Origin of the sequence: Microbacterium memoriense (genome assembly GCF_025398275.1) — a bacterium.
GTDB classification, from domain to species: domain Bacteria; phylum Actinomycetota; class Actinomycetes; order Actinomycetales; family Microbacteriaceae; genus Microbacterium; species Microbacterium memoriense.
On the sequence record NZ_JAODOR010000012.1, the window covers coordinates 1 to 55,296 of the forward strand.

53 protein-coding genes, 1 tRNA gene and 1 pseudogene (1 of these 55 only partly in view) are annotated in these 55,296 nt (G+C 67.3%); 28 read left to right on the forward strand and 27 right to left on the reverse strand.

Translation table 11 applies throughout. The features are described 5' to 3' along the window. Positions 1 to 46: 46 nt before the first annotated feature. Both N4R40_RS11100 and N4R40_RS11105 read right to left on the reverse strand, forming a co-directional pair. Positions 47 to 691: a hypothetical protein gene (locus tag N4R40_RS11100; protein ID WP_261607450.1), complete on the reverse strand. Its 645-nt coding sequence runs from the start codon at positions 689 to 691 to the stop codon at positions 47 to 49. Continuing rightward, positions 688 to 1,029, reverse strand: coding sequence for a hypothetical protein (locus N4R40_RS11105; RefSeq protein WP_261607451.1), 342 nt, complete (start codon positions 1,027 to 1,029; stop codon positions 688 to 690). The genes N4R40_RS11100 and N4R40_RS11105 overlap by 4 nt, the downstream gene beginning before the upstream one ends. A 627-nt stretch (positions 1,030 to 1,656) precedes the next feature. Here N4R40_RS11105 and N4R40_RS11110 point away from each other — a divergent pair. Then, a complete protein-coding gene (locus N4R40_RS11110) occupies positions 1,657 to 2,292 on the forward strand; it encodes a hypothetical protein (RefSeq protein WP_261607452.1) in 636 nt (211 codons plus the stop codon). 1,092 nt (positions 2,293 to 3,384) lie between these two features. Here N4R40_RS11110 and N4R40_RS11115 read toward each other — a convergent pair. Genes N4R40_RS11115 through N4R40_RS11125 form a run of 3 tightly spaced genes read right to left on the reverse strand, consistent with a single transcriptional unit; the run spans position 3,385 to position 6,181 of the window. Next, positions 3,385 to 4,470 (reverse strand): ABC transporter permease, encoded by a 1,086-nt coding sequence (locus N4R40_RS11115; protein ID WP_261607453.1) that lies wholly within the window; start codon positions 4,468 to 4,470, stop codon positions 3,385 to 3,387. Next, positions 4,467 to 5,108: an ABC transporter ATP-binding protein gene (locus N4R40_RS11120; RefSeq protein WP_261607454.1), complete on the reverse strand. Its 642-nt coding sequence runs from the start codon at positions 5,106 to 5,108 to the stop codon at positions 4,467 to 4,469. Before N4R40_RS11120 ends, N4R40_RS11115 begins: the two co-directional genes overlap by 4 nt. After that, on the reverse strand, positions 5,105 to 6,181 hold the full coding sequence (locus tag N4R40_RS11125) for a peptidoglycan-binding domain-containing protein (protein ID WP_261607455.1): 1,077 nt from the start codon (positions 6,179 to 6,181) through the stop codon (positions 5,105 to 5,107). The genes N4R40_RS11120 and N4R40_RS11125 overlap by 4 nt, the downstream gene beginning before the upstream one ends. A 1,060-nt stretch (positions 6,182 to 7,241) precedes the next feature. Here N4R40_RS11125 and N4R40_RS13210 point away from each other — a divergent pair. The 4 genes from N4R40_RS13210 to N4R40_RS11140 all read left to right on the forward strand — a co-directional run bounded on the left by N4R40_RS13210 (position 7,242) and on the right by N4R40_RS11140 (position 10,898). Then, positions 7,242 to 7,904: a class III lanthionine synthetase LanKC N-terminal domain-containing protein gene (locus N4R40_RS13210; RefSeq protein ID WP_456085675.1), complete on the forward strand. Its 663-nt coding sequence runs from the start codon at positions 7,242 to 7,244 to the stop codon at positions 7,902 to 7,904. Positions 7,905 to 8,207: 303 nt separating this feature from the next. Further along, positions 8,208 to 9,509, forward strand: a complete 1,302-nt coding sequence (locus tag N4R40_RS11130) for a sensor histidine kinase (protein WP_261607456.1) — start codon at positions 8,208 to 8,210, stop codon at positions 9,507 to 9,509. Beyond that, on the forward strand, positions 9,506 to 10,192 hold the full coding sequence (locus N4R40_RS11135; RefSeq protein ID WP_261607457.1) for a response regulator transcription factor: 687 nt from the start codon (positions 9,506 to 9,508) through the stop codon (positions 10,190 to 10,192). The genes N4R40_RS11130 and N4R40_RS11135 overlap by 4 nt, the downstream gene beginning before the upstream one ends. 322 nt (positions 10,193 to 10,514) lie before the next feature. Continuing rightward, the gene (locus N4R40_RS11140; RefSeq protein WP_261607458.1) at positions 10,515 to 10,898 is read left to right on the forward strand and encodes a hypothetical protein; all 384 of its coding nucleotides are present in this window, start codon (positions 10,515 to 10,517) and stop codon (positions 10,896 to 10,898) included. Positions 10,899 to 10,909: 11 nt separating this feature from the next. Here the strand turns inward: N4R40_RS11140 and N4R40_RS11145 are convergent, their stop codons facing one another. Next, positions 10,910 to 11,824: an NADP-dependent oxidoreductase gene (locus tag N4R40_RS11145; RefSeq protein ID WP_261607459.1), complete on the reverse strand. Its 915-nt coding sequence runs from the start codon at positions 11,822 to 11,824 to the stop codon at positions 10,910 to 10,912. A gap of 73 nt (positions 11,825 to 11,897) precedes the next feature. Between N4R40_RS11145 and N4R40_RS11150 the strand changes: the two genes are divergently transcribed. Then, a complete protein-coding gene (locus tag N4R40_RS11150) occupies positions 11,898 to 12,848 on the forward strand; it encodes a DMT family transporter (RefSeq protein WP_261607460.1) in 951 nt (316 codons plus the stop codon). A gap of 8 nt (positions 12,849 to 12,856) precedes the next feature. Here the strand turns inward: N4R40_RS11150 and N4R40_RS11155 are convergent, their stop codons facing one another. Together N4R40_RS11155 and msrB are read right to left on the reverse strand one after the other, a co-directional pair. After that, positions 12,857 to 13,420: a nitroreductase family protein gene (locus N4R40_RS11155; RefSeq protein ID WP_261607461.1), complete on the reverse strand. Its 564-nt coding sequence runs from the start codon at positions 13,418 to 13,420 to the stop codon at positions 12,857 to 12,859. Beyond that, positions 13,417 to 13,824 (reverse strand): peptide-methionine (R)-S-oxide reductase MsrB, encoded by a 408-nt coding sequence (gene msrB / locus N4R40_RS11160; RefSeq protein WP_261607462.1) that lies wholly within the window; start codon positions 13,822 to 13,824, stop codon positions 13,417 to 13,419. The genes N4R40_RS11155 and msrB overlap by 4 nt, the downstream gene beginning before the upstream one ends. Before the next feature lie 68 nt (positions 13,825 to 13,892). Between msrB and N4R40_RS11165 the strand changes: the two genes are divergently transcribed. From N4R40_RS11165 to groL, 5 genes are all read left to right on the forward strand, one after another. Further along, positions 13,893 to 14,909 (forward strand): DUF2332 domain-containing protein, encoded by a 1,017-nt coding sequence (locus N4R40_RS11165; RefSeq protein ID WP_261607463.1) that lies wholly within the window; start codon positions 13,893 to 13,895, stop codon positions 14,907 to 14,909. Between the two features lie 9 nt (positions 14,910 to 14,918). After that, a complete protein-coding gene (locus N4R40_RS11170; protein ID WP_261607464.1) occupies positions 14,919 to 15,179 on the forward strand; it encodes a DUF3263 domain-containing protein in 261 nt (86 codons plus the stop codon). 9 nt (positions 15,180 to 15,188) lie between these two features. Continuing rightward, on the forward strand, positions 15,189 to 15,752 hold the full coding sequence (locus tag N4R40_RS11175; RefSeq protein WP_261607465.1) for a LytR C-terminal domain-containing protein: 564 nt from the start codon (positions 15,189 to 15,191) through the stop codon (positions 15,750 to 15,752). A 121-nt stretch (positions 15,753 to 15,873) separates the two neighbouring features. Continuing rightward, complete coding sequence (locus N4R40_RS11180; protein WP_261607466.1) at positions 15,874 to 16,083, forward strand: cold-shock protein; 210 nt, start codon at positions 15,874 to 15,876, stop codon at positions 16,081 to 16,083. A gap of 170 nt (positions 16,084 to 16,253) precedes the next feature. Then, a complete protein-coding gene (groL, locus tag N4R40_RS11185; protein WP_261607467.1) occupies positions 16,254 to 17,873 on the forward strand; it encodes a chaperonin GroEL in 1,620 nt (539 codons plus the stop codon). A gap of 227 nt (positions 17,874 to 18,100) precedes the next feature. Here groL and N4R40_RS11190 read toward each other — a convergent pair whose 3' ends face one another. The 4 genes from N4R40_RS11190 to N4R40_RS11205 form a co-directional block, all read right to left on the reverse strand. Next, positions 18,101 to 18,388: a WXG100 family type VII secretion target gene (locus N4R40_RS11190; protein WP_261607468.1), complete on the reverse strand. Its 288-nt coding sequence runs from the start codon at positions 18,386 to 18,388 to the stop codon at positions 18,101 to 18,103. 306 nt (positions 18,389 to 18,694) lie between these two features. Then, complete coding sequence (locus tag N4R40_RS11195) at positions 18,695 to 20,422, reverse strand: sensor histidine kinase (protein WP_261607469.1); 1,728 nt, start codon at positions 20,420 to 20,422, stop codon at positions 18,695 to 18,697. 9 nt (positions 20,423 to 20,431) lie between these two features. Next, on the reverse strand, positions 20,432 to 21,124 hold the full coding sequence (locus N4R40_RS11200) for a response regulator transcription factor (RefSeq protein ID WP_261607470.1): 693 nt from the start codon (positions 21,122 to 21,124) through the stop codon (positions 20,432 to 20,434). Positions 21,125 to 21,207: 83 nt separating this feature from the next. Further along, complete coding sequence (locus tag N4R40_RS11205) at positions 21,208 to 21,756, reverse strand: TetR/AcrR family transcriptional regulator (RefSeq protein WP_261607471.1); 549 nt, start codon at positions 21,754 to 21,756, stop codon at positions 21,208 to 21,210. A 51-nt stretch (positions 21,757 to 21,807) separates the two neighbouring features. Between N4R40_RS11205 and N4R40_RS11210 the strand changes: the two genes are divergently transcribed. Both N4R40_RS11210 and N4R40_RS11215 read left to right on the forward strand, forming a co-directional pair. Further along, on the forward strand, positions 21,808 to 22,221 hold the full coding sequence (locus N4R40_RS11210) for a hypothetical protein (protein ID WP_261607472.1): 414 nt from the start codon (positions 21,808 to 21,810) through the stop codon (positions 22,219 to 22,221). A gap of 35 nt (positions 22,222 to 22,256) precedes the next feature. Then, on the forward strand, positions 22,257 to 23,288 hold the full coding sequence (locus N4R40_RS11215; RefSeq protein ID WP_261607473.1) for a CPBP family intramembrane glutamic endopeptidase: 1,032 nt from the start codon (positions 22,257 to 22,259) through the stop codon (positions 23,286 to 23,288). Between the two features lie 330 nt (positions 23,289 to 23,618). Here N4R40_RS11215 and N4R40_RS11220 read toward each other — a convergent pair whose 3' ends face one another. The 3 genes from N4R40_RS11220 to N4R40_RS11230 are packed head-to-tail and all read right to left on the reverse strand — an operon-like array spanning position 23,619 to position 27,295. Beyond that, on the reverse strand, positions 23,619 to 25,259 hold the full coding sequence (locus N4R40_RS11220) for a DNA repair helicase XPB (RefSeq protein WP_261607474.1): 1,641 nt from the start codon (positions 25,257 to 25,259) through the stop codon (positions 23,619 to 23,621). A gap of 34 nt (positions 25,260 to 25,293) precedes the next feature. Then, a complete protein-coding gene (locus tag N4R40_RS11225; protein ID WP_261607475.1) occupies positions 25,294 to 27,012 on the reverse strand; it encodes a helicase-associated domain-containing protein in 1,719 nt (572 codons plus the stop codon). A 1-nt stretch (position 27,013) separates the two neighbouring features. After that, positions 27,014 to 27,295 carry a multidrug ABC transporter ATPase gene (locus N4R40_RS11230; RefSeq protein WP_261607476.1) on the reverse strand — a complete coding sequence of 94 codons (282 nt, stop codon included), beginning with the start codon at positions 27,293 to 27,295 and terminating at the stop codon, positions 27,014 to 27,016. 152 nt (positions 27,296 to 27,447) lie between these two features. On the opposite strand from N4R40_RS11230, the gene N4R40_RS11235 reads away from it, so the two are divergent. Both N4R40_RS11235 and N4R40_RS11240 read left to right on the forward strand, forming a co-directional pair. Beyond that, positions 27,448 to 27,831, forward strand: coding sequence for a cold-shock protein (locus N4R40_RS11235; protein WP_261607508.1), 384 nt, complete (start codon positions 27,448 to 27,450; stop codon positions 27,829 to 27,831). Beyond that, entirely contained in the window at positions 27,815 to 28,549 is a 735-nt protein-coding gene (locus N4R40_RS11240) for a DUF3027 domain-containing protein (RefSeq protein WP_261607477.1), read from the forward strand. The genes N4R40_RS11235 and N4R40_RS11240 overlap by 17 nt, the downstream gene beginning before the upstream one ends. Before the next feature lie 120 nt (positions 28,550 to 28,669). Here N4R40_RS11240 and serC read toward each other — a convergent pair whose 3' ends face one another. Next, positions 28,670 to 29,788 carry a phosphoserine transaminase gene (gene serC, locus N4R40_RS11245; protein ID WP_261607478.1) on the reverse strand — a complete coding sequence of 373 codons (1,119 nt, stop codon included), beginning with the start codon at positions 29,786 to 29,788 and terminating at the stop codon, positions 28,670 to 28,672. Positions 29,789 to 29,887: 99 nt separating this feature from the next. Between serC and N4R40_RS11250 the strand changes: the two genes are divergently transcribed. From N4R40_RS11250 to N4R40_RS11270, 5 genes are all read left to right on the forward strand, one after another. Continuing rightward, positions 29,888 to 30,595, forward strand: a complete 708-nt coding sequence (locus N4R40_RS11250; RefSeq protein WP_261607479.1) for a metal-dependent transcriptional regulator — start codon at positions 29,888 to 29,890, stop codon at positions 30,593 to 30,595. 232 nt (positions 30,596 to 30,827) lie between these two features. Then, positions 30,828 to 31,733: a M23 family metallopeptidase gene (locus N4R40_RS11255; protein ID WP_261607480.1), complete on the forward strand. Its 906-nt coding sequence runs from the start codon at positions 30,828 to 30,830 to the stop codon at positions 31,731 to 31,733. A 196-nt stretch (positions 31,734 to 31,929) separates the two neighbouring features. Then, positions 31,930 to 32,427: an HNH endonuclease gene (locus N4R40_RS11260; RefSeq protein ID WP_261607481.1), complete on the forward strand. Its 498-nt coding sequence runs from the start codon at positions 31,930 to 31,932 to the stop codon at positions 32,425 to 32,427. Positions 32,428 to 32,801: 374 nt separating this feature from the next. Beyond that, positions 32,802 to 33,089, forward strand: a complete 288-nt coding sequence (locus N4R40_RS11265) for a hypothetical protein (RefSeq protein ID WP_261607482.1) — start codon at positions 32,802 to 32,804, stop codon at positions 33,087 to 33,089. 35 nt (positions 33,090 to 33,124) lie between these two features. Next, the gene (locus tag N4R40_RS11270) at positions 33,125 to 34,189 is read left to right on the forward strand and encodes a hypothetical protein (RefSeq protein ID WP_261607483.1); all 1,065 of its coding nucleotides are present in this window, start codon (positions 33,125 to 33,127) and stop codon (positions 34,187 to 34,189) included. Positions 34,190 to 34,523: 334 nt separating this feature from the next. Here the strand turns inward: N4R40_RS11270 and N4R40_RS11275 are convergent, their stop codons facing one another. The 4 genes from N4R40_RS11275 to N4R40_RS11290 all read right to left on the reverse strand — a co-directional run bounded on the left by N4R40_RS11275 (position 34,524) and on the right by N4R40_RS11290 (position 37,886). After that, the gene (locus N4R40_RS11275; protein WP_261607484.1) at positions 34,524 to 35,528 is read right to left on the reverse strand and encodes a hypothetical protein; all 1,005 of its coding nucleotides are present in this window, start codon (positions 35,526 to 35,528) and stop codon (positions 34,524 to 34,526) included. A gap of 8 nt (positions 35,529 to 35,536) precedes the next feature. Next, a complete protein-coding gene (locus tag N4R40_RS11280) occupies positions 35,537 to 36,400 on the reverse strand; it encodes a hypothetical protein (protein ID WP_261607485.1) in 864 nt (287 codons plus the stop codon). Between the two features lie 71 nt (positions 36,401 to 36,471). Continuing rightward, positions 36,472 to 36,795 carry a helix-turn-helix domain-containing protein gene (locus N4R40_RS11285; protein WP_261607486.1) on the reverse strand — a complete coding sequence of 108 codons (324 nt, stop codon included), beginning with the start codon at positions 36,793 to 36,795 and terminating at the stop codon, positions 36,472 to 36,474. After that, on the reverse strand, positions 36,792 to 37,886 hold the full coding sequence (locus N4R40_RS11290) for a tyrosine-type recombinase/integrase (protein WP_261607487.1): 1,095 nt from the start codon (positions 37,884 to 37,886) through the stop codon (positions 36,792 to 36,794). Before N4R40_RS11290 ends, N4R40_RS11285 begins: the two co-directional genes overlap by 4 nt. Positions 37,887 to 38,543: 657 nt before the next feature. Here N4R40_RS11290 and N4R40_RS11295 point away from each other — a divergent pair. The 3 genes from N4R40_RS11295 to N4R40_RS11305 are packed head-to-tail and all read left to right on the forward strand — an operon-like array spanning position 38,544 to position 44,171. Beyond that, positions 38,544 to 39,254 (forward strand): hypothetical protein, encoded by a 711-nt coding sequence (locus N4R40_RS11295; RefSeq protein ID WP_261607488.1) that lies wholly within the window; start codon positions 38,544 to 38,546, stop codon positions 39,252 to 39,254. Position 39,255: 1 nt separating this feature from the next. Beyond that, a complete protein-coding gene (locus N4R40_RS11300; protein ID WP_261607489.1) occupies positions 39,256 to 40,797 on the forward strand; it encodes a DNA polymerase Y family protein in 1,542 nt (513 codons plus the stop codon). Further along, positions 40,797 to 44,171: an error-prone DNA polymerase gene (locus N4R40_RS11305; RefSeq protein ID WP_261607509.1), complete on the forward strand. Its 3,375-nt coding sequence runs from the start codon at positions 40,797 to 40,799 to the stop codon at positions 44,169 to 44,171. Before N4R40_RS11300 ends, N4R40_RS11305 begins: the two co-directional genes overlap by 1 nt. 59 nt (positions 44,172 to 44,230) lie before the next feature. Here N4R40_RS11305 and N4R40_RS11310 read toward each other — a convergent pair whose 3' ends face one another. Then, on the reverse strand, positions 44,231 to 45,604 hold the full coding sequence (locus tag N4R40_RS11310; protein ID WP_261607490.1) for an HNH endonuclease signature motif containing protein: 1,374 nt from the start codon (positions 45,602 to 45,604) through the stop codon (positions 44,231 to 44,233). Between the two features lie 63 nt (positions 45,605 to 45,667). Here N4R40_RS11310 and N4R40_RS11315 point away from each other — a divergent pair, with 63 nt between their 5' ends. Continuing rightward, positions 45,668 to 46,216 (forward strand): hypothetical protein, encoded by a 549-nt coding sequence (locus N4R40_RS11315; protein WP_261607491.1) that lies wholly within the window; start codon positions 45,668 to 45,670, stop codon positions 46,214 to 46,216. Positions 46,217 to 46,221: 5 nt separating this feature from the next. On the opposite strand, the pseudogene N4R40_RS11320 reads toward N4R40_RS11315, so the two are convergent. Further along, positions 46,222 to 46,623 (reverse strand): annotated as a pseudogene (locus N4R40_RS11320) (DoxX family protein); the annotation flags it as partial. Positions 46,624 to 46,684: 61 nt separating this feature from the next. Continuing rightward, positions 46,685 to 47,359, reverse strand: coding sequence for an esterase/lipase family protein (locus tag N4R40_RS11325; protein WP_261607492.1), 675 nt, complete (start codon positions 47,357 to 47,359; stop codon positions 46,685 to 46,687). Positions 47,360 to 47,430: 71 nt separating this feature from the next. On the opposite strand from N4R40_RS11325, the gene poxB reads away from it, so the two are divergent. After that, positions 47,431 to 49,161 (forward strand): ubiquinone-dependent pyruvate dehydrogenase, encoded by a 1,731-nt coding sequence (gene poxB / locus N4R40_RS11330; protein WP_261607493.1) that lies wholly within the window; start codon positions 47,431 to 47,433, stop codon positions 49,159 to 49,161. A 24-nt stretch (positions 49,162 to 49,185) separates the two neighbouring features. Continuing rightward, on the forward strand, positions 49,186 to 50,142 hold the full coding sequence (locus N4R40_RS11335) for an NAD(P)-dependent alcohol dehydrogenase (RefSeq protein ID WP_261607494.1): 957 nt from the start codon (positions 49,186 to 49,188) through the stop codon (positions 50,140 to 50,142). A gap of 1 nt (position 50,143) precedes the next feature. Here N4R40_RS11335 and N4R40_RS11340 read toward each other — a convergent pair whose 3' ends face one another. Beyond that, positions 50,144 to 50,953 (reverse strand): endo alpha-1,4 polygalactosaminidase, encoded by an 810-nt coding sequence (locus N4R40_RS11340; RefSeq protein WP_261607495.1) that lies wholly within the window; start codon positions 50,951 to 50,953, stop codon positions 50,144 to 50,146. A gap of 47 nt (positions 50,954 to 51,000) precedes the next feature. Between N4R40_RS11340 and N4R40_RS11345 the strand changes: the two genes are divergently transcribed. Together N4R40_RS11345 and N4R40_RS11350 are read left to right on the forward strand one after the other, a co-directional pair. After that, a tRNA-Arg gene (locus tag N4R40_RS11345) sits at positions 51,001 to 51,072 on the forward strand. A gap of 304 nt (positions 51,073 to 51,376) precedes the next feature. Continuing rightward, a complete protein-coding gene (locus N4R40_RS11350; protein WP_261607496.1) occupies positions 51,377 to 52,090 on the forward strand; it encodes a hypothetical protein in 714 nt (237 codons plus the stop codon). A 27-nt stretch (positions 52,091 to 52,117) separates the two neighbouring features. Here N4R40_RS11350 and N4R40_RS11355 read toward each other — a convergent pair whose 3' ends face one another. From N4R40_RS11355 to N4R40_RS11365, 3 genes are all read right to left on the reverse strand, one after another. After that, entirely contained in the window at positions 52,118 to 53,248 is a 1,131-nt protein-coding gene (locus N4R40_RS11355; RefSeq protein WP_261607497.1) for a tyrosine-type recombinase/integrase, read from the reverse strand. A gap of 251 nt (positions 53,249 to 53,499) precedes the next feature. After that, positions 53,500 to 54,111, reverse strand: coding sequence for a hypothetical protein (locus N4R40_RS11360; protein WP_261607498.1), 612 nt, complete (start codon positions 54,109 to 54,111; stop codon positions 53,500 to 53,502). A gap of 42 nt (positions 54,112 to 54,153) precedes the next feature. After that, positions 54,154 to 55,296: the 3' portion of a DNA recombination protein RmuC gene (locus N4R40_RS11365; RefSeq protein ID WP_261607499.1), read on the reverse strand. The gene runs 435 nt beyond the window's last position; only the last 1,143 of its 1,578 coding nucleotides appear in the window; the start codon falls outside the window, past its right edge — the gene reads right to left on this strand; it ends in the stop codon at positions 54,154 to 54,156.

A 55,296-nucleotide genomic window follows, 5' to 3' on the forward strand; every position in this document is an offset into this window, starting at 1 on the left:
AGATCAGGGGTCAAGCCCCTTCGGTCCGCATTGGCCTACATCGCATTTACTCGCCGCCCCGAAACCCGTGAGGTGTCTGCTTGCACTCAAGTAATAGGGCGTCCAGTTCGCCGCCGCCCACCGATGCCAGTTCCTGGTAGGGCGACCACGGAATGCCGTTCACATTCGTCGAATCCACAAAAGCACCCTTGCTCGGCATCTCGATGTCATAGCCGCGTTCGGCTAGGCATGGCACCAGCGTGTTGGCGTAATAGTCGTAGAGATAGGCGATCTCATCGTCCGTTGGCGGCAGAGTAAACGCGGGATCTGTGGGGTACTTCACGCGACAGGTATAGACGGCAATGTTCTGCTGTTCCGCCTGTGCCTCGGGCGTCGCACCGAACGAGATGCCGCCGTCTTCGCGGGCTGTCGCCGGGTAGCCGAGCTCCTGAATGCACTGTGCGACGACTTTTGCTGAGTCGGCCGCCGTAACGACACGCACCTGCTCAACCTGAGGTCGTTCCGCATCCGGAAACATTCGCTGAACTTCGCCCCACGCTTGGTTCGCGGCCTCGTCGATCATCCGCTTCTCAGTGGCAGCGTCAACCGTTGGCGCGGGGGGCGCCGCGGCTGCGCCCCCCGCGCATCCGACGAGCAGCGACGCCCCCAGAATCAGAACCGCCGCCGCCAGGCTCCGGTGCTTACCGATCACACACCACCGCATCCGGTGTAGGCCCAGGAAAGGTGCGCTGGTGTCGCGGTTGCTCCGTCTTGGCCGGTGACGGTGGCCGCGCTCCAGGTGCGCGCCATCGATGATTGTCTGGTCGCACCGAACATGCTGTTGTTCCAGGATGCCAACATCACGTTCTGCCGGTAGTGGGCCGTGTATCCAGTGGAGTTGCTGCGAATGAACGCGGTAGCGGTGGTACACGACCCGCTACCCAGGTCGTGGTAGTACGACGCGCTGGCGGCGCCCGCGGGGGCGAGGACGAGTGCCAGGGCGGCGAACACGGCCAGTAGCGGACGGGATGCACGATTGCGCTGTTTCATGTGCGGATTCGCCTTTCAGTTGATGTAGGCCTTCATCGTTGAGGAAGCCGCCAGGATCGACGGCGCCGTTCGACTTCGGCGTTGTGATGTTGGGCACATAGAAGCAGTTCGGGAAGCGCGAGATCCACGATCCAACTTCGCCTCGCGAACGGCTGGCGGCCATTGGCGACGACAATCGAGATGGCTAGCTACGCGTGAACGCCCGCAATTACGCGCGTTCGGGTCTGAAACCCGTGCCGGGGTCATACGAGCGCCCAGCGGAGGAATCATCCGTACGGATGATTCCTCCGCTGGGGTGCATGCCGGCGCGCACGTTCTGCTCTTGGCCGTGATGCGTCTCAGAGTGAACGCTCGTCATCGGTGGGCCTCGAGAGGGCGGCGGTTGGCGGGCGGCGAGGAACACGCGTGAGTGCCCGCTGCCTAAGTAGAACTCATCCGTTCAGACGAATCCTGGCCCGCCCATCAAAGTGAGCAGTCGAAAGCGCAGTGGGTATGGAAACCAAGCTGTGACGGCTCGTGAGTGCGCTGATGGCAACAGAAAATGGGACGGCGGCATCGTCGGAGGCCGATCAAGCTTCATGCCTCGCGGCCGGTTGTGCGACAGGATGCGTCAGACGAGGGGGTCATGTGAACAAGACCAAAGGATCAAAAGTTGCTGGATGCGCGACGTTCCTGCTTGTCGCTCTCCTGGGGCTCCCCGGGTGCGCACCAACTCTCGCCGCCGAAGGGTCTACTCCGGAGGCCGGTGAACTCGACGCATCCTCAGCCGCCGACGGCGCTTGGAGCGACGTTGTTTCCGTCTATCCCGATGCGCTGCGGCCCGATGTGGAGCCGGTGCGCACGGTAACCACCGATGAATGGGCGGACGTGATATCTCAGTGCCTTCGGGACGAAGGATTTCCAGCTGTCACGTCACCCGGGGACGGGTCAATCGAGTGGAGCGGAGTACCGCAAGCTCAGATGCAGAGCTTTCACGTTGCTCGCTACAGCTGCACCGTCATGTTTCCACGGGACCCCTCGCATCAGGGGCGATTGACACCAGCCCAACTGGACAAGCTCTACGACTATTACGTCGGCGAGCTCACTGACTGTCTTCAGAACCTGAAGTACGAGGTCCCGCCCCGGCCGTCTCGTGAGGTGTTCAAAGAGACCTACTACACGGCGCCCTGGTTACCGTTCGCGGAGGCGTTCAGCGGCCCATTGAGCGAAGACCAGCGGTCTCAACTCAGCCGTGACTGCCCTCAAGCGCCGTCCGATCTGTAGTAGATCATCGACCGGTCGAGTCATCCACCTAGTCCGACCACATGAAAGGAAAGATCATTGCCGTTGGGCTGGTGCTGCTCACAGCATCGCCCACTTGGGCGGGAAGTAACACCTTGACTCCGCTCGGATGCAGCGGAAGTAGCAAGCTGTACTCGGGCTCTACAACGATGGGGGATACCTCCCACAACATCTGGACGAGCATCAATAACAACCAAGGCAAGTGGTGGCCGGGTGACGGTGTGTGGAGGTCGAGGCAGTTCTACTCCACCAAGTCGTCTGCGAGCGCCGTGAACTTCACATGGGGATCGCATCAACTCACCTACTCAGGTTGTTACACGCCCTGAACAGCGCCGAGTCGATACAACGAGCATGTAGGTAGCGACACCTTGTAGTGCGCGGGGCATGAGTGGTGACTGCGGAGCCCTTGCGATCCCGTCGGTGGTGGACTGTGCAGGCGCTCTCGGCCATCGGCGGCACCCTCGATCCTGATGAGCCCTGCCCGCACGAACTCGAAGTTGCGGTTTGGTGGAGAATCTCATTCAGGCATCTTGGTCCGTACTGGACCTGACCACGGTGCTCTTCCTCCTGACACGTGAGATGCCCCAGCGAACAGAGTGGCCGAGTGTAACCAACTTCGGCTTGGCGGTATCGAGGCGGATTATCGGGTCGACGCCACGATTGCGCCCTTTGCCACCTTCGCAAACGCGCACCCGACGAGGGCACTCGACACCCGCTTCTTATAGGGAACCGTATTCGACACCAGATGGCGCTTGATCGGACCGCGGTGACGACCCTCGTCTGCGTCATTCCCACCGGCGCCCATGTGATCGCCGTCGAGGGTGCGGCCGTTTCTGCGCTGACGGAGGGATACAGACAGCGCGTCCTGAACGATGGCGGGGGAACAGGCGCAGCGGTCACGTAGTCTCGTGCGCGGCCGCGCAGCAGCGGTTCCATAGCATCACTGCAAACCAACGTTGGCGAAGGCGGAGCTAGGTTCTAGTTGCACAAAACTCCGAGCGCGCTCGTCCCGCCCGGAGCGACGGTATGACGGATAGGTATGCCCCGGAGTCCTCGCAGGTTCCCTCGAGGCATTCAGGGCACACGTAGCTCGCGTATAGGCTCCCTGCGGCTAGCGATCATAGCGGGCGGAACGGCAGCGGCGACCGCGGCGGCCAGACCCAGAGTCCCAAGGGCCAGCACGAACGTCGGGCCGGGGATTGGGTCACGGACGGTCACCGCGATGCCAACTGATAGCAGGACACCGGTGATCACACCCGCCGTCGCCAGCAGTGCCGTCTGGGCGATCAGGAGTCGAACAATAAAGCCCCGCGTAGCACCAAGAGCTCGCCGTCGCCCGAAGTCCTTCCGCCGCATCATCACGAGACCGAACAGGATCGTGGCGACCAGGCCCGATGCCACTCCGAGGACACCAAGGACAAGGCTTCGAGAGGAGTTGGCGAGTTGAGACTTGATTATTGACCGCAACGCCGCCAGGCTCTCACTGGTTTGAACGGTCACCCTACTGGGGTCGTCCGCGCCAACTACCGACAGCACAGCGTCGGCGACGGGCGCGACTAGCTCTGGGGACTCCGCGATCACGAACACTAGGTTGACTGGCGTTGAAGCAGGCGTTTCGCCAGGAACAAGCACGATGGGCTCGAACTCGTCCAGGAAATCGGGAGCGTCCAGTCGTGCGTAGACGGTGGCAGTGAGACCGTCTGTAAGTGTGATTGCACCAGCAACATCAGGAAGCCCTAGCAGGTCGAGAGCGGCCTGCGACGCAAACGCACTGGCCCCCACTGTCCCCTCGGTGAGGATCCCCAAGGCTTCAAGCCGATCGCTGTAAACGTAGCGAACGGCGACCGGGGGGCCGCCAGGAATACGTGCGTTCCGACCATCGACGGCCGACGAGAACGCGCCAGCCCACTCGATTCCCTCTATGGCTCTGATCCTCTCGAGGATCTCGCCAGTGACACCCGCAGCATCCTCCGCGCGGATTTGGATGGTGCGAGTGCCGACGCTGTCGATGGACGATAGTACTTCTTGCTCTGCAGCGACGGTCCTACCCGTAGTCATCATGACCGTCACCACCATGCCGGCAATAACGAGCATTGTCAGCGTGGAGCCAACCGGCTGCGCCCTGGCGGACGCCCACGCTTCCAGTGCGAGACGCCTCATAGCCGCACTTCTGCATCGCAGACGGCGGCAACGTCCGGCGAATGGGTCACCACGATCACGGCGGACCCATTGTGAGCGTGCTCTCGTAAGGCATCAATAACCACTTGCGCAGTAGCGGGATCGAGATTGCCGGTCGGCTCGTCGGCGAGCAGAATCTTTGGGCTGCCTAGCAGCGCGCGGCACAGAGCGATTCGCTGCGCCTGCCCTCCTGAGACCTGTCCCGGCTTCCTGTGCGCTGGCACATCGACCTTGAACCTCGCCAGCAGATCTCGGGCGGCGGGTTCCAGTTCCTTGCGGCTTTGCGCGCGGTATAGCGCTGGTTCGGTCACGTTGTCGAGTACGGTCCGAGATGAGTCCAGCGCTGCGTCCTGAAAGACGAATCCGAACTTCCGCGCTCTCAGGTCCGCGCGCTCCTTGTCCTGCGCCCGACTCGCGTTCTTGCTCTCGACAACGACTTCGCCAGAGCGGGGCGCCAGCATTAGGCCTAGCAAGTACAGCATCGTCGACTTGCCTCGACCGGATGGTCCTGTAATTGCGGTCGTCGTTCCAGCATGGAACTTGGCGCTGAATCCGTCGACGATTGTCTGACCGCCGGAGTAGCCGAACGAAACATCACACGCTTCGAGTATGACGGTCATCCGGTCGCCTCCCCGGGGACTCGAACACGAACGCCAGCATCGACGCCGTCGATCACGGCCATTCCTCGAGCGGTGCCCATCACGGTGGCGGATCGACGGATTCCCGCTTCATCAATGACTGCCAGTTGGCCGTCTGCGGCGGACACCAGCGCTGCTGAGGGCACCACCAGTCCAGTCACCGTCTCCACCGTCACGACTTCGGAACTCAGAGTGATCGAGTCGTCAACAGGAATCTGTGCGCACTCTTGCTTGCAAATAGGATCCTGTCCGCCTGATCCGAGTTTGACCGTGATCGATCCCGCCACCTCGTCACGAACCTGTTCCTCCGCGACAGCGTCCCACACGCTCCCGTTTGGCGACGTGATCAGTACGCGAGTGCCCGCTGGCATGAGTGACGCTTGAGAGTCGGTAACGGGCACGTTGAATGCCGGCGAGGGCGAGAGCCCGGAAACAGCGGATTCACCCCCAACGAGTGATGCCCCTCTATAGATTTCCTCTATGTTCAGCGCAACGCGCGCTGGCAGAGTAGGGACAAAGATCACGTCGCCGCTGCGGACTGTTCCCGTGACTTCGACGTTCAGGCTCTTCTGCCATGCGCGGATCGCAGCTGCCGTAACGGTTCCCGCCTCGCCGCCCACCTCGCCCCGATAGAACCCGAGGTCGGCAAGTAGCTGTTGGATCTGACGTACATCTTCGCCTTTGGAACCCTCACTGATGTCCCGGAACGAAGGGACGACACCCCGCGCAATCACGACAGGGTGCAGGTCCACCGAGTAGAGCGCGGACCCCTGCGATACTTCCGCGCCAGCTTCCGCACCTATCGATGTCACGACTCCGACCGCGCGGTTAGTCCCGACGGGTGATGTCGTCCAAGCCGCGACGGTGTTCAAGCGGACCGTTGATCCGACCTCTCCGGCAACCACCTCCACGAGCGTGAACTTGGCGGCGCTGGTCGGATCATCAGGCGGGCGTACGACAGTGAGCATCGACCATGCCAGAGCGCCGGTCAGCGCGGTACCGGCAAGAAACCAGCCGACTGCGGGGCCGATCCGCTTCGCGTGGCTACCGTTCACTCGGCGCTCCGCCGGCCGCGCACGACTGGCTGCGGCGAACCCACGGGGAGCATGCCCTCGCGCGGACTTCTACTGCCATGTTCGTCCGCGGGTCACAATGCACATCATGGTGCGACGCTAACACCGGCGCACATGCGGGGACTGATGCAGCTATCGCATGGCATATTCGCTTTGCTGTGCCCGACGACGCCAAACCCTTGCAGAACCAGTTCGGATCTCGGTCGGGAGAGTGCGCCAGCCGTCAGGGCTCGCACCTTCGAGTGACTACGTCGTCGGTGACTTCACTCATTTGGACGATAACAGCGACCGCGATCAGCGCGCTCCGTGATCCAACCGCCACGATCGCCGGACTCCGAAGAGTGATTGACGGATAGGCCCAGCTACCTGTCGCGAAGTCGAGCATCACATCTGACAGGGTCGTCGTTGACACGGTTGTGCGCGTCGCGGACAGCATCGCGCGAAGTGATTGATTGCCCGGAGCCACTATTTTCCGCGCGCCTCTGCCCGCGCGACCATGTGGAGTCCGCCGGAAAACTTGAAGCCGTACCTGATCCCACCAGCCGTGAGCGCCGTAAGGCGGGCCCCATGTCCGCGGGTGACGTTGTTTTGTGTCATGTTCCAAACGCGACCGCGCACGAATCCTGACGGGTCGGACAGCTCGGTTGCCTCTGCTATTCACCTGTCGGCTGCACGCCGCTCGGACGTCACTGAGACGAGAGGCGTGACGACCGCCAGCAGGAGTTCGAGGCTGGGACTGCCAGCGGGCCGCTCACTTCGGCGCGCCCTGGTGGGTATGGTCAGCGATTCAAACGGAGTATCTAGCGGGGCGGACCGCGCGCGGGTGTCGGCCAGCAGATGCGCATCGACCTCGTTGAGCCCGGTCTTGTCTCGGCAGCAGCTTCAACTCACGCTTGTCGCGTTGTCTGCAGCTCGATTACTCCCGACGTTGGTTGGTCGATGTTCAACACCCAGCGCCCAGGGAGGTGCTGTTCGCCGAGTCGAGCTACGCGCCGTCACAGATCTTCGCTCCAGCGAACACGTAGTGGCGTCATTCATTTGAATGAATGTTCTTTGTGGCGCGGTTGGACTATCGGAATCGGCGCGACAGAGACACCAGTGTTTCCGCGCGCGGGGCGAGAGACCTCGGAGCGAAGGCTCGGGCTGGGGACCGCGGCTGGTCGGGTCACGAGTACTGAAGACCGGACAATGTGCTCCGACGGATGCGTCACGGAGAACATTTTGGGGGTCGGGTGGTACCGGTTCGTGCGGCATTCTCGACGAGCCATCCGTACCCGGCCGCACTCAGGCGGTGAATGCAGCCCTATTTAGGCCAGACGAAGGTCGTGACTGGACAAGTTGGAGGTCTGGCTCGGACCGCCATTGGGTGCACTGGCTTGCTCCTGGAGCGACTCTTCCTGAACAGGGTTGGAAGATTCACATCAGCACGACGCCGTCGGGCGGCGAGGAGATGCTCCGCGATGTCTCCGCGTTCTGTCACGACCATGGTGTCCCGTTCAAACACCTTCGCGACATGTCAGTACTCGCTGCACCAGTCCCAGGGAACACGGTTTGCTGGCAACGGTTTGCTGCGTGCGTCGTGCGATCTGGCGTCGGGTGCGGCGGGAGTCCTTGCGGTATTGGCTCGGCGCTCCGGCCAGGCCCGAGCCCTTGGGCCTCTCTCGTTTTTGGAGCCGACGGCGTCCGCGGTCAGCGGGCCGACTAGAACATGGCAAGGGAGGTGACGACAAATGGGATATCTACTTTCGTTGCAGGCGATGGAGCGGGATCACGATGAGCAGCGGAACGGACAGTTCGCGAGCTATATCAGCGCCTCTGTGTGCTTGAGCAACGTCTCCGTGTCGTCGACACTCCGCGGTCTGCTGATTCACGGTGGCACCGAGAGAGCCCCGGTGCCACCCCGCGGCATTATCGCTGCGGGACCGCGCGGTGGTGGTCATGAGACTCCGTTAGCCGCTGGCGCACACGTTATTCGGCGTGGCGGCTACGGTGAGCACGAGGAGTTGTGATGAGCACTGAAGACGTCAAACACGAACTGCTGGGCGCCGATGGGGGATACGACCCGCTGCTCGGCTCGCGGCGGACCGCTCTCATTTTTGCACTGACGATCTTCGTGACAACTGCGATACAGGTGCTGTCCATTCCCGTGACAGCGCTTCTTGGCGGAACCATCCACTGGGGGCTGGCTCTGCCAGAAGATGTCGTGGTGAGCCTGTTAGTTGTAGGTTGCGCCGTTCAGGCGGGCGTTCTGACATTGGCCGACCGATTCCCCCGACTCACCATCGTGCTTACGGTCGTCACGTACTTGCTGCTGGCGATCGGTCTCGGCATTCCTTCGTGGCTGACTGGAATGTCCCTCGGAATCGCGGCTTCCTTGTTCGTCCACGCAGCACGCGCTTCCGTGATCGCGAGCTGTCTGTGGTCCGCCGGCGCAGTCGTTGCGGCGATGGGGGGTCTCTGGCTGTGGCTCTTGCTCTCGGGCGTGGGCACGAGCCAGGTGTCGACCACGGGGTACGTTCTTGGCGAAGCGGCGCGGTTCGCGGCGCCCGCCGCAGGCGCGACAGCATTGGGCATTTGGTGGGGAGCGCGTGTACGGCGGGTCGCTGCAGCTCGAGACGAGGCCACGCGTTCGACTAACGAACACGCTCGCCGAGTCGCGGATGCACAGCAACACGAGCGTGCGCGAATCGCTCAGGAGCTGCACGACGTCGCCGGTCAGCATCTCGCGGGTCTCATCACCCTCTCGGAGGCAGCGCTCGCTATTGCTCCGAGGCAGCCGACACGGGCACTTGAACTGGTGGCGGCCGTTCGTAGCGAAGGTCGCTTTGCTGCGGCCAGCCTGGCCGGCGCGCTCGCGGACCTTCGAGCGGCAGGCGTCGAGGCACCCGGGGGTACCGCGGACCTTCTGCGCGCTCCTGAGCTGGCCGACTACTGGCGACGAGTCGGGATGGCAGCGAGTCTCCATACCTCGGGGTCATTGGACAAACTTCCCGCCGTGGTGTCGAGCACTGCGTATCGCGCACTACAGGAAATGATGACAAACGTCGCGAAACATGCGCCCGGCGCTGCAGCACGAGTGCAGATAGACGCGCACGATGCCGCGTTGGAGGTAGTCGTTGAGAACTCACTCGTCGGCGATGGGACGCCGCCTACCGCCGACTTCAACCTGGGCTGGGGTCTGACAGGAATGCGTGAGCGCGTTGAGCTCCTGCACGGGACGCTCGAAGCTGGCCCCGTCGGCCCGGGTTGGTGGCGCGTGCGCCTCTGGATTCCGCTTATCGACGACCCACTCAGTAGGACAATCTCATGACGAAGTCACAACGCATACGAGTGCTGATTGCAGACGACAACCGCGCAGTGCGGATCGGAATGCGTCTGCAATTGGACAATGCCCCGGATATCGAGGTTGTCGGTGAAGTAGGGAACGGGATCGACGCGGTCATGGCTGGTCGCAGCGAACAGCCCGACGTGATCTTGATGGACCTTCAGATGCCCGGAATGAGCGGCGTGGAAGCAACGAAGCGACTTCTCGATGAGTCGCCACACCGCCCCGCCGTGATCGTAATGACGAGCTTCGCGCTAGAAGGGTACGTCAGGGATGCTCTAGACGCAGGCGCCGTGGGATACCTATTGAAGAGCCACGATTCAGAGCGGCTGGTGGAAGCAATACGTACTGCGCATCGAGGCGACGCTGTGGTTTCGACCACCATGATGACGCCGGTTCTTCGGGAATTCGTCCGACGTGGACGCGGTGCACAGCTTGATGTATCGGCTGCCACGCTCTCGGCCGCTGAACTTCGTGTGACGGTAACTCTAGCGAGAGGGATCACGAGCAACGAGGACATCGCGCAGCACCTGTGCGTTTCAGTCCACACCGTACGGTCACATCTTCAGTCCGCACTTAAGAAGACAGGTTTGTCCGATCGAACGCAGTTGGCGCTATGGGCGGTCCGTCAGCAGTTGAGTGTTCAAGATGCTGCGCAGTCCTCGTAGCGCGTTTCGGAATTCATCCTCTTTGGTCAACGCACACGCTTCATCGTGATCGCGACGCAAGGAGCGCATTCGCGCTTGATCGGTGCTCGTGGCAAGGCGACAAGATTCGCCGAATGGTCGTCGTAGAGGTGACGAATAGGTGACGAATGAGACTGGTAGCAGGTGGTCCGGTACGGCTACTCTGGGTAGCACGAGGCTAGGTATCGCGGCGCATTCAGAGGGCCAGAGAATCATCAGCGTAAACAGGGGGTTGCAGGTTCAAGTCCTGTAGCCGGCACCGTAAGGGCCATCACCGCAGGTTCGGTGGGTCCATGATGGAGCGATGAACATTCGCCGCGCCGCCGCCACTTTCGCCTTCGCCCTCGCTCTCGTGGGCCTGACAGCCTGCCAGGGTGCCACGGAGGCAGGTGGCGACGTGATCGCGCCGGTCACCCTCGACGCGGGCGACCTGCAGGGCGAGACCGTCGATCTCATCGTCGGTCAGGCGCTGAACATCAACACGGGTGATCTCGCCGTCGACAGCTACACCGGTGATGTCGCCGATCCCGCGATCGCGGAGTTCGTCGCGGGCGATGCCGGAGGAACTGCAGTGATGAATCCCGGGGTCACGGCGCTCTCGGTGGGGTCAACGGACGTCACGTTGACGAACACCGATGCCGGCATAGAGGACCTGACGTTCACCGTCGTCGTCGCTGAGAAGGACTGAACCGATCTCGCTTACGGGGTCACGATCACCTTGCCTGGCGCGTGAGCACGCCCTAGCGCGGTGAATGCCGCAGCGACCTGATCGAGCGGGTAGCTCGCCGACACCGGCACCACGATCTCGCCGGCCGCGACGCGAGCCGCGAGGATCGAGAGGTTCACGGCCGTTCTGGCCTCGCGTCCCGCCGTGCGGACGCCGAGCTCGTCGCCGGCTGGTCCGGCGGCGATCGCGACCATGCGTTGGGGGGACAGGCCCAGCGCGATGCCGGCATTCAACGCATCACGGCCGTGGCAGTCGTAGACCGCTGTGGGTGCACCCAGCGCGGCGACGCGGGTCGCGAGGTCGTCGCCGTAGGTGAGCGGCTCGATGCCGAGTGAGCGCAGCAGGTCGTGATTGCGGGCGGATGCCGTGCCGATCACGCGCGCGCCGGTGGCGACCGCCAGTTGCGCCGCGATGAAGCCGACGCCCCCGGCGGCACCACCGATGAGAACCGTGTCGCGGGAGTCGACCGGCAGCGTGTCGAGAACGGCGACGGCGGTCAGGCCCGCGACGTACAGGCCGCCGGCGACGTCGACCGGAAGCGCGGCGGGGCGGCGGGCGAGATCGGATGCGGCGGCGATCACCCGTTCGGAGATCGCTCCCGCGGCCCGGCCGAGCACCTCGTCGCCGACCTCGATCGGAGTGCCGTCGGCGTAGACGGCGCCCTCGCCGACAGCCTCCACCGTGCCGGCGAGATCCCCGCCGATACGCCGGGGGAACGACGCCTTCGTGGGGATGGCGCCCGAGAGGACCTTCGCATCGTACGGGTTGAGGCCGGCGGCGCCGACGCGCACGGCGACTTCGCCGGGACCAGGCGCTGCGTCAGGAACCTCCCCGATGTACAGCACATCGGGGCCGCCGATCTCGTCGTACAGGGCTGCCTTGCTCATCGGTTCTCCTCATCGAGTGCCGCATCCCGCGGGACATCCGATCGTATCGGTCCCGCCGATTAGGCTGTCGAGGATGTCCCCTCACCCCGCTCCCGCCCGGCTTCCGGCGGGCGTGGCTCTGGGCGGGGCCGTCGTCGTCGGTATCCTCACCGCGATCCAGGCGCGCGTCAACGGGCAATTGGGGCTCCGTCTGGACGACGGCTTCGTCGCGGCCGCCATCTCGTTCGGCTCAGGGCTGATCGTCCTCATCGTCCTGTCGCTGGCGCTCCCCGCCGGCCGGCGGGGATTCCGGGCGCTGGCCACGGGCATCCGCTCGCGGACGATCCCGTGGTGGATGCTGGCAGGCGGCGCCGCGGGTGCGCTCACGGTGGCAACCCAGGGGCTTGCCGTCGCGGTCATCGGCGTGTCCCTCTTCACGGTCGGGGTCGTCGCGGGGCAGACGATCAACGGTCTCGTGCTCGATCGCGCCGGATACGGCCCGGCCGGAGTCGTCGCCGTCACGATGCCGCGCATCGCCGGCGGCGCGCTCGCGCTCCTCGCGGTCGGGATCTCCCTGCAGGGCGGTGTTCTCGAGCGGGTTCCGCTGTGGATGCTGGTCCTCCCGATCCTGGCGGGCATCGGTATCGCCTGGCAGCAGGCCACGAACGGCCGCCTCCGTCAGCGCGTCGGAACGCCGCTGACCGCGACCCTCGTGAACTTCATCGGCGGCACGGCGATTCTCGTTGTCGCCGCCGGCATCCATGTCGCGATCGTCGGTGCGCCGCATGCGCTGCCGGGCGACGCATGGCTCTACCTCGGTGGCGTGGTCGGGGTGACGTACATCTTTCTGTCGGCCGCGCTCGTGGTGCACACCGGCGTGCTGCTGCTCGGGCTCGGCGCCGTCGCCGGGCAGTTGCTCACGGCGTTCGCTCTGGACGCGATCTGGCCGGCGGACGCCGGACCGGGATGGCTGACCGAACTCGTGATGGTGCTGGTCGCGCTGCTCTCGGTCGTCGTCGCGGCCGCGCCGTGGCGCCGCCGCTGAGCGCTTCGTCAGGCCTTCTTCGGCATCCGGGTGAGGAACTTCTTGGCGTCGACGGGCTTGCGCCGGCCGGCGCGGGCGCCCGCGGGCTTGCCGCCGACGTAGAGCCACCCGAGCAGTTCTTCGTTCTTGCCCAGTCCGTGCGCCTTCGCGACCGCCTTCGAGCGCGTGGAGGAGCCGGTGCGCCAGAAGACGCCCCATCCGGCTTCGTCCAGCAGCAGGCTCAACATGTGGGCGACTCCCGAGGCGACGGCCTCCTGCTCCCAGCGGGGGACTTTGTCGGTCTTGCGGTAACTGGCGACGACGGCGATCAACAGCGGTGCGCGCATCGGCTTGGTCGACGGCTTGCTGTCGCCCTCCGCTTTGGCGATCGCCGCGCCGAGCCGGGTGCGGTCCGCACCGCGCAGTTCGATCAGCCGCCACGGGCGGAGCGCCGAGTGATCGGCGACCCGGCCGGCGGCCGCGATCAAGGCGAGGAGCTCGTCGCGGTCGGGCGCCTCGTCGGTCACTTTCGACCACGACCGGCGCGCACGCGCGGCGGCGAACGCGGGGTGATCGGTCAGCGCATCGATCACGGGGTCTGCTCGGGCGTGAACGACAGCGACAACGAGTTCATGCAGTACCGGTCGCCGGTGGGCGTGCCGAAGCCATCCGGGAACACGTGCCCGAGGTGCGAACCGCAGGCCGCGCAGCGAACTTCGGTGCGCTGCATGCCGTGCGAGCTGTCATCGATCAACTCGACCGCTTCGGGGCGCACCGACTCGTAGAAGCTCGGCCATCCGCAGTGCGAATCGAACTTCGTGCCGCTTTGGAAGAGATCCGACCCGCATGCCGCGCAGGCGTAGAGACCGGCGCGACTCTCGTCGAGCAGCTCGCCCGTCCAGGCCCGCTCGGTGCCGGCCTGACGCAAGACGGCGTACTGGTCGGGGGACAGCTCTGCTCGCCACTGCTCATCGGTCTTGTCTACGCGGTAGTTCATTTCAGACTCCTTACGTCCACCCCTATTCAACCCGAACCTGCGCGCACGTGTTCCCCGAGAATGGGGGAGTGGACCACCCGAACGATGCCGTCGCCGAGCGTTTCGGCCGTTTCGCCCGCGACGAGGCGCCCGGACGCTCGGATCTCTATGCGCAGTGGGCGGCGGGCGTCGCCGCGGATGCGGACGTGCAGACGGTGCTGGCCCGCATCCCGGCGCGGCACCGTCAGCCGCCGCTCGTGTTCGCCGTGACCCGCCTGCTCGGCTCCGGTGAGCCGGGCTTCGCTGTGTGGCGCGAGTGGATTCTCGCTCACGCCGATGCGGTGGTCGCGGAGTGCGGCCGTCGCTCGCTGCAGACGAACGAACCGCTGCGCTGCGCGGCGCTCCTGCCGACGCTCAGCCGCATCGAGGGGCCGATCGCATTGCTCGAGGTCGGGGCGAGCGCGGGACTGTGTCTGTATCCCGACCGGTACTCGTATCGCTACTCCGGTGCGGCGGGCACGATCGCGCTCGACCCGGCATCCGGCCCGTCGTCTGTTGTCCTCGAGTGCGAGGCGCGGGGTGAGCGGATGCCGGAGGTCGCCCTGCCGGAGATCGTCTGGCGGGCCGGGCTCGATCTCCACCCGCTCGATCCGGCCGCGTCCGACACGTCTGCGTGGCTCGAGGGTCTCGTCTGGCCGGGTGAGACGGGCCGCGCGCAGCGGGTGCGGGACGCGCTCGCGATCGCTGCGGCCGATCCGCCGCTGATGGTCGCGGGCGACGCCGTCGACGCGCTCGCAGACGTCGCGGCATCCGCCCCCGCCGGCGCGACGCTCGTGATCCAGACGCCCGGGGTGCTCGCCCACATTCCCTGGGCCGGGCGGCGGCGCGTGATCGACGCGGCACGGGCGGCCGGGCGCTGGATCACGATCGATGCGCCGGAGCTCCACGACGGATGGGAGGTGCCGATCGATCTCGACGCCTGGCGGGGTGGCTTCGCCGTCGCCCTTGACGGACGGGTGGAGGCGGCGGCCGATCCGCTCGGGGGATGGTGGCGATTCCGCGACGGCGCCGCGTCGCGCCCGGGTGCGACCGCCGCGCGGGGATAGCGTGGAGGGGTGCCCCTTTCCGACCGCGACGAGATGCTCCTGGCCTTCGAAGCCCGGTGGCAGCAGCACGGCGCCGCGAAGGAAGAAGCCATCCGCAGCGACCTGGACCTCACCCCCGCCCGCTACTACCAGCTGCTGGGGCGCCTGATCGAGACAGCGGATGCCGTGGCACACGACCCGCTGCTCGTCCACCGGCTGCGTCGCCTGCGTGACGCGCGTGCGCGTGAGCGCGGCGCCCGTGCCACGGTGTCCACAGCTTCGGGCCGATAGCATTCTCAGGTGCCGAAGACCGCCCCACCCCAGGATCGCTTCGACGAGCTCCCCGTCGACAACAGCCGGATCGGCGCTCACCGGGCCGAGAACCCGCGCATGCGTGGCGGGGTCATCTTCCTCTGGTCGGCGGTGGCGACCGTTGCGCTCGTGGCCATCGGGATCTTCGGCACGCTGATCGCGACGGGCCGGATCACGGTGTTCCCGACGCCGTCCGCGACGGCCGTCGTCGTCCCGCCGGTGGCGGCCGTCGTCGACCCGTCTTACGAGGTCACCGTTCTCAATGCGACCCCGCAGTCGGGTCTCGGCCGTCAGCTCGGCGACGTGATCGTCGCGGCCGGCTGGAACGCGGCCGACGTCACGGCGGGAGAAGCCGGGTCGGATGACTTCGCGACCACGACCGTCTTCTACGCGGACCCCGCCGACGAGGGCGCCGCGCGCGGACTCGCGCAAGTGGTCGGGGGTGCAGAGGTCGCGTTGACGGACGCCTATGCCGATCTTCTGGGGGATGGGACCACGAAGCAGCTCGTCCTCGTGATCGGCCTCGATCGGACGACCGACGCCGCCGGTTGAGCCGCGTGTTTCACGCGTGTGAACACTTCGATGCGCACATGTCAATAGTTGCGGATTCGGCGATTTCGCCGCTCAGCGGCTCGTTAGCATGGCGAAGTCCCACAGCATCAGGAGATCCAGAATGAGCGCACAGACCCGCGGCACCGTTAAATGGTTCAATGCCGAAAAGGGCTTCGGATTCATCACCGCCGACGGAGGCGAAGACATCTTCGTCCACTACTCGAACATCGACATGAACGGCTTCCGGGTCCTCGAGGAGGGGCAGGCGGTCGAGTTCACGGTCGGCGCCGGCCAGAAAGGCCCGCAAGCGGAGGCCGTGCGCCCCGTCTGACAACCACTGTCCAGAACGGCCTCGACGCTGCCGCGTCGAGGCCGTTCTGCGTGCGATGCCCTTGACGGTCGCGGCTTGCACTCCCCCCTGTCGAGTGCCAGAATGGGTTAGCACTCACTCCACGTGAGTGCTAAAGACTCATCCTCACGTCCGGGAGGGACGACACACTTATGGCAAAGATCATCGCTTTTGACGAAGAGGCCCGCCGTGGCCTCGAGCGCGGCCTGAACATCCTCGCCGACGCCGTCAAGGTGACGCTCGGCCCGCGCGGTCGCAACGTCGTACTCGAGAAGAAGTGGGGCGCCCCCACGATCACGAACGACGGCGTCTCCATCGCCAAGGAAATCGAGCTGGACGACCCGTTCGAGAAGATCGGCGCGGAGCTCGTCAAGGAGGTCGCCAAGAAGACCGACGACGTCGCCGGTGACGGAACCACCACCGCGACCGTTCTCGCTCAGGCGCTCGTCCGCGAAGGCCTGCGCAACGTCGCAGCCGGCGCCGACCCGATCTCCCTGAAGAAGGGCATCGAGAAGGCCGTCAAGTCCATCACCGACGAGCTGCTGGCTTCGGCCAAGGAGATCGAGACCAAGGAAGAGATCGCTGCCACGGCATCCATCTCGGCCGCGGACCCGGCGATCGGCGCACTGATCGCCGAGGCGATCGACAAGGTCGGCAAGGAAGGTGTGGTCACCGTTGAGGAGTCCAACACCTTCGGCACCGAGCTCGAGCTCACCGAGGGCATGCGCTTCGACAAGGGCTACATCAACCCCTACTTCGTCACCGACCCGGAGCGCCAGGAGGCGGTCTTCGAGGACGCCTACGTCCTGATCGCGAACCAGAAGATCTCCAACATCAAGGACCTTTTGCCGATCGTCGACAAGGTGATCCAGGAGGGCAAGGAGCTTGTCATCATCGCCGAGGACGTCGAGGGTGAAGCCCTCGCGACTCTGGTGCTGAACAAGATCCGTGGCATCTTCAAGTCGGCTGCCGTCAAGGCTCCCGGCTTCGGCGACCGTCGCAAGGCTCAGCTGCAGGACATCGCGATCCTGACCGGCGGACAGGTCATCACCGAGGAGGTCGGTCTCAAGCTCGAGAACGCCACCACGGACCTGCTCGGCCGTGCGCGCAAGATCATCATCACCAAGGACGAGACCACGATCATCGAGGGTGCCGGCGAGGCTTCCCAGATCGAGGGTCGCGTCACGCAGATCAAGCGCGAGATCGACAACACCGACAGCGACTACGACCGCGAGAAGCTCCAGGAGCGTCTCGCGAAGCTGGCCGGTGGCGTTGCCGTCATCAAGGCGGGCGCTGCGACGGAGGTCGAGCTCAAGGAGCGCAAGCACCGCATCGAGGATGCCGTTCGCAACGCGAAGGCAGCTGTCGAAGAGGGCATCGTCGCCGGTGGTGGCGTCGCGCTCATCCAGGCGGGCAAGAAGGCGCTGGACGCCCTCGAGCTCACCGGTGACGAGGCGACCGGTGCGAACATCGTGCGCGTTGCGATCCAGGCTCCGCTCAAGCAGATCGCTCTCAACGCGGGCCTCGAGCCCGGCGTTGTGGCGAACACGGTTGCCGGTCTCCCGATCGGTCACGGCCTGAACGCCGCGACCGGCGAGTACGGCGACATGTTCGCACAGGGCATCATCGACCCGGCCAAGGTCACGCGTTCGGCGCTGCAGAACGCGGCATCGATCGCGGCCCTGTTCCTGACGACCGAGGTCGTCGTGGCAGACAAGCCCGAGAAGGCTGCCGCCCCGATGGGCGACCCGTCGGGTGGCATGGACTTCTGAGTCCGCTGAACCTGCACTGACAGAAGGGCCTCTCCTCGCGGAGGGGCCCTTCTGCATGCCCACCGGGGCTGCATGTCTACCCGGGCCGGACCATGTCCCACTTGTGGTCGTTTCTGGGGCCGAAAAGCAACCATTTGTGGGACAAGGGCTGCCCAAAGTGGGACAAGGGGTGCCCAAAGTGGGACAAGGGGGACGAAGGCGCGCGCGTGGCGCGGCCGGGGCCGGGCTCAGCGGAAGAGACCGGCCGCCGACAGTTCGGTCTGCGCGTACTGATTGCCGGCGTGCGCGAGCGCGCCGCCGATGTCGCCGAGCGCGGCTTCGAGTTCCGTCTGTGCGTGCCGCCAGCGCTCGATCACGCCCTGGAATGCGACGGCCGCCGATCCGGTCCACGATCCCTGCAGATGCGTGAGCTGAGCGAGCATCGATGCCGTCTCGCCCTGCAGACGGTCGCCGGTCGCGCGGATCGCCGCCGTCGCGGTGATCACCGCGTCGCTGTCGACGCTGAAGATAGCCATGAGGACCCCATTTCCGTTGGATGTGGCTCCACGCTAGGCCGGGGCGCGGCATCCCTCCGCTCGTCGCCCCTCCTCTGAGGACAACTCGGGCGTTCCGTCTCCTGTGGAGGAGGCTGCGCGCCGTGGCAGCTCGGCCTCGCCCGCCGCGCGAGGTGTCGCGATCTGCCCGGTGCGCGCTCGCCTCTGGGCAGATTGCGCCACCTTGTCCAGGAGGGCGCGGGGGAGGGGGCGCGATCTGCCCGGAGTTCCTGCGTGGGTGGGCGCATCGCGCCACCTGGATCGGATGCGGCCCCCGGGCGGCGCGAGCTACTCGTCGAGCGAGCGGATCCGGGGGAGCGGCTGGGTCTCGATGAGCAGGTGGTCGGCGGCATCCCGCACGTGCGCGAGCGGGAACGCGACGCGGAATGTTGCGCCGCCGCCGGGTGTCTCGGTCACGGCGATCGACCCGTGGAGGGCCTCGACGACCGATGCGACGATCGACAGGCCGAGTCCGGAGCCGCCGGTCTCGCGGGTGCGGGAGGTGTCGGCGCGCCAGAACCGCTGGAAGATCTTGTCGCGGATCTGCTCGGGAATGCCCTCACCGTGATCGGCGACGGCGATCCATCCCATACCGGCCTCCTCGTCGACACCGACGCTGAGCTCGATCGGCGAACCGGCGGGCGTGTAGCGCCGCGCGTTGCCGAGGAGATTGGCCACGACCTGGCGGATGCGGTTCTCGTCACCCAGGACGATCGGCGGGGGACCGGCGACCGCGAGGAAAGCAGGCTCTTCGGATGCCGGCACCTCGCCGTCCGGTACCGCTCGTCCGCGGCGACGCAACAGACTGGCGAATGCCGTCGCGGGGCGGCGCGGGGTCGCACCCTGCGGTGTCGTGATCGGTGTGGTCGAGGGGAGTGGCGTGCGCACGGACTCGCGCGTGACGAAGGTGACCTCTCGGTCGGGTGCGGTGGCGCGGGCATCCAATGCGGCGTCGCGGGCGATGGGGCGAAGATCGACGTCCCGCACCACGATGTCACGGCGCTCGTCGAGCCGGGCGAGCGCGAGGAGATCCTCGACCAGCACGCCCATCCGGATCGCTTCCTTCTCGATCCGTTCCATCGACTGGGCGATCTGGTCGTCGCCCGAGATCGCGCCCATCCGGTACAGCTCCGCGTAGCCGCGCACCGTGACGAGGGGGGTGCGCAGCTCATGGCTCGCGTCGCCGATGAAGCGGCGCATCTGCTGTACGGTCGCATCGCGCTGGCCGAGGGCCTGGTCGATCCGGTCGAGCATGGCGTTGATCGCCGTCTTCAATCGGCCGACCTCGGTGCGCGGCGAGATGTCACCCATGCGCTGGCTGAAGTCGCCGGCCGCAATCGACATCGCCGTCGATTCGACCTGCCCGAGGCTGCGGAAAGCGAGCGTCACCAGCCACCGTGTGGCCAGGGCCCCGCCGATCATGGTGAGCACCGCGAGGATCGAATAGATCCCGAGGAAGTTCCGCACGGTCTGGGTGACCGGTGTCAGCGGCAATGCCAGCAGTTGCACATTCGCTTCGCGCGCCCCCGGAATCTGCAGGATGTCGACGGCGGCGTGGAAGACGGTCTCGCCGTCGGCGGACGTGAGGTCGAACGTCGACGTGCCCTGCATGATCGCCGTGTCGAGTCCGAACGTGTCGGGGAATTCGGGGGGATGCTGCGACGCCGGACCGCCGGTGGCCAGCCGCGTGCCGTCGGGTCCGTAGACGGCGATGTAGAACGTCGTGAGGGGGAGGGGGGAGGGCGCGGCGAAAGTGGCGACCCCGTCGACCACCACGACGTCGAGCAGGCTGCTGGCCTGATCGAGGGTCACCGTCTGGCTGATCGATTGGTCACGCTCGGCGATCTGGGCGTTGCGGAGGAACACAGCCGTTCCGAGGCCCGCGGCGAACAGGCCGATCGCGAGCACCGCGACCGTGACGCCGGTGACTTTGGCCCGCAGGCTCAGCTCGCGCCACCACAGGGTGACCCGGTCGTTCTTCTTCGCGTGCCGCGCCGGGGCGTCCGTCGTGTCCATGACGGCGGGCTACGCCGTCTTGCCGGCCTTCAGCATGTAGCCGAAGCCGCGCTTGGTCTGGATGAGCGGCTCGCTGGAGTACGGGTCGATCTTGCGGCGAAGGTAGGAGATGTAGCTCTCGACGATTCCCGCGTCGCCGTTGAAGTCGTACTCCCACACATGATCGAGGATCTGCGCCTTGCTGAGCACCCGATTGGGGTTGAGCATGAGGTAGCGCAGCAGCTTGAACTCGGTCGGGCTGAGATCGATCGACACGTCACCGACCAGCACGTCGTGCGTGTCTTGATCCATCGACAGTTCGCCGGCCTTGATCGTCGATTCTTCGTCGGCCTGCATCGTGCGCCGCAGGATCGCCTGGATGCGGGCGACGATCTCGTCGAGGCTGAACGGCTTGGTGACGTAGTCGTCGCCGCCGGCGTTCAGGCCTTCGATCTTGTCTTCCGTCTCGTCCTTCGCCGTGAGGAACAGGATCGGCGCAGTGTACCCGGCGCCGCGCAGGCGCTTGGTGACACTGAAGCCGTTCATGTCCGGGAGCATGACGTCCAGGATGATGAGGTCGGGCTCTTCCTCGAGGACGGCCGAGATCGTCTGGGCGCCGTTGGAGACGGCGCGCACCTGGTAGCCGGCGAAGCGGAGGCTCGTGACGAGCAGATCGCGGATGTTCGGTTCGTCGTCCACGACGAGGATGCGCGGTGCAGTCATAGGGCCAGTCTGGCACCGGAATCGTTCAGTTTGCTGGATATTCGACCGAGCGGGGTGGATGACACCGCCGATCGGCGGCGACTTCAGTCGCAGGAGGCGCGCACCGCGCGCACGACGACCGGCCGGATCTCCGCATCCGGGTCCACCGTCACGCGGTGCAGCACCAGTCCGTCGAGGGTCGCCATCAGGGTGCGGACGGCCTCGTCCGGATGCGGGGCGCCGATATCGGCGAGCAGGCCGGCTGTCCACTCCACGAACGCCGCGCGCTGGCGAATCAGCGGTGCGAGAAGCTCGATGTCACCGGCGGCCTCGGCGAACAACGCATAGCGTGCGCGGGTTCGTGTGGCGAGGGGACCGGTCTGCGCGACGATCATGGCGGTGAGTGCCTCGACGAGGTGCTCCGGCGACTCGATGGCCGGCGACTCGCCGCGGGCGAGATCGGATCGTTCGCGCTCGGCGAGCCCGTCGATCACGCCGGCGAGAAGAGCATCGCGGGTGCGGAACCAGTTCGACGTCGAGCCGCGGGCAAGGCCTGCGCGATCGTCGACGCGGGCGTGGGTGAGGGCCCGGATGCCCTCCTCGCCGACCAGAGACAGAGCGGCGTCGACAGCACGGTCGCGAGTGGAGGGCATTCATCCACTATAAGTCTAGTATTTGCACTATGAACGTAGTACCATGCGACCATGGAATGGCTCATGCTGGGGATCCTCGCGGTGCAGATGACCGCCGGTGTCGTGCTGCTGACCCGCGTCCTCCGCGCGGGCCACGGGATAGGGACGGCGGTGGCATCACACGTCGGATCGGGCGTCGCCGCACTCGTGTTCTGGCTGCTGTTCGTGGCCACAGGTGTGGTTTTGTGGGCGTGGCTCACCTTCGTCGCGCTCACGGTGGGCAACACGGTCGGGGACGGGCTCCTCCGCGACCGCGCGCGTCGGCTGTCGGGGCGCAGCGACGGGCTCTGGCGTGATTACGGTGCGGCGATCGCCGCGGTGTTCCGTGGGCAGATGCCCGGGCTCGTGACCTTCCACGCTCTGTTCGCCGGTGTGGTGTACTTCGGCTGCCTCGGCATCTGCATCGGCGCGACGATCGCCAGCTGAGTGCTGGCTCGCTCGGGATCGGCGAAGATAGAGGCATGACGTCACCGCATCCCGTGCCGCCCACTCCGCTGACCTCTGCTCCTGCGGTGCCGATGCAGGCCCCCCGACCGCTCCCGGCCGATGCGACGACGGAGGGCCTCGCCTTCCATCGACTGATCTTCGCGCGCCGCCGGAGCGGGTGGTGGACCCCCCTCGCGACGGGGCTGCTCTCCCTGGCCTTCTACATCGCTTTCCTCGTGGTCGTGCTCGTCGTCACGGTGATCGCGGCCTTCGCTGATGCGTCGCTCCTCGGCGAGCTCGAGGCCATGACGGTGAACCCCACGTTCGATCTGACCGACCCGTTCCTCGTGTCGATTCTGCTCGGGACGATCGCGCTCATGCTCCCCGCGTATGTTCTGGCGTCGCTGATCGTGAACGGTCGCCGGGTGGGGCTCATCTCGTCGGCGGCGGGCCGGTTGCGCTGGCGGTGGATGCTGCTGTGCACCGGCGCGGCCGTCATCATCGCCGTGGTGCTCACGGCGCTGTCACTTCTCATCCCGACCGACGCCCCCGCATCCACCCCGCCGGCGGAGAACCCGCTGTGGCTGGCGACGCTCATCGTCCTGCTCCTTTTGGTACCGGTGCAGGCGGCGGCCGAGGAGTATTTGTTCCGCGGGTACCTGATGCAGGCCATCGGGCGGTGGCTGAAGCATCCGGCGTTCGCGATTCTGTTGCCGGTGCCCCTGTTCGTCCTCGGGCATCTCTACGACGTCTACGGCCAGATCGGCGTCGGGATCTTCGCGGTCGCGGCCGGCTGGCTCACATGGCGGACGGGCGGGCTCGAAGCAGCCATCGCGCTGCACGTCGTCAACAACCTGCTGGGATTCCTGCTGGGGCTGGCGGGTGGAGGCGACCCCACGGCGACCGACCAGGGTGTCTTCAGCCTGCTGTCGTCGGCGGTGCTGATCGGTGGATACGTCGCCGTCGTCGAGTGGCTGTACCGGCGCTCCCGGATGCCCCGCACTCTTGTGCTGACGGTGCCGGCTCCGGTTGCGTGGGCTCCGCCTGTTCCTCAGCCTCAGCCGTAGGCGATTCGTCGCGCTGCGCGCGCTCACCGGGCGATGAGGGGGCGCAATCTGCCCCGCACCAGCGCGGAGATGGGCAGAATGCGCCCCCTCGATCGCGCGACCACTATTGAGGTGGCTTAATCTGCCCCGCGCCAGTGTGGGGGTGGGCAGAATGCGCCCCCTTGATGGCGTGCGAGATTGAGGGGGCGCAAACCGCCCTGCACCAGACTGCGGGTGGGCAGAATGGGCACCCCTGATGGCGGGCGCGTGGGCGGAGGGGACGCAATGTGCCCTGTAGGCGGCGAGGACGGGGCACGTTCTGACCCTGGATGCCGTGCAGGTGGCGGCGGGTCAGGCGGCGATGCCGTCCGCATCCAGGATCGTGTAGCTGTAGCCCTGCTCGGCGAGGAAACGCTGCCGGTTCTGCGCGAAGTCCTGGTCGACCGTGTCGCGGGCGATCAACGTGTAGAAGCTCGCCGTGTGCCCGTTCGTCTTCGGGCGCAGCAACCGGCCGAGGCGCTGGGCCTCTTCCTGACGCGAGCCGAACGACCCCGACACCTGGATGGCGACGGATGCTTCGGGCAGGTCGATCGAGAAGTTCGCGACCTTCGAGACGACGAGCACAGGCACGCGCCCCTCGCGGAATGCGCCGTAGAGCTGCTCGCGTTCGTCGACCGGGGTCGCGCCCGTGATCTTGGGCGCATCGAGCGCCTCGGCGAGCACATCGATCTGGTCGAGGTACTGCCCGATCACGAGGATCTGCTCGCCCGCATGGCGCGCGACGAGGCCCTGCACGACGCGGATCTTCGCGTGCGCCGTCGCGGCGAGGCGGTAGCGCTCGTCATCGGCGGCGGCGGCGTATTCGAGCCGATCGGATGCCGGCAGATCCACGCGCACTTCGTAACAGACGGCGGGGGAGATGAAGCCCTGGGCCTCGATCTCCTTCCAGGGCGCGTCGAAGCGCTTGGGGCCGATCAGGCTGAACACATCGCCCTCTCGGCCGTCCTCGCGTACGAGGGTCGCGGTCAGGCCGAGGCGGCGGCGAGCCTGCAGGTCGGCCGTGAGCTTGAACACCGGTGCCGGCAGCAGGTGCACCTCGTCGTAGACGATGAGGCCCCAGTCCAACGCATCCAACAGCGCGAGGTGAGCGTACTCGCCCTTCCGCTTCGCCGTGAGGATCTGGTAGGTCGCGATCGTGACCGGCTTGACCTCTTTGGCCTGACCGGAGTACTCGCCGATCTCCTCGGGGGTCAGCGACGTGCGCTTGAGGAGCTCATCACGCCACTGGCGGGCGCTCACGGTGTTGGTCACCAGGATGAGCGTCGTCGTCTTGGTCTCGGCCATCGCCGCGGCGCCCACGAGGGTCTTGCCCGCACCACAGGGAAGGACGACGACGCCGGATCCGCCCTCCGTGAAGATGTCGACGGCCTGACGCTGATACGGCCGCAGCGTCCAGCCGTCCTCGGCGAGATCGATCTCATGCGGGGTGCCGGGCGTGTAGCCGGCGTGGTCCTCGGCGGGCCAGCCGATCTTCAGCAGTTCCTGCTTGATGTGTCCGCGCGCCCAGGCATCCACGACGAACGTGTCGGGAGCGGGGCGGCCGATCAACAGCGGCTGGATGCGCTTGTTCTTGGCGACTTCGGCCAGAACCGCGGCATCCATCGCCCGGAGGATGAGGGTGCCTTCGACATCGCGTTCGATCACGAGGCGGCCGTAGCGCCCCACGGTCTCGCGGATGTCGATCGACACCGACGGGGGCACCGGGAACCGCGTCCAGCGTTCGAGGGTCGCGAGCATGTCTTCCGCGGTATGTCCCGCGGCGCGGGCGTTCCACAAACCGAGCCGGGTGATGCGATACGTGTGGATGTGCTCGGGAGCGCGCTCGAGCTCGGCGAAGATCGCGAGTTCGTGGCGCGCGCTCTCGGCCTGCGGGTGGGCGACCTCGAGCAGGACGGTGCGGTCGCTTTGGACGATCAGGGGGCCATCAGCCATAACGGGAAAGTCTACCCGCGCTGGCTGGGCGTGCTCAGACCGGGCGCACACTCACGATCGACGAGATCGGGAGGGTCCGTTCGACGTCGGCGCCGCGGTCGCGTCCGCGGAGGCGCCCGCCACCGAGGCCGGTCACTTCCAGCGTGACCTCGCGGTCGCTGCCGTCGGGGAGCCGGACGACGACGACGAGGATCGCGCGCACGCGGGCTGCCTGTTCCAGCTCTCGGCCGAGCCACGCCGCATCCGCATCGTTCGCGTGCGCGGCGCGAAGCCGCGCGACGAGGGGGGCGTAGGCAGCCGCCGGATCAGGCTCTGCGGCAGCCTCGGGTGCAAGGCGATGGCGGTCGAGCGTGCGCCGCTGTCCGTCCTGATCGACGGCGACGACGGGGTAACGGGCGTCGGCGATCAGCCAGAAAGCCGTGTCGGGGCTGCTGCGGGTCGCCAGGCCCTCGCCGAAGGCCATGAGTCCGAGCGGGCGCAGCGACTGGTCGACGGCGACCGCGCGGAGCAACGCGCCGTCGTCGCTCGTGACGAGGGTATGACCGCTCGGATCGGGCCCGACGCGGATCGCGCCGTGCCGACTCGAGGAGCGTTCGATCTCGTACGCGAGCGGCTGCGGCAGCCCCGTCAGCGACAGCGCCGTGAGGAACTCGCGGACCGTGTCGGCCGTCTCGCCCGCCGTGAAGGCTTCGGAGAGCGTCTCGGCCGTGAAGCGATAGGTGGATGCCTGGGCCCGCGATTCCCGGCGCGCCATCGCGCGCAGGCGCATGTCGAGGTGAGGGGCCAGGGGACCGGGCGCGATCGCCGTGAGGTCGTTCTGCAGGTACACCCGGTCGACTTCCGGGGGAAGCAGCGCTTGGAGGGCCGCGAGATCCGCATCGGACCCGGCGGCGAACGCGCGCGCCCAGCTCGCGGGCTCGCCATCGGCGGAGAGCACCGCCCAGCGTTCGAGCTGTCCGCGGAGCGTGGCCGCACGGGCGGGCCACGTCGGATCGAACGGGTAGGCGCCGGGCCAGTGGGCCACCGGCATCCACCCGCCCTCGGGGGTACGCACGGCGGGCGGGAGCGCATCGCGGAGGCGGTGCGCGACGGCTTCCCAGCGGTCGACGGTGCCGACGCTCATCCACTCGATGCCGGCTCGGGTGACGAGCCAGTGCCGGTCGTCGACGGCGAGCAGGCCCGCACGTTCGGCGATCGCGATCAGCTCGTCGGCGGCGAGGCCGTCGATGACGGCACCCGATTCGACGAAGCGGCGCCGGTCGGCGGCACCCAGGAGCCCCGACCCGATTCGGGAGGCGGGGAGGATCAGCGTGGCCTGCAGCATGTCGGCGAGGGCTGCCGAGGCCGCGAAAGCCCGTTCGGCGGCGTGCTCGTCGGTCGAGGAGGGCACGGCATCGATGTCCGCGGCATCCGGGACCGTGCGGTGGGCGTCGGCCCGCGCCGCAATCACGGCGGCGTACGGCCGGCCTTCGTCGTCGACGAGAGCGCGCTCGTGCAGCCGGTCGCGCGTGGCGTCGGCGGGGAGCGCCGCATCCGCCTCGAGGGCAGCGTCGAGGGCATCGGCATCCGCTGCCGACAGCTCGACGAGCGCGCGGGAGATGGATGCGGGATCCAGCAGCGCGTCGGCGGCATCGAACGCGTCGGACCACGACGCCGATGGCGAGGCGTGGCGGAGGGCCAGAAGGTGCGCCAAGGACGCGTCATCAAGCTGTGCGAGGCGACTCGCGAGAGAGCGTGCGTCCGAGGCGGCCACGTCAGCGTGCCTTGTTGGCGCGCGACCTCCGGATGAAGGTCATGATCAACACCGTGAGGAGGAGCAGGAAGGCGATGATCGGGGCGATGTAGAGCAGAGCGCTGACGACCGGCCAGACGCCCGACTGGAAGTCGGCGTACTCAAGGCCGGAGGAGGTGCCGATCATGATCGCGATGAAGCACACGATCGACAGGACCAACAGGCCGAGCGACATGAAGGCGAGGATGCGATCGATGCGGCGAACCGGCAGATCGTCGCGCGAAGGGGGAGTCGAGTGGGACATCACCCCTCAGCCTACTGCGCATTCACGCGTCGCCGCGGTGGCGGTGCCGTAGTCTGGAAGTGGTGCCGTCCGGCGCCCATTCGCCGTGTCCGCACGGGTGAATGCCCCGACAACACGAACCCGCTCTGCGGGTGTCGATCAGCGAGGTTGAGATGCCCACCGGCAAGGTCAGGTTCTACGACGAGGAAAAGGGCTTCGGCTTCATCTCCGGCGACGATGGCCAGGACGTCTTCCTGCACGCGACGGCACTTCCGGCGGGAACGCCCGGTCTCGCGGCCGGAACGCGACTCGAGTTCGGCGTCGCCGACGGCAAGCGGGGGCTGCAGGCGCTCGCCGTCCGCGTGCTCGATGCTCCGGTGAGCCTCGCCAAGCGCAACCGCATGAAGGCCGACGACATGGCGGTCGTCCTCGAAGACCTCGTGAAGGTGCTCGACAACGTCGGCGGAGATCTACGGCGTGGGCACTACCCCAACGCAGGCCACAGCAAGAAGGTCGCTGCGATTCTCCGCAAGGTCGCCGATGACCTCGATGCCTGAGGCCCCCGACGAGCGACTGATCGGCGCGCACGATCTGGCGCTGGCCGCACTGCACGAGATCACGCCGGCCCGCACGGTCGGCGCGCCCGTGGGGCACACGGTCGAGGATGACGGCGTCGTCTCGCTCCGCTTCCAGAACCTGCAGCCCGGCTACCCCTCGTGGTTCTGGACCGTGAGTGTCGCGGTGGTCGAGGGTTCCGAGCCCACCGTGCTCGAGGTCGAACTGCTGCCCGGCGAGGGTGCGCTGCTCGCGCCGGACTGGGTGCCGTGGGCCGAGCGTCTGGCCGACTACCAGGCGGCGCAGGCCGCGGCCGCTGCCGAGCACGAGGGCGACGATGCCGACGAGGCTGACGACGCCGCCGAGGATGAGGACGACCTCGACGACCTGGACGACCTGGACGCGTCGGACTTCGACCAGGACGGATCGCCGATCCTGCACGCCGGCGACGTGGACGGGGTCGACATCGACTCCCTCGACGAGGACGCCGACGATGAGGACGAAGACTCCCTCGTTGACGAGGACTCCGACGAGGACTCCGACGAGGACGACTCCGACGACGAGGATTCCGACGAGGACGACTCCGACGACGAGGATTCCGACGAGGACGACTCCGACGAGGACGACTCCGACGACGAGGATTCCGACGAGGACGACTCCGACGAGGACGACTCCGACGAGGACGACTCCCTCGACGAGGGCGCTGACCGGACTTACTGAGCCGGTTCGATCGCGCTCGGCGCTCGAGCCGCGCTCAGTCGCATGGTCACTGGGGCCGATGACGCCTCATGCGCCACACCCGGTCACACCAGCCCCACGGACCATACGACTCGTGCGGGTTCAGCCGCGCATCGCATCAATCGTGTAGTCGATCGACTTGATGAGCTGGCGGACGTCGTCCGGCTCGATCGAGACGAACGTCGCGATGCGCAACTGGTTGCGGCCGAGCTTGCGGTAGGGCTCGGTGTCGACGATCCCGTTCGAGCGCAGGCTCGCGGCGACAGCGGCGGCATCCACGGACTCATCGAAATCGATCGTGACGACGACGGGGGAGCGGTCGGCCGGGTCGGCGACGAAGGGCGTGGCGACGGGAGAAGCCTCGGCCCAGTCATAGAGCGCGCCCGACGACTCCGCCGTCCGGGCGGCGGCCCAGCCGAGTCCGCCGTTCTCGTTGATCCACTCGAGCTGCTTGTCGAGGAGGAACAGCGTCGAGACGGCCGGAGTGTTCAGCGTCTGGTTCAACCGGGAGTTGTCGACGGCGTTCTTCAGGCTGAGGAACTCGGGGATGTACCGACCGGATGCCGCGATCCGCTCGATCCGCTCGATCGCCGCGGGCGAGACCGCCGCGAACCACAGGCCACCGTCGGAGCCGAGGTTCTTCTGCGGCGCGAAGTAGTAGACGTCGCTTTCCACAACGCGGAAGTTGATGCCTCCCGCGGCGCTCGTGGCATCGATGACGGTGAGCGCCCCGTCATCGCCGGCCACGCGCGTGACGGCGGCAGCCACGCCGGTGGAGGTCTCGTTGTGCGGCCACGCATAGACGTCGACGCCCTCGACCGGCTCCGCCGCGACGCTCGATCCCGGGGTGGCCTTGCGCACGTCGGGAGCTTCGAGCCAGGGTGCGCCGGCCGCCGCGGCGAACTTCCCACCGAACTCGCCGAAGACAAGATTCTGCGCGCGCTTTTCGATGAGGCCGAAGGATGCGGCATCCCAGAACGCCGTCGATCCGCCGTTGCCGAGGATGATCTCGTAGCCGTCCGGCAGGCGGAGGAGGTCGGACAGGCCCATGCGCACCTGGCCGACGAGGCTCTTGATCGGAGCCTGGCGATGCGAGGTGCCGAGCAGCACCGCACCGGGGCCGGCGAGAGCCTGCACCTGCTCGGGGCGGACCTTCGAAGGGCCGCAGCCGAATCGTCCGTCGGTGGGGAGGATCTCGCGGGGTAGCGTCACGTGGGCCATGCACCGATTCTAGGGTCGAGCGTCCGCGGCGACAGACTCCGGGCCGTCACAAACGGATAGGCTGAGAGGGCATTTCCGACCCGTGCACCGAGGCCAGCCATGACCGATCTGATCGACACCACAGAGATGTACCTGCGCACCATCCTCGAGCTCGAGGAGGAGGGGATCATTCCTCTGCGCGCGCGCATCTCCGAGCGCCTCGGGCATTCCGGTCCGACGGTCTCGCAGACCATCGGCCGCATGGAGCGCGATGGCCTCGTGGTCGTCACCGAGGATCGGTCGCTGGAACTCACGGCATCCGGTCGGCAGAAGGCCGTCGACGTCATGCGCAAGCATCGCCTCGCCGAGCGCCTGCTCAGCGACGTGATCGGTCTGGATTGGGCGTATGTCCACGAAGAGGCCTGCCGCTGGGAGCACGTGATGAGCGAGCAGGTCGAGCGTCGGCTCGTCGAGCTGCTCGGCCACCCCACCGAATCGCCCTACGGCAACCCCATCCCGGGGCTTGCGCAACTCGGCGACGTCCCGGCGAACACGTTCGACCAGGGGGTCGTCGGCCTCGTCCGGCTGCTGAACGAAACCGGTGGCCCGGTCGACGGGACCGTGCGGCGCCTGGCCGAGCCGGTGCAAGTCGACCCCGAACTCCTCGAACAGCTGCGGGATGCTGGAGTGATGCCCGGCGGCACCGGAAACTACCGTTTCAGCGAGGGCTACGTGCTCGTCCAGATGGACGGAAAAGACGAGGGTCTCGAGCTGCCGGTCGAGGTCGCGTCCCACATTTTCCTCGTGGATGCGCGTCCGCGAGTCTGAACGTCGCCAGGGAACCAGCTGGGTGCGCTACCCCGCAACGTGACTTATTCGTTACCTTCCGTTAGCCTGGGGAAGTCCGTCGGCGAGAAGCCCGCCACAGGATCGCCGCGCGAATTGCCTCAACGGCTCGTCGTTTGCACGGTGCACCCGTACATCTGTGCATGACACTGAGTGCCGACGAGCCAGCATCCTTCTGTATTTCGGGAGGCGTGCGGAGGCGCCGGAGGATAGCTTGGCTGAACAGTTCGACTCGTCGACGGAACCCGAAACCGCTCCGACGAACCCAGATCAGCGCGGCCGCGCGCGACGTTTCTTGTCCCAGCGGTCCGCCACCCGGACCCCTGTCGCTCTGTCGACGGCGGTCGCGAAGACGCCGAAGTCTCCGCGTCCGGGACGCTCGACGGCCCACCCCATGCGGAGTTTCCTGACGGTCACCGCTGTTGCGGGTCTCGTTGCGACCGTCGCCATCCCCGCGTTCGCGGCCGGCACCGGAACACCGGCAGAGGCGGTCACGCTGCAGCAGGTCGCGGCAGAGAACGCGCAGTCCCTCGTCGTCGCCTCCGAGGCGACCCCCGAAGCGCTCGCCCGCGACAGCTACTCGGCGACCACGCCCGAGGAGATCCAGAGCAAGAAGGACGAAGAAGCCGCGAAGGCAGCTGCAGCCGCCCGTATCGCTGCGGCGGCAGCGTCGACGGCGTCGAACTTCTCGGCTACGTACAGTGGCGCCATTGCGCTGTCGATCGCCTCGTCCGGCTCGGTGGTGCGCCCGCTCACGTCCTTCAACAGCTTCGGTACGCCGTACGCCGGTCACAAGGGCACCGACTACATGGCCGACCGCGGCACGCCGATCTACGCGATCGCCGATGGCGTCGTCGTCGAGTCGGCGGAGAGCAGCAGCGGCTGGGGCGTCTACGTCAAGATCGCCCACAACATCAACGGCACCACCGTCACGTCGCTCTACGCGCACATGAGCTACGGAACGCGGCGGGTCACGGTCGGTCAGTCCGTCACCGCCGGACAGTTGATCGGCCAGGTCGGTGACACCGGACGCGCTTTCGGTACCCACCTGCACCTCGAGATCTACGTCAGCGGCTCGTGGGTGAATCCCGAGAGCTGGTTGCAGGCCAACGTCAGCTGACTGTCCTACACTGATCCCGTTGCGCGCGTCGCAGAGGGAGATGAGATGGATCGAGTTCCGAGCATTCGCTTGCTGAATGCGATCGGTCGCCATGTCCTTCGGCATCGCGAGTTCGACTGCCGCGGCTATCGCCCTGGAATCAAGGCACTGTCTTCATGACAGTGCCTTTTTTCGTCCCTTCTCGAGAGGACACTGCATGCGCACTCTGGTCCTGAACGCCGGATACGAGCCCCTGGCCATCGTCTCGTTCAAACGGGCGCTCGTGCTCGTGATGAACGACAAGGCCACCGTCATCGAGCGCATCGACGGCGATCCGGTGTGGGGGATCCGAGGGGTCTACGAACGCCCCGCGGTGATCGTGTTGACCCGCTATGTGCGCATACCGGGCAGCCGTCGGGTGCCGCTCACGCGGAGAGGCGTGCTGCGTCGCGACGGACATCGCTGCGCGTATTGCGCGAAAGGCGCCACGACGATCGATCACGTGCTGCCCCGCTCGCGTGGTGGCGCAGATTCGTGGGAGAACCTCGTCGCGTGTTGTCTGCGCTGCAACAACGTGAAAGGTGACCGCACGCCCCAGGAAATGGGGTGGGAGCTGCGCTGGGTCCCGCAGCCGCCGCGCGGGGGCCAGTGGACGGTGCGCGGCACCGAGCGGGCGGATCCGACCTGGGAGCCGTACCTGTCGCTCGCCGCGTGATCCTCGTCCCACTCTGGGTGGGTGTTGTCTGGTGCAAGCACCTTCTGCCGTATGGGCAGAGTTGCTTGTGCTCAGTTCTGGTACAATCTGCCAAGAGATCGGTGGTGGTGCTATCGCTCCCTCTCTTGCTACTGTCCGCCTGCACGGCGGTGGGTAGCCAGCGACCGGATCCATCACGCACCGTAGGATCGGGCGTCGATGGGCGCCTGTCCACCATAAGAGTCGAGTCTGAGGGCGCGACCGTCGAATTGCCCGTTGACGTGGAGATCGGTCTTTGGCTGAACACTATCGATAGCTCCAGGGAAGACGCTGCTCCCGTACCGCGGTCTGACGCTTGGCACTTGTTCGAATTGCCTTCTACAGGCGAGTGGATCATGTTCGACACGACGAACGATCGTGACTTTGATGTCCTCGAGGTCCTCACCTATCCAGAGGGGCTCGATGAGAACGGTGTGCCCATAAGCGTCGTTGTTCACCCCTTGTGCGGGGCTCAGGCGCACGCGTCCTGTGCTGACCTCGTGTCGGGTGCAACCGGAGTCCGGATGCCCCTCAACGTCGTGCGGACCGCTATTGCTGACACTGAATACTTCGCGCTCGGCGGCGTCTTGGTCCCCCCAAAGGGACAGGCCCCTGAAAGCTTCATGGCTCTACTGAAAAACTAAGGGCGCATACAGCTAGAACTGGAGCAGATAGCCAAATGTACGACACCTCGGCGCCGACGCACCCCACCGAAACGCTCATTGCTGGTCCTCGCGGCAGACGATTCCTCCTGGAGTATGCACTTGCCTCAGAGTCCACCTATCGACCCGTGCGCGACGAGGGCTCGTTCGGGTTCGCAGTTGCCCATGCGGCACATGCCCTCACTCCGAGGAAATGGCGCGGGATGCCATTCGTTGGTTCCAACGCAAGGGAGTCGAAGATCGTCGACATGACAGTCGGCGAAGTTGCCGCCCGACTGAACCACGTCGAACTCCACGCCTCCCATGCGTCAATTCGCCTTGCTCTGGCGTTGGCGACCGACAGAGGGAAATATTGGGAACACCCTGACGGCGAAGACCTCCTTGCAGCGACCCCCGAACTTCACCGGGCATTGCGGCGGGTCGCTGTCTATATCACCGCTTCAGGGCTCACCAGCTGGTGGTACACCCCCATCGCCAAAGGTAGACAGCAGGTCGTGACTTGGAACGGCGTTTTCCCGCCACTTCCCCGCGAAAACCGCTCGATTGTGCCCCAGGTCAACGCCATGCAGCGCGGGCTCGACTTTCCCTCCACACCGCGCCCGGTGCCGTCATCTACTCGCTCGCTCGCCGACGGAAGTCCTGCTGGCCTTTGGTTCGTTGAGGACAACCTCGGACAAACCCGCGCGGAGAGCACTGGATTAATCGCGCCGGACGAGGCACAAGTGTTCGAAATCACCTCCTCCGCCGACTGGGCCGAGCTATGCGTGCGGTATCCGCTCGAGGTGACCCAAACGGGAGGCGCGGGCGCGAGTCGGAGCGTTGTGCGCGACGCAGCTAACCGAGTGCTAGTCCCGGATTGGCTGCGAGTCGCAGATCAGTATCAAGGCGTGCATCTTCAAGTCGGCGCGTACCTCGCGGCCAGCGCTCTCCCGATCGATACGGGAAGCGCCCTGAGCATCATGACAGGCTGGGACCCCGACGAGACGATCTGGCTCAGTCCGGAGGTCAGCTACAGCGGCGAGCGAACTCAGTGGGCACTCAAGGAAGATGGCTTCAACATGGTCTGGGCAAAATCCTCCTAACCGTGACTCTCTCAAAGACCCTCCTTCGACAGGCTTAAGGCGTGCATCCGGGGCGACGTGGATACCGACGTTGTCCCGTTCGCCGGCGGCGGCGTTGCAGCCGATCGGCCAACTCCGCCGCAGCGCCGGCGTCCGGTCTCGGGTTGGTCCTTCGCGCGGCGAGGATAGGGGGACTCGATGTGCCGTGGATCTAGATGTGTGCCGCAGGCGGTTGATCCTCGATGGCACCAGAGTCTCATCGCATTCGACGCCGACGGAGCCATGCCGAACCTTGCCCTGCGAGGATGAAACGTCGAGGCGGTGGTCGGCGGAGCGTTCCTTGGCTGTTAGCGCCCTATTCGAGGCGGAGTGCGGGGTATCCGGAGTATGCGGCCGCGGCGAGGGCCTGCCAGCGGTTGGCGACGCCGACGCTGATGCCGGTGAGGTCGGAAAGAGGGCCTGCGGGCATGACTGCGGCGAGGGCGAGGAGCGCGGCGCCGCGGAGGGCGACGATGCTGCAGACGAGGATCTGCAGGTCTTTGACCATCATGCTGTAATCGGTGTGAGCGCCGGCGCGCAGCTTGGATGGGAAGAGCCAGTCGGAGTCCGTGTCCCAGCGCCGCGGGGCGTCGATCTGGCGTCGGATCAGGGCGGGGAGCGGGTCGCGGAGCCTCACGGGCGATGTGCCGATCGTGACGGTCATCTCGTCGCCGGTGTCGGTGATGTCGGAGCGGGTGAGTTTCGCGACGGCGGAGCTGGGGCGTCCGAGGGTGCCGCAGAGCAGGCCGCAGATCCGCGTTCGAGGGGGAATGGTCTCGTCGGTTTCGAAGCGGTGCATCCAGTCGCGGTAGACGGGGATGGGGTAGCTGGTGGAGGGATCGATCCAGCGGGATGGCGGCGGGCTCATCCTCGTCGCCCTGCCGGTGTCCGCGGCCCAGCGGATGAAGGTGCGGAGCTGATCGAGGTGCCGGGGGAACTGTTCCAGGTAGTCCTCGACGATGGTCTGAGAGCCGGTGTGCAGGTCGAGGTTGTGGTCTTCGAGGTGGGTGAGGAAGGCCAGCGCGATCCGGCAGGATGAGCGGGCGCGATCGAAGGTGCCGTCGCTGATGCCGTTGCGGGCGATCAGCAGTCGGGTTCGGGCGACGACGGACCATCGGCAGTAGGGGCCGAGGACCCGCGCGATCGCGGTGGGGTGGCCGGTGAGGAATCGGTCGAGCCAGCGTTCGAAGTGTGCCCATGCTTGGTCGCGGGGTGGGAGCACGCCGACGTCGGTGAGGGCGTGGCGCATGAGTTCGGCGGCTTGAGTGATCGGGTGCTCGTCGAGAGCTTCGTGAGCGACATCGAGGCGCCCGGTGAGCATGTCGCGGATCACCCCGGCGGATGCGGAGCGCTTCGGCCATTCATCGACTTGGGTTCGGGGTGGTTCGTGAGCCTGACCCGCAGTGGCTCGAGCGCTTCCCGTCGTTCGGGGATGCCGCCCCTGAAGAGGGCGTCGACGGCGTCGCGTGCGCTGCAGGGGTAGCACCTTTTGCCGTCGCGGATGTCTTCGATGCCGCAGCTGGCGCAGATGAACGGTGACGGTCTCCCGGCGCAGGGTGTGCAGGTGAGGGTGCCGTCGTCGGCGACGGATGCGACGAGGGTGACGCGCTGGCATCGCGGGCAGGGACGTCGGGTGCCGCGGATGATGTCGAAGCAGGGACTGCAGGTCGCGCCGCCGGTGAAGCGGACTCTGACCCGAGTGGTGCGGCCGCAGTGCACGCAGGGTTCGATCTTTCCGGGCGCGCATTCCGGGCAGAGCGGTCCGTCCGCTGTCACCGTGTGGACCAGGCGTGCGTTGCCGCAGCGGATGCAGGGCTTCTTCGCGTCCGGGAGTCGTCGACGGCAGTTGTTGCAGAGCGGTTTCCGGTCACGACGTATGCAGACGGGGCGCAGCCGCCCGCAGTCCGCGCAGTACTCGGCGCGGAGCGCGTCTGTGCAGGGCTTGCAGATGCGTCGGTCGTCGGGGCCGCGCCCGATGATCCGTTCTCGTCCGCATCGCTCGCAGACCGGGATCACCACGGCATGCCCGTTGTCGCGGATCCGGCGGAGCATGCGTTGCAGGATCGCGGGGGTCATCCGGTCGCCGGCTTGGGCGAGGTCGGTGGTGGTGCGGACGTAGCGGGCGATGTGCCCGCGGGTGACGGCGGCGGGCGCGAACTCGACGATGAACTCCGTGAGGGCGGATTCGCCCATGCTCACCCAGGGTTCGCCCTGTGCGAGGAGATGGTGGACGGTGTCAGGGAGCGCGGTGGTGGGTGGCGAGGTCACTGCTTGTCGGGGCGGACGAGCTTGGCAGGAACCGTTCGCAGCGCCCCGAGCTCGGTGACAGTGCCGCCGACGACCCGGGTCTGCTTCACGGTGACGTCCTCGAACGTGATGAGGTCATTCGGGGTGCAGCCGAGTATGAGGCAGAGCGCGTCCAGAACTTCCATGTTGAGTCGTTGCGGAGGGCTCGTCACCAGCCGGTAGACCTGCTCCCGAGAGAGGGAGACACCCTGCTCGGCTAGCAGCGGGACGAGGTCAGTGGTCTTGAAGATGTCACGCTCAGCGAGCCGCCGGCGCAGGTGCCACTCGAACTTGCGCGTCATGCGACGCCTTCCTTCTTTCCGAGCACCCGATCGAGCGCTTCGTGGAACACCCGGTTCTTCCAGTCATCGCTGACCGAGGTGTAGATCGCCGTCGTCGACGAGTGATGATGCCCGACCTGCTCCTGCACGAACCGCTCGGCGTAGCCGAACTCGATCAGATGCGTCACATACGAGTGCCGCAAGCTGTGCAGCGTCAGCATCGGGTCCAAGTCGAGATCGTCGCGGATCCGCGCGAACCGAACATCCGCCGTGCGGGTGCTGATCCGGGTGCGGCGTTCGCTCAGCCAGAGCGCCGCGGCACCGTCTGTCGCGATCCGCGGCCGGATCTCCTCCACCCACACCTTCAACCCGCGCGTGGCCCACTCGAACTCCGGCAGTGCGAGGATCGTGCGGCGCCGCGGCGGTGACCCCTTCATCGCCTTCCCGTAGCGGACGTGCACCTTCCCGTATGGGCCCCAGTCGGGCATGTGCGGGTTCGGGCGCAGATCGTTGACGTCCAACATCACCGCCTCCCGCCGGCGGAGGCCGAAGGCGTAGACGGTCTTGAACAGTTGCGCGTCTCGCAGCGCCGGCAGCGCCGCCTTCCCGCGACTCGCGACCAGGTCCTCCGCGATCTCATCGGCCCGGGTGAAGAACGCCTCGAGCTCGTCATACCCGAACGGGCGCCGCGACGCGCGCGCTTCGAACTCGGCCAGATGGGAGTGCGTGTTCCAGGGGTGGCAGATCTGCGCGGGCACGAGCCCGAACCGCTCGAGGCAGACGTCGTGCCAGTCGTAGGCCGGGTTGACGAGGAACTCGCAGAACAGCTTGATCATCAGGTGGTAGCCGCGGATCGTCGAGTGCGCGACAGGCTGCGGCCTCGACAACAGTGCCGACGTGAAGTCCTCGACATCCCGCGGACCCCAGTTCCACGGATACTCGCCGGTGAACTCCTGGAACCGCCTCACACCCCACAACCGCGCTTCCACTGTCGACGTCGACAACCCGCGGGAGCGCAACGAGATCGCGTACCGGTCCAGCATGTCGGTGAACGTGGCGCGCTCAGGGTCCAGCTGCACAACCGGCGCGAGAACCACGCGATACGAAACCATTCATCCTCCAGCGGATGCATCAGACGCAACAGAAGCGACAGTCAACGTAACACACAGTCAACAGACGCAACGAGTATTGCGCTCTGGAACCCAGTTGCATCAGGCGGTACGGCCAAAGCTCGATTTCGCCGATATCCCCGTCAACCAGGCAAAACCGAACTCACGCGCACAACCGACCGCCTCGCGTCATCGTGGCCGGGGCGGCCAGCATCGGACGCGCAGCCCCAGCGCTGGTCTGTACAGGCCGAATGTCCGCGCCAAATCAACGATCATGCGATGCAACGCGCAGTTGCAAGCGATGCAACTCGGCCCGCTTGTCCCACTTACGGCGGGGTGTGTCCCACTTATGGCTGGTTTCAGGGGGTGAATCCAGCCCTTTTTGGGACATGGTCAGGGGGGAGAGTGCGGGATGGGTGCGTCCCACTTGGGGTTGAGTGTGTCCCACTTATGGCTGGATTTCAGGGGTGAATCCAGCCCTTTTTGGGACATGGTCAGGGGGGAGAGTGCAGGTTGGGTGTGTCCCACTTATGGCTGATTTCAAGGGGTGGAAACAGCCATAAGTGGGACACGGTCAGGGGGTGGGAGCGATGTCGGAGGCCGTCTGTATCTTCGATTCCGCAGGTTGAGTTACTAGAACAAAAGTTCTAGCCTGTGGGAATGAGGTCGATCGTGGGTAACGCGGCGGTCGCAGATGAGGTGACGCGTCTGCGCGCGCAACTCGAGCGCGTGCAGGGGCGGCGCCTCGATGCGCCGGTGTTGCCGGTGCACCCCGCTCTGGCTGCGTTGCTGCCCGGCGGAGGACTGCGTCCGGGATCGGCGTACTCGCTCGGGTCGTCGACCTCGTTGCTGTTCGCGCTGCTGGCGCGTCCGTCGCACGACGGTTCGTGGTGCGGTGTCGTGGGGGTTCCGCGCCTCGGCGCCGAGGCGGCCGAGAGCGCGGGTGTCGACCTCTCGCATCTCGTGCTGATCCCCGATCCGGGGGAACGCTGGCTGGCCGTTGTCGCCACGATCGCCGAAGTGCTGCCGGTGGTGGCTGTCCGGCCGCCGGCACGGGCGAAGGATGCCGAGATCTCCCGCCTCGCGGCCCGCATGCGCGAACGGGGATCGGTGTTGCTGGTTCAGGGCCCGTGGCCGCAGACCGAGGCGATGATCGACATCGCCGATCCCGTGTGGGCGGGCCTCGGCGACGGGTACGGGCTGCTCGAGCAGCGCGAACTCACGGTGACGGTATCGAGTCGGCGGTTTCCCGTTCCGCGCCGTGGCCGGATGTTGTTGCCGGATGCCGGTGGCTCGCTCACCGCGCAGCGTACGGCGCCGGTGCCCGCGCCGGGCTGGGACCGGGCCGAGCGCCTGCCGGCGGCGGTGTGAGATGGGTGACGCTCCCGTACGCACCCTCGTCGTGTGGGTGCCCGATTGGCCCGTCGTCGCCCTCACCCGCGACGGCGACGATCCGCCCGATCCCGCGCTCCCGATCGCGATCTTCGCGAAGGGCGCAGTGGTGGCATGCTCGCCGGCGGCGCGCGCCGAGGGCGTGCGGCGGGGGCAACGGCGCCGCGATGCGCAGTCACGGTGCCCCGCGCTCGTGGTGGCCGAGGACGATCCCGTGCGCGATCAGCGGACGTTCGCGCCGTTGGTCGCCCGGCTCGAAGACCTCGCCCCGGGGGTGCAGCTGCGCCATCCCGGGCTCTGCGCGCTACGCGCACGCGGCCCCGCGCGGTACTACGGCGGTGAGGCAGCTGCGGCGACCGTGCTCGCGGGAGTGATCGCCGAGTTCGGTCTGCCGGATGTGCGAGTGGGAGTTGCCGACGGGCCGTTCACTGCCGAGCAGGCGGCGCGCTCGGGTACGCATCCCGACGCCCCGGTGCGGATCGTTCCGGCCGGAGCGGCGGCATCCTTTCTCGCGCCGTTGCCGGTCACGGTGCTCGCCGAAGACGACATCGTGTCGCTGTTCGCGCGCCTGGGGGTGCAGACCCTCGGCGCTGTGGCGGCCATGCCCGAAGCGCGTCTCATCGAACGGTTCGGCGCCCGCGGGGCGCGACTGCATGCGCTGGCCGGTGGCGCTGATTCGCAGCCGGTGACCGCGCGCACGCCGCCGCCCGAACTCCACCGTGAGGTGACGTTCGAGCCGCCGGTCGAGGCGGCCGAGCAGGTGGCCTTCGGGGTGCGGGTGCCGGCGGAGGAGTTCATTTCGCGGCTCGGTGCGTTGGACCTCGTCTGCACCGAACTGCGCGTCGTGCTCACCGGCGACCGGGGGGAGCGCAGCGATCGGGTGTGGCTGCATCCGGGGTCGTTCGATGCTGCCGCGATCGTCGACCGCGTGCGGTGGCAGCTGGCCGAGCAGGGTCTGCGCAGCGGTGTCGAGCGCGTCCTCCTCGAGCCGGAGGGGGTGGATGCCGCCTCCCACCACACGGCGCGCCTCTTCGGCGGCGGCCCGGAGGAGCGGGTGCACCATGCGCTGTCGCGCGTGCAGGCGATGCTCGGGCATCGGGGCGTGCTCACTCCGGCGATCGGGGGCGGCCGCTGGCTGGCCGAGCGACAGGTACTCGTGCCCTGGGGAGACGCGGTATCGGGCGTCCGCGATCGAGCACGGCCCTGGCCGGGGAGTCTGGCCGGGCCCCTTCCGGCAACGGTGTTCGCCGAGGTACTCGCGGTCGAAGTGGTCGACGCGGACGGTGACATGGTCGCTGTGGGGGCCCGCGGTGAGCCGACGGGGGAGCCCGCGGTGCTCGTCGTCGCCGGCCGAGGTCGCCGCATCCGCGGCTGGGCGGGGCCGTGGCCGATCGTCGAACGCGGGTGGGATCCTGAGCGGGCGCGCCATGCGCACCGGTTCCAGGTGCTCGACGACGACGAACGCGCCTGGTTGCTCGTCTGCGAAGAGGGCGCGTGGCACGCCGAGGGGGTGTACGACTGATGGGCTTCCACAATCCCTCGGTGTCGTGGTCCGAGATGGAGCGGCTCCTCAGCGGTCGTCCACCCGACGGCGGTGATGGGCCTGCGTTCTCGCACAAACGCGGCTCATATGAGCCTCCGCCGATCGAGCGTCCGGAGGGCGCGGTACCGTACGCCGAGCTCCACGCGCACTCGTCGTTCTCCTTTCTCGATGGCGCGTCATCGCCGGCGGAGCTTGCCGAAGAGGCCGAGCGGCTCGGGCTGCACGCCCTCGCAATCACCGATCACGACGGGTATTACGGGATCGTCCGGTTTGCCGAAGCGGCCGAGAAGTTCCGGGTGAAGACCGTGTTCGGCGCCGAGCTCTCGCTCGATCTCTCCGCGCCGCAGGCCGGCGCCGCCGATCCGGAGGGCTCGCACCTGCTGGTGTTGGCCCGAGCCGAAGAGGGGTACCACCGGCTCGCCGCGGCGCTCACCCATGCACAATTGGCCGGCGGGGAGAAGGGGCGCCCGCTCTACCGCCTCGACGAACTGGCCGACCAGGCCGAGGGGCAGTGGGCGATTCTCACGGGATGCCGGAAGGGCTCCGTCCGTCAGGCCCTCGCCGCCGAGGGGCCCGCGGGCGCGGCCGCGGAGCTCGACCGGCTGGTGGACCTGTTCGGGCGTGACGCCGTGCACGTCGAACTCATCGACCACGGCGGTCCGCGCGATACGCGGGACAACGATCTGCTGGCCACGCTCGCCCGGGACCGGGGGCTGCCGATCCTCGCGACCAACAACGTGCACTACGCCGTGCCCGAAAAAGTGCATCTCGCGGCGGCGATCGCCGCCGTTCGGGCGAACCGCGGCCTCGACGAGCTCGATGGCTGGCTTCCCGCGCATGCCGGCGCGTACCTGCGCTCCGGCGCCGAGATGGCCCGCCGGTTCCGGCGCTACCCCGGGGCGATCGCGCGGACGGTGACCCTCGCCGATGAGCTGGCGTTCTCGCTCCGGCGCGCCAAGCCCGCGCTGCCGAAGATGGCGGTGCCGGAGGGGCACACGCCGATGTCGTGGCTGCGCCACCTGGTGTGGGATGCCGTGCCCCGGAAGTATCCGGACCTTGATGACGACGGCCGTGCGCGCATCGACCGTGAGCTCGCGGTCATCGAGCAGAAGGACTTTCCCGGCTACTTCCTCATCGTCCACGGGATCGTGCAAGAGGCGCGGCGGCGCGGCATCCTGTGTCAAGGTCGGGGGTCGGCGGCCAACAGTGCGGTCTGCTATCTGCTGGATATCACCGCGATCGATTCGATCTTCTATCGGCTGCCGTTCGAGCGGTTCCTCTCGGCGATGCGCGACGAAGAGCCCGACATCGACGTCGACTTCGATTCGGGGCGCCGCGAAGAGATCATCCAGTGGGTGTACGCGCAGTACGGCAGGGAGCGGGCGGCGCAGGTCGCCAACGTCATCCAGTACCGGCCGAAGAACGCCGTACGCGACATGGCGAAGGCGCTCGGGCATTCACCGGGGCAGCAGGATGCGTGGTCCAAGCAAGTGGAGCGCTGGGATGGGCCGGTACCCGGGTCGCACGACATCCCCGAGCGGGTGCTGGCCTATGCGGGGGAGTTGCTGAAGGCGCCGCGGCATCTCGGTATCCACTCCGGGGGCATGGTGCTCACCGATCGTCCGGTCGGGGAAGTCGTGCCGATCGAACATGCCCGCATGGAGAATCGCACCGTCATCCAGTGGGACAAAGACGACGCCGCCTGGATGGGGCTCGTGAAGTTCGACCTGCTGGGGCTCGGCATGCTCGCGGCGATCCAATACTGCTTCGACGAGATCGCCGAGACGACGGGGGAGAGGTGGGACCTCGACGCGATCCCGAAGGAAGAGCAGGCCGTGTACGACATGCTGTGCCGCGCCGATTCGATCGGGGTGTTCCAGGTCGAATCGCGCGCGCAGATGGGGTTGTTGCCGCGCCTGCAGCCGCGGCGGTTCTACGACCTCGTGATCGAGATCGCGCTCATCCGGCCGGGGCCGATCCAGGGTGGCGCGGTGCATCCCTACGTACGCCGCAAGCTCGGGCAAGAGAAGGTGACGTACGCGCATGAGAAGCTCATCCCCGTGCTCGAGCGCACGTTCGGAATCCCGATCTTCCAAGAGCAGCTCATGCAGATGGGCATGGCCGTGGGTGACCTCACGGGGGAGGATGCCGATGTCCTCCGCCGGGCGATGGGCTCCAAGCGCGGCATCGAGCGGATCGAGTCGGTCAAGACGAAGCTCTACGCCGGCATGGAACGCAACGGGCTCGTGGGCGAGGTCGCCGATGACATCTACGCGAAGATCCAGGCGTTCGCGAACTTCGGCTTCGCCGAGAGCCATTCGTTGTCGTTCGGGCTGCTCGTCTATGCGTCGTCGTGGCTGAAGCTCCACTATCCGGCGGCGTTTCTGGCGGCGCTGCTGCGCGCGCAGCCGATGGGCTTCTACACGCCCGCGACTCTCACCGCCGATGCCCGCCGTCACGGCGTCACGGTGCGCCGCCCCGACATCCATGCCTCCGCGGTGGATGCGTGCCTCGAACCCCTGGCCGATTCGGGCGCAGCGCCGTCGCCGACCGGGCTCGCCGCGTGCGCCGACCGGCACCAGCCGCCGGTGCCCGACTTCGATGCGACGGCGCCCGACGTGTCGGCGGCGCACCGGCGCGACGGCGGGTCGGCGGTGCGGCTGGGGCTCGCGTCGGTCACCGGCGTCGGAAAGCCCCTCGCCGAACGGATCGTCGCCGAGAGAGCGGCGCACGGCGGGTTCCGCGATCTGCGCGACCTCGTGCGCCGCACGGGGGCCACGGCCGCGCAGGTCGAGGCGCTCTCGACCGCGGGCGCGTTCGAGAGCATGGGCATCACCCGGCGCGAGGGCATCTGGCTCGCCGGCGACGCGGCGCAGGACCGCAGCGAGTTCCTCGCCGGATCGCTCATGTCGGTGCAGCCGCCGCTGTTCGGCGATCAGTCCAGCTACGACCTGCTGGCCGCCGACCTCTGGGCCACCGGCATCTCCACCGACGACCATCCGCTCGTGCACTACCGAGCGCCGCTCGATGCCCGGGGAGTGCTGTCCTCCCGCGAGCTCCGCACGCACGAAGAGGGCCGGCGGGTCGAGGTGGCGGGGCTGGTGACGCACCGCCAGCGGCCGGCGACGGCATCCGGCATCACCTTCATCAACCTCGAAGACGAGCACGGTCTCGTCAACGTCGTGTGCTCGGTCGGCGTGTGGAACCGGTATCGGCGGGTGCTGCGCGACAGTCCGGCGCTCATCGCGCGCGGCATCCTGGAGCGCTCGCCGGAGGGGGTGACGAATTTGCTCGCCGACGCGTTCGAAGATCTGCGGGTCGGTGTGCAGCACCGCTCGCGCGACTTCCGCTGACGAGGTGGGGGACCGCTGGCGGTCAGCGCCGCGGCGGGTGGCCGACACCGCGCGCCGGGTCAGAACGGCGGCGGGTCGACCCACACGTGCGCGCCGGTGGGGCTCGTCCAGCTGAGGCTTCCGTCGGGCTCGCGTTCGAGGCTCCAGAGGCTCTCGTCTTTGACGGGATGGTGTCGCACGCACTTGGGCGCGAGGTTGACCGACGACGTGTGACCCCCATCGGCCCACCGTTTCCGGTGATCGATGTCGCACTCCTTCGATGGACGGGAGCAGCCCGGAAACACGCAGGAGGGATGCCGGAGACCGAGCAGCCGCCGGAGGTCGGCCGGTACGCGGTAGGCGCGGCGCTCGACGTCGAGCACGCTGCCCGTGAACGGGTCGGTGAGCACGCGGCGCCACTCGGGTGCATCGGCCGCCCAGAGCTTCGCGGTGTCGAGGGGGATCGGCCCGGAGCCGGCCAGCGTCGCCGGCTCGTCGGACCGGCCGAGGAGGGTCATCACCGGAATGGTGAGCGAGACCGAGGCGGTTACACGGGGACCCGCCGTCTCGCGCTCCCGGGTGAGGAGAGCGACCACCACGTCGGCGCGGATCTGGGCGAGCGTGCGCGCCTCGTCGTCACCCGCCGCGAGCTGACGCGCGTGCGCCTCCACGACCGCGTCGATCGCGGCGGCGTCGACCGCGGGGATGAGGGCGTAGAGCTCGGCCATGCCGTCGAGGGTCGGCTCGATCGACACGCGCCGGTCGGCGGCGGCACGCACGTGACGTGCCGACAGCGACTCGGAGTGCGCACGTTCACGTGCCGCACGGGCGCGCTGCCGGAACCGGCCGGGCACCAGTCGGCACGCACAGGCCGCGAGAGCGGAGTCGAAGTTCGCCCACGAATCGGCGTCGTCGTCGGGCAGCGACGCGGCGAGCTGCGCGGCGTACGCCATGTTCTGCTCGACGACGAGCCCTTGCCGGCAAAGCTCCCACAGCTGGGGAAGCCGCGTGGAGAGCGTCTGGGCGCGATGTCGGACGTGCGTGTCGGTGAGACCCACGCGCACTCCGAGGTCGGCCGCGGCGGCGCGCACTCCCATGGCGCGCCGATCGGCACGGACCTCGCTCGCCGACCGGCCCCGCGAATCGACCCACGCCGGATCGAGCGTCGGGTCGGGCCCCACCCAGGGATCGGGCTCGGCGAACGCGCGCGCCAGCATCCGATGGAGGAGGAGGTCTTGCTCGGCGCTCGACGCGCGCGTGCGCTGGACCGCGCGCGAGATGTCGTCGAGCTCGCGATCGAGGTCGGAGGGTGTCGCGCACTCGACGTCGTCGTCGCGGTCGTCGTGCTCGGGCGGGAGGCCCTCGGCGAGGGTCATCTGCCAGAGCGCCTCGCGCAGCTCGGCGTCGTCCCACAGCGGATCCCGATCGGGATCGGTCGCTGGGGTGAGCGTCATGTCTGCACGCTACGCCGGGGTTCCGACATTCAGACCGCGTCGCCTGGTGCGTAGCCTGGACCGGTGGATGATCTCGGGCGCACCACCATCAGCGCCTCCGGCGAGCCGGTCGACGAGGTGGAGGTGGGCGGCATGTCGCGCGCCGAGCTCCGGGCGGCGTTGCAGGCGCACGGCATCGCGCTCAACGATCACGCCGACGTGCTCTTCGCGCACCCCGTCTTCGACGCGAGCGTGCGCGACGTGGTGCGGGTGGTCCGCCGCACGGTGGCGGAGCTCGGCCAGACCGACGGTGCCACCCTGCCGCAGATCTTCGCTGCCGCCCAGGCGCAGGGGCTGGGGCTCTGCCCCGCGACGACCGGCCCGTACCTGCGGCTGGCGTGGGATTCGCAGGCCGCCTCCGCCAATTCGGTGATGTCGGCTGGGCGGTCGCCGGACGGTGCCCTCACCGTCGCCTCCCCGGTGCTCGACGACGACGTCGACTTTCCGAAGGGGTTCTACCTGCGCGTCGTCGATGGGCGGCCGTGGCTGCGCGGATACGGCTGCGACGACCTGTACGTCTTCCCGGCGGGCGCCGTGTTCGCCTTCCGCGACCTCCCGGGGAAGTGCAGGTAGCGGTCGCGTCGCCGCTCGCGCCACGCCTTCCACGCGCCGGTCGCCCAGAGCGCCCAGATCACGAGCACCGGCTGGAAGAGCAGGCGGATGCCGCGGGCGAGGTCGGTGGTGAGCCCGAACGCATCGGTGCCGCGCACGAACTGCTCGATGTTGCCCGGGAAGGCGGCGACGAAGAACGCCGCGACGATCCACCCCACCGCCACGCGATACCGCCCTAGGAACAGCAGCGCCAGGCTGAGGGCGATCTCGATGACGCCGGAGGCGACCACGACGAAATCGACCGGCAGGGGCAGCCACTGCGGCACCTGGGCGACGAAGGTCTCGCGGGCGAACGTCAGGTGCCCGGTGCCGGCGAAGAGCAGCCCCAGTCCGAGTAGCCAGCGGGCGATCGTGCGGGCAGGGCTCATGGGCCGAGCGTAACCGGCATCCACGGGCCCCCGTGTCGCGATCACGCGGGGAACCCGGCGATCACCCGGCGGGCTCGGCGAGCGCGGCGACCTCGGCGATCACGCGAGGATGCGCGAGGATGCGGAAGTGCCCACCCGTGTCGAGCCGCACGTTCTTGGCGCCCGGCAGCTCGCTCCCGCCCGGGATGTGCGGGTCGAACGCGCCGTAGACCGACACGATGCGGGCGTTCACATCGGCGTGCGTGCCGAGCGCGACGATCGTGGCGTCGCGCGGCGACAGCGAGCGGAGCGACCGGGTCAGCATGAGGCGCGCGTACCAGGAGCCGGCGAACGGGGTGGCGACGGCCACCATGCCGCGCACGCGATCGCCGGCGGGACCGGTCATCACCTGTTTGCCGACGAGGCCTCCGCGACTGTGGGCGAGGAGCACGACGCCGGAGAGGTCGCGCGCCGTCAGGTAGGTCGCGACACGGTCGGCCATCTCGGTGACGGGCCGGCGGCTGCGGCCCAGCTCGTCGAGCACGTGCACCGGATGCCCGCGGTCGTGGAGCGCCGACGCCAGCGGCTGCAGGAACTTCCACGTCTCGTAGATGCCGGGGAGGGCGACGATCGGCACGCCGTCACCGCCCAGGAAGGCGTCCGGCGTCGTGCGGCTGAAGAAGGCGCGCACCTGCCAGCGGGCGGCGTAGAGGTAGTCGCGGGCCCACCACACGGTGATCGTCACCGGGGAGGTCATCCGCTGAGCGTAATCGCTGATTTCGTCCATCGGCGAAACGCAGGGCGCATCCGGAGGCGTAGCGTTGAGGTATGGCGAACATTGCGGACTTCTTCGTAGAGACACTCACGCGCGCGGGCATCAGCCGCATCTGGGGCCTGCCCGGCGACTCGCTCAACGCCTTCACCGACGCCCTGCGCCGCGACGGACGGATCCGCTGGCTGCACGCGCGGCACGAAGAGGCCGCGGCCTTCGCGGCCGGGGGAGAGGCCGCTCTCACGGGAGAGCTCGCCGTCGTCGCGGGATCGTGCGGGCCCGGCAACCTGCACTTCATCAACGGCCTGTACGACGCCAATCGCAACCGCGTGCCGGTGCTCGCGATCGCCTCGCACATCCCGTCGGCCGAGATCGGCAGCGGGTACTTCCAAGAGACCCACCCGCAAGAGCTGTTCCGCGAGTGCAGTGTCTACACCGAGCTCGTGGGCGACGCGAGTCAGCTGCCGTGGGTGCTGGAGATCGCCATGCGCACCGCGGTGGAGAAGCGCGGGGTCGCCGTCGTCGTCGTGCCGGGAGACGTGTTCTTCCAGGATGCGCCGTCGCGCCGCGCCACCGCGCCCATCGTCGCGACCCCGGCGCACGTGCTCCCCTCCGCCACCTCCCTCGCCGCCGCCGCCGATGCCCTCAACGCGGCGAAGAAGGTCACGATCCTCGCGGGTGCCGGGGTGGCCGGCGCGCACGACGAGGTCATCGCGCTCGCCGATGCGCTGCAGGCGCCGATCGTCCACGCGCTGCGCGGCAAGGAGCACATCGAGTGGGACAACCCGCACGACGTCGGCATGACGGGTCTCCTCGGCTTCGCGTCGGGATATCGGGCCATGGAGAAGTGCGACACCCTGCTCATGCTCGGCACCGACTTCCCGTATCGGCAGTTCTACCCGGAGAAGGCCACCATCATCCAGGTGGACATCCGCGGCGAGCAGCTCGGGCGGCGGACTCCCATCGACGTCCCCGTCGTCGGCGGTGTCGCCGAGACGGCGGCCGCGCTCCTTCCCCTGCTCCGCGGCGAACGTTCCGACCGGCATCTCACCGAGAGCGTCGAGCACTACCGCAAGACCCGTGCCCAGCTCGACGACCTGGCCGTCGACGACGGCAAGGAGCCGATCCATCCGCAGTACCTCACGCGGCTCATCGACGAGCTGGCCGACGACGACGCCGTCTTCACGGCGGATGTGGGCAGCCCGGTCGTCTGGGCGTCGCGCTACCTGACGATGAACGGCACGCGGCGGCTGATCGGCTCGTTCAGCCACGGGTCGATGGCCAACGCCCTTCCGCAGGCGCTCGGGGCGCAAGCGGTCGACCGGTCGCGCCAGGTGATCGCGCTCGCCGGAGACGGCGGGCTCGCCATGCTGCTCGGCGACCTCCTCTCGGTCCGGCAGAACGACCTGCCGGTGAAGCTCGTCGTCTTCAACAACTCGTCGCTCAACTTCGTCGAACTCGAGATGAAGGCCGCGGGCATCGTCAACTTCGGGACCGACCTCGTGAACCCCAACTTCGCCGATGTGGCCGAGTCGGTCGGCATCACCGGCATCCGGGTGGAGAAGCCGGGTGAGCTGCGCGCCGCGATCGAGCGCGCGATGGCGATCGAGGGGCCGGTGCTGGTTGACGTCGTCACCGCGCGACAGGAGCTGTCGATGCCGCCGGCGATCACCGTGGAGCAGGCCAAGGGCTTCACCCTGTGGGCGCTGCGCACGGTCATGTCGGGCCGCGGCGACGAGTTGCTCGACCTCGCCGACACGAACCTCTGGCGTCGTCTGTTCGACTGACGCGCCATCGGCCACACTGGTCGCATGAGGGCAGCGGTGTACGACCGGTACGGCGGAGTCGACCGACTCCGGCTGGCAGACATCCCCACGCCGACCCCGGGACGCGGGCAGGTGCTCGTGCAGGTGCTGGCCACCTCGGTGAACCTCAGCGACTGGGAGGTGCTGCACGGATCGCCGGCGTATTCGCGCATCGGCGGGCTGTTCCGGCCCGCGCGCCGCGTGCTCGGGTCAGATATCGCCGGCGTCGTCACGGCGGTCGGGCCGGGGGTAACGCGCTGGCGGGTCGGCGACGAGGTCTACGGTGACAACCTTGCCCTCAAGGGCGGGTTCGCGGAGTTCGCCGTCGCGCCGGAGGGGGCGCTGGCGCGCAAGCCGGCGGGCCTGACGTTCGAAGAGGCCTCGACCATCCCCCAGTCCGGCGCGATCGCCGCGCAGGCCGTCGACCGCGCCCGCCCGGGGGAGCGGATGCTGCTGAACGGCGCCGGCGGTGGCGTCGGGGTGTTCGCCATCCCGCTCGCGGTGGCGCGCGGCATCCACGTCACCGCCGTCGACAACGCCGGCAAGCGCGACTTCCTCCGTGGGCTCGGCGCCGACGAGGTCATCGACTACCGCGCGGCGGACTTCACGCGGCAGGGCCCGTTCGACCTCATCGTCGACCTCGTCGCCCGCCGGTCGGTGTTCGCCTACCGTCGCGCGCTCGCGCCCGGCGGCCGAGCCGTCGTGGTGGGCGGAACGACCCGCACCCTGCTGCGGATGCTGACCCTCGGCACCCTCGTCGGGCTGCTCACCGGCACCCGCCTCGGCGTCATGGCTGTGCGCGAGGGGCCGGCGCACTTCGCGCCCGTAGCCGAAGCCATCGCCGCCGGAGCCGTGGCCGTCGAGATCGACCGGGTGTTTCCGCTCGCGCAGGTCGCCGAGGCTCTGGCGTTCCACGGCGAGGGGCGGGCCCTCGGAAAGGTCGTTGTGCGGGTCGCGGGGTGACTCAGTCGCACGTGGCGAAGGCGTAGGCCGCGTCGGCGGGCGTCGCCAGGTCGCGGTCGCGCAGCACGATGGATGCCGGTGTCGCCGGGTCGGCGCAGACGTCGTTCCACGGGCGGGGGAGCGCGTCGGGGTACTCGACGGCGAGCACGTGGTCGCCGTACACCGCTGTGTACGCGCCGCACTCGTTGTAGGACGCGCACTCCTCGACGACGGCGAAATCGAACCCTGCCCGATCGTGGAACAGTTGCGCGTCCTCGGCGGCGTTCTTCTGCCCGGCGGCGAGGCCGACCTCGTGAGCGATCTCGACGAGCCGTGTCGCGAGAGCCACCGCATCGGCCCGGGTGAGGGCGCCGCCCGAGCGCGTGTAGGTGTCGAGGTTGTCGAACTCGACGGCGTCGAATGCGTCGGCGGCGCACGCCCGGATCCAGGGCCCGACGATCGCGGCCACCTCGTCGGTCTTGCGGGTGTCGACGATCGCTTCGTCGGGCCAGTCCGGGTCGAAGACGAGATCGCCCGCGCTGTCACGCAGCAGCAGATCGCCCGGCCAGGTGTCGAGCTCGCCCGGTTGCGTCTGAAACCCGTTGACGTAGCACACCGAGTAGAGGCCGTCGAGGGATGCCGCACCCCGATCGCGCACGACGATCTCCACGCCGGCCGGTGGGTCGTATGCGCCGCCCAGTTGGTAGTCGAGCCCGGCACCGACGGGCGGGAGACGCGGGCCGCCCGGCGGATCGTGTGGCGCATCTGCGGCGCATCCGGTCAGGAGCACTGCGACCACCGCGAGCGGCACGAGCAGGCGGCGGACGGTCATGCCGCGACGTTACCCGACGGGGCGCGATCGGTAGACTTAAGGGGCCAGCCTCTGTAGCTCAGTGGAAGAGCCACTCCGTCCTAAGGAGAGGGTCGGGGGTTCGAATCCCTCCAGGGGCACACCCTTTTTTTGCCTCTGACCAGGAATTTCTTCTAAGGTCAGACCTCCCAAAAGACGTTTTTGCCCGTTTTTTGCCCGCATTTGAGAATGCTATGAGCCGAAAACAAGGCCCTGCAGAGCGCTTCTGTCGTCGTCTCAGAACGCCGAAATCGACCATTTTGAGCGACTCGCGCCTCGTCGAAAAACTGAGCAATCTGCTCGCGGTGGACTCCGCGGACTCCGCGCTGACGGTGGCCGGCCGGTGGGCGTGGCAACGACGGAGCCGACTTGAGACCCCATCTGCGATCCCGGTAGCTTGCAAGGATGAACCGCGGCGAGAAGCTCCTCTTGGGCGGGGCGGCGGTCGCTGTCGCGGGCATGGTGGCACTCGCAGCTCCTGTCGTGGTCTCCTTCATTCCCGAGGCTCAGGGGGTTGCGGAGCAGACGCACACGCCGGTGCCCAAAGAGACGTACACGCCGCGGCCCGTACCGGACCCAACCCCGACGCTCACCGCCGCGCAAATCGCCGCGCAAGCTGAGCACGAGGCATGGGAGGCGCGAGTCGCGGCCGTCACCCCCGATCAATGGGCGACAGCATGCGCGATCATCGACCGTGCATGGTCGGCGAACTACATGGGCGAGCCAGAGCTCGGCGCTGACCTGCTCATCGAAGCCGAGCGCAGTTTCGGTGCAGACGGATACGTGCTCAGCGCGTTCCAGCGCTGGGACGGCGAATACCTCAACGTCTCCGCCACCACTTTCGACATCGAGAATGGGCAGTGCTTCATCCGGAACGGCACACCCACCCAGGGCATCGCGTGTGAGACCGTCGGCTACGACCGGGGCCCGATCCTTCGCGCAGAGGGCTACGTCACCGCTCGCAACTCCGCCGGCATCGCCGTCGGCTACGAGGTTGCGCGCGGCGACTCCTGGGAGCGCGTTGCTGAGCGCTTCTGCTACCCAGACACAGGTCCGCTGCGCGCAGTGAACGAGAACCAGCAGATCTACTCAGGACGCACGCTCAACCTGCCCGGCTGACCCGCCTCCAGGACGAGACGCCTTGTCTTAGGTCAGCCGCCGGTACCGAGTCTGTGGACCCGCCGGCAACGCCACCAGCGGCATCGCGTCGTTCAGGCGCGCAGCGACGGCATCCAGATCGTCATCGAACAGATCCGCGTAGGTGTCGAGCGTCATCGCCGCCGACGCGTGTCCCAGCATCCGCTGCACGGCCTTCACATTCGCGCCGGAGCTGATTGCGAGTGATGCGGCGGTGTGGCGAAGATCGTGCGGAGTGAGCCGCGGGATCGATGGATCCACCGCCTGCGCGCGTTTCACGGCATTCGCGAACCAGCCCTGCGCGCCGGAGTTGCGCATGTGACTGACCCCGTCGCCGAACAGGAGCCCTTCCGGTCCCTTCCCGGCGCAGGCCTGCTCGATCATCGGCGTGAGACGCTCAGGGTAGGGGACTGAGCGGTTCTTGTGTGTCTTCGGCGTGCCGACATGAATCTCGTAGCCGATCATCACTGCGTTCTCCTCGATGACGAAGCGGCGACGCAGCCGGTTCACGCTGCGCACCCGGAGCGCGGTCGCCTCGCCCCAGCGCAGGCCCGTGTAGGCGAGGGTCAGAATGAGCGTCGGATGCGCCGAGCACGCAGCCAGGGTCGCCACCTGATCATGCGTGAGGTAAACGCGGCGCTTACCGGGCCCGTTCCGAGGGAGATTGCGGATGCGTCGGGCCGGATTGTTCACCAGGCGGCGATCATCAATCGCGACATCGAGGATGCCGGCGAGGACTCCGAGCGCGCGGATGACGACGGTGCGCGACTTCTGCGTCGCGAGCTCCGACACCCAGTCCTGGACTTCGGAGCGCCGGATCGAGGAAATCTCGCGATGGCCCCAGACCGGAGCGACGTGGTTCTTCCACGCGCGCTCGAGCGTCATGTAGTACGACGGCTTCGACATCGGGGGCTGCTTCGAGCGCAGCCAGCTGTCGGCGAACATCCGGACCGGAACCCGCGATGCTTTTGGGTCGATGTACTCGCCCTTCGACTTCGACACCGTGACCATGGAGAGGTAGAGCTGTGCGTCGCCCATCGTCGTGAAGCCGCGTTTCTCTGCCTCAGTGTGATCCGGTCTGCGGTAGCGCACACGGTAACGGCGACCCTTCACCGTTTCGTACGGGGTGATGGTGCCCATCTCGACCTCCGATCACGTCGGGTTGATGGTCAGTATTGGGCCAGTGTCGGACACTCTGGCAAGGAGGTCAACGGTGTTGAGGAGGCATGTGGCGCGATGCTTCTAGTTGGCGGCGCGTGCCGCTGGAGCGTGGCATCCTCGATTCCGCTCGCTGAGTGTCTGGCGAACGCTGAAGATACGGCCGAAAGGGTGTCATTGCCGCACGCCTTTCCAACCTTTCACCAGTAGCGCTGGGTTCCCGTGCAGGAGAGCTATCGGCCAACCGTCGTGCCGTCGGTCGCCGAGTCAGTCGTTGCGAGCTTGGCGATGCGGCGTACCCCCGGTGCCTTGTGGCGACCAGGGTGCTCCGACCAGCCAAGCACGTAGTCGCTGCCCAGTGATAGTGAGGACCATGCGCGGAAAACGGCGCGGGCACCCAGCGGCTCGGCCACCTCGTCGGCATCAAGCACGCCCGTGACGAACGAGTGCGCGCTGGGTGGGATGGCTCGCCAGTGTCCCGCCGCTCCCAAAGCATTGAGAACGTCACGTAGCCCGCTCCCCGGCTGCAGGGCCTCCGCGTATGAGTGGTCCCATGCCGAGTAGCTGTCGTTCGTGTGGAACTCGACGATGGCCACGTCAGCCCACTCCGACATGAGGTGCAAGCCTGGCACCTGTTGAATAGCGAACGCGGAGCCCTGGGCGCGCCATCCCTCCGCGACCTTCTTGGCTCCCGCGAACGTGCAGGTCAAGCTCGTCTGCCCGCGGTACTGCCTACTCGTTGTCGAATGCCACGCGTTTCGCTCGCGGGTTGTGATGTAGAAGTAGGCAGGAACGATCCGGGAGAGGTGTTCGCCATCGAGATCGCGGTAATTCACCTCGTGCATGATGCTGCATTCATAAGTTGCTTTCGTGGTTGTCGGGAGCGCCTACTGGATACTGGCAAGGTCGGCCTCGAGCTTCTCGACGTCCACCTCGTCGGCAGCCGCTGCGTGAACGCGATCGGTCGCAGCATCATCCTCTGCCGCGTCGATCTCCGTTTCCGCGACCTCGCGCAGCTTGCGGTCGATGGCTCGGGTGCGCACGCCGGCCTCCTTCACAGTCTTCTGCGCTGTTTCAAGCTGTCGGCCGAGCTTGTCCCACACCTGCCCGTACTTCTGGAACTCGGCCTTTGCCGCGCTGAGCACCTGCCAGACCTCGGAGGTGCGCTTCTCGATCGCCAGCGACCGGAACCCAATCTGGAGGCTATTCAGGAGTGACATTAACGTAGTGGGTCCGGTGATCAGGACGCGCATTTCGGTTTGCAGCTTGCTCGCCAGACCAGGACGGCGCACGACCTCAGCGAACAGGCCTTCAGTCGGCAGGTACATGATCGCGAAGTCGGTGCTTCGGGGCGGATCGATGTACTTGGACGCGATCGTCTTCGCCTGCGTGAGGATTGCGCGCTCGAGACTCTTGCTGGCCGCCTCTATCTCGACTTTGTCGCCGCGCTCCTGGGCATCGAGCAGGCGTTCGTAATCTTCCTGAGGGAACTTCGAGTCGATCGGAAGGTAGACAGGCGCTCCTTCTTCGCGACCAGGGAGCCTGACTGCGAACTCGACACTCTCCTGCGTGCCCACCTTGATAACGACATTCCGCTCATACTGACCGGGTGTGAGGATGTCCTCCAGCTGACGCGATAGCTGCACCTCGCCCCACCCGCCACGATTCTTAACGTTGGTAAGCACGCGCTTCAGGCCGCCCACATCTGATGCAAGTGTCTGCATCTCGCCCAAGCCCTTCTGCACCTGCTCCAGCCGGCTGCTGACGAGCGCGAAGGACTCACCAAGACGCTTCTCAAGAGTGCCCTGGAGCTTCTCATCGACCGTCTCACGCATCTTCTCGAGCTTCGCCTCATTGCCTGTCCGCAGCTTCTCCAGTTCAGTACTCAGTAGCTTCTGCATCTCCAAGTGCTTGGCCGTGTTCGCGGTCCTGAGCTCCTCCACCTTGACTGCGTTTTCGCGTAGCGAAGTCGTTAGTGTGCCTTGAAGCTTCTCGTCCACCGTTGCGCGGATCTGCTCGAGCTTGGCATC

What these genes read in the sequence shown, in the direction of transcription:
- N4R40_RS11285 (WP_261607486.1), bottom strand. Translation starts at nt 36,795, where the DNA reads ATGACGCGCAAGTTCGAGTGGCACCTGCGCCGGCGGCTCGCTGAGCGT.
- N4R40_RS11215 (WP_261607473.1), top strand. Translation starts at nt 22,257, where the DNA reads ATGACGTCACCGCATCCCGTGCCGCCCACTCCGCTGACCTCTGCTCCT.
- N4R40_RS11355 (WP_261607497.1), bottom strand. Translation starts at nt 53,248, where the DNA reads ATGGGCACCATCACCCCGTACGAAACGGTGAAGGGTCGCCGTTACCGT.
- N4R40_RS11235 (WP_261607508.1), top strand. Translation starts at nt 27,448, where the DNA reads ATGCCCACCGGCAAGGTCAGGTTCTACGACGAGGAAAAGGGCTTCGGC.
- N4R40_RS11250 (WP_261607479.1), top strand. Translation starts at nt 29,888, where the DNA reads ATGACCGATCTGATCGACACCACAGAGATGTACCTGCGCACCATCCTC.
- N4R40_RS11230 (WP_261607476.1), bottom strand. Translation starts at nt 27,295, where the DNA reads ATGTCCCACTCGACTCCCCCTTCGCGCGACGATCTGCCGGTTCGCCGC.
- msrB (WP_261607462.1), bottom strand. Translation starts at nt 13,824, where the DNA reads ATGAACTACCGCGTAGACAAGACCGATGAGCAGTGGCGAGCAGAGCTG.
- N4R40_RS11105 (WP_261607451.1), bottom strand. Translation starts at nt 1,029, where the DNA reads ATGAAACAGCGCAATCGTGCATCCCGTCCGCTACTGGCCGTGTTCGCC.
- N4R40_RS11310 (WP_261607490.1), bottom strand. Translation starts at nt 45,604, where the DNA reads ATGACGCTCACCCCAGCGACCGATCCCGATCGGGATCCGCTGTGGGAC.
- N4R40_RS11295 (WP_261607488.1), top strand. Translation starts at nt 38,544, where the DNA reads ATGAGGTCGATCGTGGGTAACGCGGCGGTCGCAGATGAGGTGACGCGT.
- N4R40_RS13210 (WP_456085675.1), top strand. Translation starts at nt 7,242, where the DNA reads ATGAATGTTCTTTGTGGCGCGGTTGGACTATCGGAATCGGCGCGACAG.
- N4R40_RS11325 (WP_261607492.1), bottom strand. Translation starts at nt 47,359, where the DNA reads ATGACCTCCCCGGTGACGATCACCGTGTGGTGGGCCCGCGACTACCTC.
- N4R40_RS11305 (WP_261607509.1), top strand. Translation starts at nt 40,797, where the DNA reads ATGGGCTTCCACAATCCCTCGGTGTCGTGGTCCGAGATGGAGCGGCTC.
- groL (WP_261607467.1), top strand. Translation starts at nt 16,254, where the DNA reads ATGGCAAAGATCATCGCTTTTGACGAAGAGGCCCGCCGTGGCCTCGAG.
- N4R40_RS11130 (WP_261607456.1), top strand. Translation starts at nt 8,208, where the DNA reads ATGAGCACTGAAGACGTCAAACACGAACTGCTGGGCGCCGATGGGGGA.
- N4R40_RS11350 (WP_261607496.1), top strand. Translation starts at nt 51,377, where the DNA reads ATGAACCGCGGCGAGAAGCTCCTCTTGGGCGGGGCGGCGGTCGCTGTC.
- N4R40_RS11195 (WP_261607469.1), bottom strand. Translation starts at nt 20,422, where the DNA reads ATGGACACGACGGACGCCCCGGCGCGGCACGCGAAGAAGAACGACCGG.
- N4R40_RS11360 (WP_261607498.1), bottom strand. Translation starts at nt 54,111, where the DNA reads ATGCACGAGGTGAATTACCGCGATCTCGATGGCGAACACCTCTCCCGG.
- serC (WP_261607478.1), bottom strand. Translation starts at nt 29,788, where the DNA reads ATGGCCCACGTGACGCTACCCCGCGAGATCCTCCCCACCGACGGACGA.
- N4R40_RS11300 (WP_261607489.1), top strand. Translation starts at nt 39,256, where the DNA reads ATGGGTGACGCTCCCGTACGCACCCTCGTCGTGTGGGTGCCCGATTGG.
- N4R40_RS11290 (WP_261607487.1), bottom strand. Translation starts at nt 37,886, where the DNA reads ATGGTTTCGTATCGCGTGGTTCTCGCGCCGGTTGTGCAGCTGGACCCT.
- N4R40_RS11145 (WP_261607459.1), bottom strand. Translation starts at nt 11,824, where the DNA reads ATGAGCAAGGCAGCCCTGTACGACGAGATCGGCGGCCCCGATGTGCTG.
- N4R40_RS11115 (WP_261607453.1), bottom strand. Translation starts at nt 4,470, where the DNA reads ATGAGGCGTCTCGCACTGGAAGCGTGGGCGTCCGCCAGGGCGCAGCCG.
- N4R40_RS11180 (WP_261607466.1), top strand. Translation starts at nt 15,874, where the DNA reads ATGAGCGCACAGACCCGCGGCACCGTTAAATGGTTCAATGCCGAAAAG.
- N4R40_RS11190 (WP_261607468.1), bottom strand. Translation starts at nt 18,388, where the DNA reads ATGGCTATCTTCAGCGTCGACAGCGACGCGGTGATCACCGCGACGGCG.
- N4R40_RS11210 (WP_261607472.1), top strand. Translation starts at nt 21,808, where the DNA reads ATGGAATGGCTCATGCTGGGGATCCTCGCGGTGCAGATGACCGCCGGT.
- N4R40_RS11340 (WP_261607495.1), bottom strand. Translation starts at nt 50,953, where the DNA reads ATGACCGTCCGCCGCCTGCTCGTGCCGCTCGCGGTGGTCGCAGTGCTC.
- N4R40_RS11280 (WP_261607485.1), bottom strand. Translation starts at nt 36,400, where the DNA reads ATGGGCGAATCCGCCCTCACGGAGTTCATCGTCGAGTTCGCGCCCGCC.
- N4R40_RS11150 (WP_261607460.1), top strand. Translation starts at nt 11,898, where the DNA reads ATGTCCCCTCACCCCGCTCCCGCCCGGCTTCCGGCGGGCGTGGCTCTG.
- N4R40_RS11335 (WP_261607494.1), top strand. Translation starts at nt 49,186, where the DNA reads ATGAGGGCAGCGGTGTACGACCGGTACGGCGGAGTCGACCGACTCCGG.
- N4R40_RS11205 (WP_261607471.1), bottom strand. Translation starts at nt 21,756, where the DNA reads ATGCCCTCCACTCGCGACCGTGCTGTCGACGCCGCTCTGTCTCTGGTC.
- N4R40_RS11260 (WP_261607481.1), top strand. Translation starts at nt 31,930, where the DNA reads ATGCGCACTCTGGTCCTGAACGCCGGATACGAGCCCCTGGCCATCGTC.
- N4R40_RS11265 (WP_261607482.1), top strand. Translation starts at nt 32,802, where the DNA reads ATGTTCGACACGACGAACGATCGTGACTTTGATGTCCTCGAGGTCCTC.
- N4R40_RS11275 (WP_261607484.1), bottom strand. Translation starts at nt 35,528, where the DNA reads ATGCTCACCGGGCGCCTCGATGTCGCTCACGAAGCTCTCGACGAGCAC.
- N4R40_RS11120 (WP_261607454.1), bottom strand. Translation starts at nt 5,108, where the DNA reads ATGACCGTCATACTCGAAGCGTGTGATGTTTCGTTCGGCTACTCCGGC.
- N4R40_RS11240 (WP_261607477.1), top strand. Translation starts at nt 27,815, where the DNA reads ATGACCTCGATGCCTGAGGCCCCCGACGAGCGACTGATCGGCGCGCAC.
- N4R40_RS11140 (WP_261607458.1), top strand. Translation starts at nt 10,515, where the DNA reads ATGAACATTCGCCGCGCCGCCGCCACTTTCGCCTTCGCCCTCGCTCTC.
- poxB (WP_261607493.1), top strand. Translation starts at nt 47,431, where the DNA reads ATGGCGAACATTGCGGACTTCTTCGTAGAGACACTCACGCGCGCGGGC.
- N4R40_RS11200 (WP_261607470.1), bottom strand. Translation starts at nt 21,124, where the DNA reads ATGACTGCACCGCGCATCCTCGTCGTGGACGACGAACCGAACATCCGC.
- N4R40_RS11220 (WP_261607474.1), bottom strand. Translation starts at nt 25,259, where the DNA reads ATGGCTGATGGCCCCCTGATCGTCCAAAGCGACCGCACCGTCCTGCTC.
- N4R40_RS11135 (WP_261607457.1), top strand. Translation starts at nt 9,506, where the DNA reads ATGACGAAGTCACAACGCATACGAGTGCTGATTGCAGACGACAACCGC.
- N4R40_RS11270 (WP_261607483.1), top strand. Translation starts at nt 33,125, where the DNA reads ATGTACGACACCTCGGCGCCGACGCACCCCACCGAAACGCTCATTGCT.